We start from the raw sequence: 43983 nt of genomic DNA, 5'->3' as shown, positions 1-43983 counted from the left end.
GCGCGGAATAAACGGCGGAACAAAGGGCGGCAAAATACGGAGCGCCGTCACGGCCCGCCCATGCGCAGAGCGCCCGCATAGCCGGTCAGCTCCAGATACGCCCGCCCGAGCTCCGCGCCATAGCGGCTCACCCGCGCCGCGCCTTCCCAGTACACCGCGCCGGTGGACTGCCGCGAGTCCAGTTCCTGATCGTCCATCAGCGGATCGAACTGCCAGGTCAGCGCGCCGGTCCTCACCGTCATCGCGACTGGATACGGCGTGTTGGTGCGCGGTGAACGCCACGTGCGGCGCGGCGCAACTCCTTCTTGCACTCTGTCCTATCGGCATCCTCCAAGCGCTAAAGCCCCATTCCCCCAGACCAATCGTATCCATTCCCAAGCCGCTTTTCCTTATTCCACCGGGACCTTCGTACCGCTTCCCCGCCTTAACATCACCATCAAAATACTGTATAAATATACAGTGATGACTCGTCGTCCCTACTCGATCGAGATCGGGCAGGGCGGAGCATTTTCAATGGAACGAGTGGTCTATGGCAGCAGCGATTCAGCTTGTGACAACTCCGCTGTCGTCGCAATTGCGGCGTCAAATGTGGCAGGGCAACGAGCTTGCCGAGGTGGATTCGCGTGTGGTCCCGAGTGGCCACACCGCGCTGGATCGCGTATTGCCCGGACGAGGCTGGCCCGCCGGTGGTGTGACGGAACTGCTGGTCGAGCATTGGGGCGCGGGCGAAATGCGCTTGCTGGCCTACGCGCTTGGTCATCTCACGAAGCAGGCGGGGCGGCATGTGATGCTTGTGGCACCTCCTTTTCAGCCGAGCGCGGCGGCATTGAAGGCGTGGGGCATCGATGTCGAGCGCGTGCTATGGGTGCGCTCGAACGAAGACAAGGCTCTTTGGGCCGCCACTCAGGCATTGAAGCAGGACGGCATCGGCGCGGTTCTGGTGTGGTTGTCGAATGCGCGCGCCGATAAAGTCAGGCGCTTGCAGGTCGCGGCTCAAGAATCGGCTTCGCTGGCATTTTTGATGCGCCCTGTAGAGGCCGCTGCGCAATCGTCGCCAGCGCCATTACGCATGATCTGCGAGCCGCTTTTGCCGGCTAATGCCGAGACGATCAACCGTCGTCAGTGGTTGCAGGAGATTGGCCTGTCGATTGACATCTTCAAGCGCCGCGGGCCGCCGCTTGCCGAGCCGCTTCGTCTCGTTCTGCCGCTGCAAGGCGTTTTGTTACCCGCGAACGGAGCAAGCAGCCATCAAGGATTAGAGACTCAACATGTTGTGGATCGCCGTCGCATTGCCTCTCTTGTCGCTGGAAGCGGTAAAGCCGCTGACATCGCTTCCGGATGGTTCGTCCGCGAAGCAGAATCGGTGTGAGCCGAGCCGCGACGCAAACCCGCCGTGCGATGCCGGAAACATCGCCGACGCGCACTGCTATGCGCTCGCTGACCACGCACATATTCTGCTGCCGGACGTCGATGCCTTGCGCGCCGGTGTGCAACCCGGCCATTCGCGTTCCTACGCGCTGGCTTTGGCGCCGGGGCTCAAACTGCTCACCGCCGACGCCACCCGCGAAACTCAGGCATTCGAAGCAATCGCGCTTGCCCTGTTGACGTACACGCCGAAGGTCTCGCTGGCCGACACGCATACCTTGCTGCTGGAAGTCGGCTCTGGCTTGAGGTTGTTCGGTGGCTTGCGAGCCTTGTTGTCGCGGGTGTCGTCCACGGTCGCGGAATTCGGTTATACCGCGCGTATCGCGTGTGCACCCACGGCGTGGGGCGCCTGGTTATTGGCGCAGGCACGCGCCAACCGGCAGGGGCGCCGCTGGCATGTGGTAAAGGAGACTTCGCTCACGCGTGTGCTCGACCGTTTGCCCGTGTCGCTGCTGCCGGTTGCGCAAACGCATCGCGACGCGTTCGTGCATGTCGGATGCACGACCCTCGCCGATTTGCGTCAATTGCCCAGAGCGGGCGTGGTCCGGCGGTTTGGCGGCGGCATTCTGGACCTGCTGGCGCAGGCGTATGGCACGCGCCCCGATCCGCGCGAATCGTTTCGCGCGCCCGCGTCGTTTCATGCGCAGCTCGAATTGCCGTCGCGCGTCGATAACGCCGATGCGCTCCTGTTCGCCGCGCGTCGGCTGATCGTGCAGTTGGCCGGTTGGCTGAGCGCGCACCATGCGGCGCTGAGCGGTTATACGTTGCTGCTCGAGCATGAATTGGCGTCCCGCCATTCGCCGAAGACATCGAGCTTGAAGGTCGCGTGGGCCATACCGTCGCGTGATGCAGAGCATTTGATCTGGCTGTTGCGCGAGAAACTGAATCAGACGGTTCTCGCGGCGCCCGTCATCGAATTGAAGCTGGTCGCGGATCAGATCGCCGAATACGCCGGCCGGTCCGACACTTTGTTTCCCATGCCCGAATCGGACGGTGAGTCGATCGCGCGTCTGCTCGAACGCCTGAGCGCCCGGTTGGGACCGGAGAACGTGCTGCAAATGTCGGTGCAGGACGATCATCGCCCCGAACACGCGATGCGCGTCGAGGCGTACCAGGCTCAGGATTTTGCGCGCAAGAAGCGCTCGCAGGCGAAAGCGCGGCCCAGAATCAAAGCGGATAAAACCTGGCTAACCGATGAGTTGCGAAACGCCGCGGCTGAAGGCGCATCACCCTCGAGCGCGGCGGAAACGGACGCGGAAGCGGAAGCGAAAAAGCAGACCACCCCACGCCCATCCGCAGCGACGAACGCAAAAACCGCCACTGCCTTCACTCCTCAGCAAGCATCACAGCAACCACCTCAGCAACCACCCCAAGCCTCACTAAACCTCCCCGACAGCGCCTTACCTTCTCAACCTCGCCCTATCTGGATGCTCGATAAACCCCTACGCCTGATGATGCGTGATCAGCGGCCGATCTATCGCCGGCCGCTGAAAATGCTCACGCGTACCGAGCGGATCGAAGCGGGCTGGTGGGACGGCGATCGCGTGGAGCGCGATTACTACGTCGCCGCCGACGATCGCGGCCATATGTTCTGGGTGTACCGCGAACGTATCAGCGGCGATTGGTATTTGCAGGGTTTATTCGGTTGAGCATCATGACGGTATCCGCGTCCGCGCTTCTTCCTCCGCAGCCGCCCGCCTCGAATTTGCCGGCGTATGCGGAGCTGCATTGCCTGACCAATTTCTCGTTCCTGCGTGGCGCCTCGCATCCGCATGAACTCGTTGAACGCGCGATGCTGCACGGCTATAGCGCGCTCGCCATTACCGACGAGTGCTCGCTCGCGGGCGTCGTGCGCGCTCATTCGGCGTTAAAGGAAATCGGGGAAGAGCAGAACCGTCTGCGCAAGGAAATCGAGGACAAGCTGAAAGCGGCCCGGCCGCCGGAAGCCGGTCCGCTCCCGAAAGAAGTGCTTGACGAAGCGATACGACAGGAGGCCCTGGAAAACGAGGTGTTGAAACCTCTGCCTCAACTGATCATCGGCAGCGAACTGAATCTGACGGACGCAGCCGGCGAGCCTTTCTGCACTCTGGTTGCGCTTGCAGCGAACCGCAACGGTTACGGCAATCTTTCCGAATTGATCACGCTCGGCCGCTCGCGCGCGGAGAAGGGCAGCTACCGGCTAAGCCCGTCGGATTTCACCGATTCGTTGCCGCATCTCGAGCATCTGCGGGCTCTGCCTGACTGTGTGCTGCTGCTCGTGCCGCAGCGCACGGCTACGCTGTCGCACACGCTGCATTGCGCGCATTGGCTTGCCTCGTTCGCCGCAAACCGCGCGTGGATCGCACTCGAACTTTGGCAAACCGGCAGCGACGATCTTCAGATCGACGCCTTGCGGATGATTTCGCAAGCGAGCGGCCTACCGCTCGTCGCGGCGGGCGGCGTTCTGATGCACACGCGATCGCGCAAGCCCTTGCAGGACACGATGACCGCCATTGGCCTGAACACGCCGCTGTCGGCATGCGGCCACGCGCTCGAAGCCAATGCCGAACGGCACATGCGCACGCGGGTGCGTCTGAGCAAACTCTATCCGCGCGATACGCTCGAGGAAACGCTCAATATCGCCGCGCTGTGCCGCTTCTCGCTCGACGAACTCAAGTACGAGTATCCCGAAGAACTGGTGCCTGCGGGAGAGTCGCCGTCGAGCTATCTGCGCAAGCTCGTCATGGCGGGTGCGGCGGAGCGCTGGCCGAACGGCCTGGACCTGAAGCGCATCGATCAGATCGAAAAGGAACTGAGCCTGATCGCCGATCTGAAATACGAAAAGTACTTTCTGACGGTGCACGACATCGTGAGCTTCGCGCGCTCCAGAAACATTCTTTGCCAGGGCCGCGGTTCGGCGGCGAATTCGACCGTCTGCTATTGCCTGCATGTGACGGAGATCGACCCCGTGCATATGAACATGCTGATCGAGCGCTTCATCTCGCGCGCGCGCAACGAGCCGCCCGATATCGACGTCGACTTCGAGCATCAGCGCCGCGAGGAGGTGATCCAGTACATCTATGCGAAGTACGGGCGTCATCGCGCGGCGCTGACCGCGTCGCTGATTACCTACCATGTGCGCAGCGCATTGAAGGACGTCGGCAAGGCGCTGGGTCTCGAGGCATCGTTGATCGAGCGAATCAGCAAATCGCAACAATGGTGGGACGGTTCCGAAGCAGTGGCCGGCTATCTCGCGGAAGCGGGTTTCGACGCCAACTCTCACATCACCAGAAATCTGATTCGCCTCACGAAGGAATTGCGCCTGTTTCCGCGGCATCTGTCGCAACACGTCGGCGGCTTTGTGATTGCGAAGGACAAGCTCTCGCGGCTCGTGCCGATCGAAAACGCGACGATGAAAGACCGCAGCGTGATCGAATGGGATAAAGACGATATCGACGCGCTCAAGCTGCTGAAAGTCGACGTGCTGGCACTGGGCATGTTGTCGGCCATTCGGCGCGCGCTGGAGTTCGTCGCGCTAAGACGCGGCTTTCCGCAGTTCCGCGTGCAGGACATTCCGCGCGAAGACCGCGCCGTCTACGAAATGTGCGGCCATGCCGATACGGTCGGCGTGTTCCAGATCGAATCGCGCGCGCAGCAAAGCATGCTGCCGCGCCTGAAGCCGAACAAGTATTACGACCTCGTGATCGAAGTCGCGATCGTGCGGCCAGGGCCGATTCAGGGCGGCATGGTGCATCCGTATTTGCGCCGCAAGCAGGGCCTCGAACCGATCGACTACGCGAAGGACGAGCTGCGGCCCGTGCTCGAACGCACACTCGGCGTGCCGATTTTCCAGGAGCAGGTCATGCATCTGGCGATGGTCGCCGCAAAGTACACCGGCGAGCAGGCCGACCAGTTGCGACGCGCAATGGCGGCCTGGCGGCGCACCGGCAACCTCGCGAAGTATCAGAAGGATCTGAGCGACCGCATGTCGGCGCGCGGCTACGAGCCGGAATTTATCGACCGTATCTGCCAGCAGATCGAAGGTTTCGGCGAGTATGGTTTCCCGGAGAGCCATGCGGCGAGTTTCGCGCTGCTCGTCTATCTGAGCGCGTGGTTAAAGCGCTACGAGCCGGCGGCTTTTCTGGCCGGACTGCTCAATAGCCAGCCGTTGGGTTTTTATTCGCCGTCGCAACTCGTGCAGGATGCGAGGCGCCACGGCGTCAAGGTATTGCCGCCCGATGTGACGCTGAGCGACTGGGAATCGACCTTCGAGAAGCGCGATCGCGAAGGCGAGCGGATCGCGCCGGGCGAAACCTGTTTGCATCGTCAGCAGGCCGTCTTGTCCGCGCAGCAGTTGCGCGATCTTTCGCTGCGCCGCCTGAGAGTGAACCGGACGATCCGGCGCGCGGCGAAGCGGCTGACCGCGCGCGTGTTTCAAGCGCCCGGCACTTATGGCGCGCGCGGTCCCGCCGTGCGTATCGGTCTGCATCTGATCAAGGGACTCGCGCAGGCGGCTGCCGAGCGCATCATGGCCGCGCGCCGCGATGCGCCCTTTACGAACGTCGACGATCTCGCGCGACGCGCGGCGCTGACGCGGCGCGATCTCGAAGCGCTCGCGGCGGCGAACGCGCTGACGAGTATCGCGGGTCATCGGCGGGAAGCATGGTGGGCCGTGACCGCCCAGCACATTGTCCCCAAGCTGCTGCGCGATGCGCCGATCGCCGAAGCGCCGCTCGCGTTGCCGCAGGCCGACGAGGCCCGGGAGATCGTCGACGATTATGCGAGCCTCGGCCTCACGCTCAATCGTCATCCGCTTGCGCTGTTGCGCGCGCGTCTCGCGAAGCAGCGTTTTCGCACGGCGGCGGATCTCGCTGCGTGTCAGCACGGCACGCTCGCGCGGGCATGCGGCATCGTCACCGTGCGGCAGCGGCCGGGCACGGCGAACGGCACCATCTTCGTTTCAATCGAAGACGAAACCGGTTCGATCAATGTGATCGTCTGGCCGTCGCTGGTGGAAAAGCAGCGCAAGGCGCTGCTGGGCTCTTCGCTGCTCGCGGTCTATGGTGTCTTGCAGCGCGACGACGGCGTCGCCACTGGCGGCAATCAGGGCAACCCGGGCAATCAGGGCGAGCAGACCGCGCCTGCGAGTCAGGCGGGCAAGACGAGAAAGAAACACAAAGGCGAGGTGGTGCACCTGGTCGCTCATCGTCTGGAAGACTTAAGCGAGTGGCTCGGCGACCTGGCCACCGCGAGCCGCGATTTTCACTGATGCGCGGTTGAATGTGCGCTTGACCCGCGCTCGCCATAGCTCGCCGCTTCGCTCGTCAAACAGCCGTATCGCCGCGCCACGGAAAGGCGGCGAGCACCTCGCGTATCGCCGTGTCGAACGGTGTGCGCCGGCCAATGCCAAGCTCCTCGAGCCGCTCCGACGCAAGATGGCAGTTATGCGGGCGAGGCGTCGCATCGGTCGGCGTGTGCTGCGGCGTCAGGCGCGCGTCGAGTTTCAGCGCTTCTGCAAGGCGCGCCGCGATCTCGTACTTGGTCATCGGTTCGTCGCCCGACCAATGGACGATGCCGCGAATCGCGTTGCCCCCGGCATGACGCTCGAGCATCTGCCGGATCACGAACGCGACGTCCGGCGTGAAGGTCGGATAGCGAATCGCCCACGCGTCCATGCGGGCCGGCTGGCCGTGCGCCGAAGCCGACGCGGCAATCGCGGGCACGAGGCTCGTCACGGCGGACTCCGCCCAATCGACAATCGGCCCATACAGCAGCGGCAAGCGCAGCACACAGCCGAAGTCGGTCGTCGCGGTTAACGCGTGCTCGCCTTCGAGCTTGCTGCGCCCATACGCGTTGAGCGGCGCGGGCGCGGAATCCGGCCGATAGGGCGGATGAGTGCCGTCGAAAACATAATCGGTGGAAATCGACAGCGTCCAGGCGCCGCGCCGCTGCGCCGCGGCCGCGATCGCGCGCACCGCGTCGACATTGAGCGCGCGGGCCAGTTCCGGCTGACGCTCGCACACGTCCGGCCGACGCTCGGCGGCGGCAATCACGAGCGCATCCGGCGCTTCGCGTTCGACAAACTGCTCGATTGCCCGCGAGTCGCGGACATCGAGCGGGACAGTGTCCGGCGCAGGGCGGCTGAACGCGGTGCCGACGACTTGCCAGGCCGGCTGCCTCGCCAACTCGTCGACAATAGCGCGGCCGAGCAGACCCGACGCTCCAATCACGGCGACCTTGAACATGAGCGCGTCCGCCTAGCTCGCGGCGCCGCCGGCCGCGCCACTCGCCGCGTCGGGCGATACGCCTTTCACCTCGCCTTTGACCGCGCCTTTGACTGTGTACCCGGCCTCGTCGATGGCGGCCTTCAACGCCTCCACAGATTGCGTCGATTCAACCGCCACGCGGCCCGCCGCCAGATCCACCTGAACTTGCGCGCCGTCGTCGTGCTCGCGGATAGCGTTCGTGACTGCAGCCACGCAGTGCTGGCAGCTCATACCTTCCACCTGGAATTCGGTTTTCATCGGATTGCCTCGCGAAATAACGTTGCGACAGTTGAATTATGCCTGCCGGACCGAATTTAAGTGGCTGACCTTCCCATCATGGGAACGTGTACGATCGAGCCGATCAGTGGAGAAACGGTGATGAATATTGGCGAAGCGGCCCGCGCGTCGGGCGTCACGGCGAAGATGATTCGTTACTACGAGAGCGTCGGCCTGCTGGCGGCAAAAGCACGCACGAGCGCCGGCTATCGGGTTTACGGGCCGCAGGAGGTCCATTCGTTGCGTTTTATTCGTCAGGCGCGTCGGCTCGGTTTCCTCGTGGAAGACATTCGGCGGCTGCTGGCGCTGTGGCACGACCGCACGCGCGCGAGCGCCGAAGTCAAGGCGATCGCGCTGGATCACGTGGCCGACCTGGATCGGCGCATCGCCGAGCTCACCGAGATGCGCGACACCTTGGCGCATCTCGCGAACCATTGTCATGGCGACGACCGCCCGGACTGTCCGATTATCGAGCGGCTCGCCGATGCGGACTTGCTTTGTGAAGACAAGCGCGCGGATTGCCACGGGCTACCGTCGGTGAAGGCGCAGCATTGAGAGTGCTGACGCGGGTGCAACCCGTAGGTCGCGCACCGGAGTTGTGCAAAAAGGACGGCGACCTGCCCGCTAACAAAACCCGCGGCGCTCAGAAGCCAAAGAAATCAAAGATCTTATTGCACCAAAGGTGTGCGGTATTCCAAAATGGAATGCACATCATGCGAGCATTTCACTGGCGCGGTTGCACCATCAGCCTATAATTCGGGTTAACCCGTCTACGGGAAATCCCTGATGCCCAATCCACCGGGGATTCATTTGATCCTTGGAGAACATCATGTTTGCATACATCCTCGAAAAGCTGAGCACCTGGTTTGAAACTGCCGAACGCGATCGCCGCGAAGCGTATCTGGCGTCGTCGTCGGATATCGTTCAGCTCGAACAGCGTATCCGCTCGCTCGAAACCAACGGCTACTCGCTGTAAAGTTTCATTTGACGGCGCCAGCGTGCAGGTCGCACTGCCAGCGCAGTCGCAGTAAGCGGTAGAAGTGGTAGTTCAGTGTCAAGCCCCGTCTTTGCGGGGCTTTGTCACATCTGGGCCTTTGTGATCGCGAACCGGACGCCCAAACACGAGGATGGCGAATATCGACTAGCCTGCTGGCGCGTGTCGCGGTAAGGTAGGGCGTCGTCCGCGCAATCCGGCCTTGCCGACTCGAACCGGTCCGCCCATGTCTCCAATCCGCTCGCTTAAACCTGTCCTCGCTGTCGTTGCAATCTCGTTGGCTACGGTCAGTGCCGCATCTAGCGTATTTGCCGCGTCGAGTAATAGCCGCAAGCCGGTGATTCTCGACACGCAAAGCGGGATCAGCGACGGGCAAAGCGGCACGGTCCTGCAAACCGCGCCGCTTTCGCGGGAGCCCATCGTCGAAGCGCGCCCGATCGCAACGCCCACGGAGCTCGCGCCGAACTCATCGGTGCCGATCATCGTCGCGCCGTATATCCAGTTGCCCGTCGGCGGCGCCGTGCCGCAGCCGCAGATCCAGCCGGGTCCGCCGCCGCATCGGCAATAACACAACTGCGCTGTCCCGGCCCGCAGCCTATCGGTCGCGCAGTACGCCGACACGTCCAGTCGTCACAGCGCGCCGGGCGCGGCCATTCGGGTTTGGGCGCATGGCGCGCCTGCAGTCGGACGACGACAATCTTCAGGCGGTCTCTCTCGCCCAAGTCCGGCCAACGGTAGCCGGCCCAACGACCGCATCGAACGAAATAGAAAAAAGGAGACGACAAATGCCTTCTCACTGGATGCGGCGTGCCGCCGGCCTGTGCGCTACGCTTTTTGCCATCGCGGCACTGGACGGCGTAGCGTTCGCGAAAGACACGCCCGAAAAGCCGGCCTTGACGATGGCCGTCGGCGGGTTGCCCGGTCTTTATTATTTGCCGGTGTTGACGGCGCAGCAACTGGGCTATTTCAAGGACGAAGGTCTCGACGTCACGCTTGAAGATTTCGCGGGTGGATCGAAAGCGCTCGAAGCCGTGGTGGGCGGCAGTGCGGATATCGGCGCGGGTGCCTTCGAGCACACGCTTTTCATGCAGGCCAAAGGCCAACGCTACCGGGCTTTCGCACTGATGGGCCGCGCGCCGCAGATCGTGGTCGCGGTCTTGACGTCGAAAGCCGACAAGATAAAAACGCTCGCGGACTTCAAAGGCGCCAAGGTCGGCGTGAGCGCGCCGGGATCGTCGACCGATCTGGTGCTCACCGTCGCATTGCGCAAGGCCGGCGTGCAGCGCAGCGACATCGCGGCGATCGGCGTGGGCAGCGGCGCGACCGTGCTGGCGGCGGTCGGCAACGGGCAGATCGACGCGCTTTCCAACGTCGATCCGATGATGACGAAGCTCACGCGCAGCGGTGCAATCAAGGTGCTGGTGGACACTCGCACGGTTAAGGGCACGCAGGAGGTGTTCGGCGGCACGATGCCCGCAGCCACGCTTTATGCACCCGAGAGTTTCATCCAGAAGTATCCGAAGACGACGCAGGCGCTCGCGAACGCGATCGTGCGCGCGGATCACTGGTTGCAGAACGCGAGCGATGCCGATCTGCTGAAGATGGTGCCGCCGGCTTATCTGCTCAACGATTCCGCGCTATATGTGGAGGCTTTTCACAACGTGCGCGACGCCTATTCGCCCGATGGCCTGATGCCCCCAGACGGCCCGGCGACTTCGTTGCGCGCGCTGGCGTCGTTTGATAACCGGCTCGATCCGAAGAAGATCGATCTGAACGCGACGTTTACGAACGACTTCGCACGCAAGGCGGGGGCGCAACTCAAGTGAGCGCGCAATTCAATTGACGGCGCGGCCGGAGCGCGCCGTCAACTGCGGGCCGCGCGCCCACGCGGAATTCAATCGCCGCGATATTCCACCTTGAACTGCGCGGCCTTGTCCTCGCCGAGCGCGCTCACCAGCCAAGGCATCTGATCCTTCAGCATTTTGTGCAGCGTGTACGGCGGATTGAGGATGAACATGCCGCTGCCGAACAGACCAAAACCGTCTTCCGGCGGATTGCTGACAGTCAGGCTCACATGCAGCCAGTTGCGGTCCTGCAGTTTTTTTAGCTGCTCCGGAAAGCGCTGCGATTCCGGGCGCCTCACCTGCGGATACCAGACCGCGTACGTGCCGGTCGGAAAGCGCTTCAGACTCTCTTCGACGCAACGAAGCGTGCGCGTGTAATCGCGCTTGTCTTCATATGACGGATCGAGCAGCACCAGCGCGCGACGCGGCGCTGGCGGGAGCAGCGCGAGAATGCCGTCGAAACCGTCGCCTGCGTATAGCATTGCGCGACGGCCCGCATCGCGGAAATTGTGGCGCAACACGTCGATTTCGGTGCTGTGCAGCTCGAACAGACGCATGCGGTCCTGCTCGCGCAGTTGCCGCCACGCGATGTACGGCGAACCCGGATAGAAGCGCAGTTGGCCGTCGGAATTGAGTGCGGCGACTTCATCGACATAATCGGCGAAGAGCGGCGGCAGATCGTTACGTTCCCACAGCTTTGCGATACCTGTCTGAAACTCGCCCGTCTTGACGGCGTAGCCTTCCTTCAGCGAATAGACGCCCGCGCCTGCATGCGTGTCGATATACCAGTAGGCTTTGTCCTTCTGGCCAAGATAGCGCAATAGCTGCAACACGACCGCGTGTTTGAGGACGTCGGCGTGATTGCCTGCGTGAAAGGCGTGGCGGTAGCTGAGCATATGAGGAGACGCTGAAAGAGGCGTGCCGTTCCAGGCTGGAACCGGCGATGCGGATGCAATCGGATGCAATGCGGATGCAATACGGCGGCACGGCGGCAACGAGCGCCGGAGTGCAGCGCGGTCGCGTATTGTACGCGACGCCGGGCACCGCGCCGCACGGTGATTTGCCTAGTGTGCGCTTCACACCAGCCGATGCACCGTGCGCCGGCCACGCTTTTGCCGTGGCCGCGCAACCGGCGCGGTTCCCGCAGCGCTGTCAGTCGTACGCGTCGCCGATAATGCCTTCGATCCGCTCCTTGATCTCCGGCGTGATCCGCTCGGCGACCTCGGCGGACTTCATGTTCTCGCCGATCTGCTCGACGCGCGATGCGCCGGTAATCACAGTGCTGACATGCGGATTCTTCAGAACCCACGCAATTGCAAGCTGGCCGACCGTGCAGCCGAGTTCGTCGGCCACTTCGCCGAGCTTGCCGACCACATTGTTCTTGCCTTCATCGGTGACCTGTTTGCGCAGCCAGTCGTAACCCTGCAATTGCGCGCGGCTTTCCGCAGGCACGCCGTTGCGATACTTGCCGGTCAGAAGGCCGGACGCGAGCGGACTCCACGTGGTCAGCCCAAGGCCGATATCTTCGTAAAGACGCTTGTATTCCTGCTCCACGCGCTTGCGATGAAACAGGTTGTATTGCGGCTGCTCCATGACCGGCTTATGCAGATGATGCCGCTCCGCAATCTCGTAAGCAGCGCGGATCTCGTCCGCGCTCCACTCGGACGTGCCCCAGTACAACGCCTTGCCGCGCGTGATCATGTCGCTCATTGCCCATACCGTTTCTTCGACCGGCGTGTTCGGGTCCGGACGATGGCAGAACACCAGATCGACATAGTCGAGCTGCAAACGCGCGAGTGATGAATCGATTGCGTTGAGCAGATACTTGCGGTTCAGCGTGTGGTACTGATTGGGCGCTTCCTGCAGTCCCCAGAAGAACTTGGTCGACACCACATAGCTCACGCGCGGCCATGCCAGTTCCTTGAGCGCCTGACCCATGATCTCTTCGGATTTGCCGCCGGCATAGACCTCGGCGTTGTCGAAGAAGTTGACGCCCGCGTCGCGCGCGGCCGCGAGCGATTCGCGCGCCGCGCGATGATCGACCTGATTGCCGTACGTGACCCACGAGCCGATGGACAGTTCGCTGACTTGCAGGCCCGAGCGACCTAAACGCCGATAATTCATGCAATTCTCCTCGATAGTGAAGCGACCGGAATCCTGGCGGAACGCCTAGTTTAAATACATAAGCCTGGGCGTGCTTTTTACCGATCGATTCCATACGGTTCATGCACAATAGCAGGATTGGCCGCAGTGCAACATTCGGCCGAACGGCATAGGAGAAGGCCTATGCGCGCCTATGCGCGCGTAATCGGCGCCTATGCCGTTCGGCTGACTTCACGCTGCGCGCGGCTCGTGGTCTCATTGCTCATCAACTGCATGGAGGTTCTGGATGTCGTCACTGAACACAAATCTGAATGGCAAGGTCGCGGTGGTTACCGGGGCCGCGAGCGGCATCGGCAAGCAGATTGCGTTGACCCTTTCGGCAGCGGGCGCGGCTGTCGCGATCGCCGACCTGAATCAGGACGGTGCGAACGCCGTCGCTGAAGAAATCAGGAAGGGCGGCGGCAAGGCGATCGGCATCGCCATGGACGTCACCAACGAAGACGCCGTCAACCAGGGCATCGACAAAGTGGCGGCCGAGCTGGGTTCCGTCGACATTCTCATTTCCAATGCCGGCATTCAGATCGTCAATCCGATCGAGAACTACTCGTTCTCCGACTGGAAAAAGATGCAGGCGATTCACGTGGACGGCGCCTTCCTGACCACGAAGGCAGCGCTCAAGCACATGTACAAGGACGATCGCGGCGGCATCGTGATCTACATGGGTTCGGTGCACTCGCACGAGGCGTCGCCGCTCAAGTCCGCTTACGTGACGGCCAAGCATGCGCTGCTCGGGCTCGCGCGCGTGCTCGCCAAGGAAGGCGCGAAACACAACGTGCGTTCGCATGTCGTGTGTCCCGGCTTCGTGCGCACGCCGCTTGTCGACAAGCAGATTCCCGAGCAGGCGAAGGAACTGAACATCAGTGAAGAAGAAGTCGTCAAGCGCGTGATGCTCGGCGGCACCGTCGACGGTATTTTCACCACCGTCGAAGACGTCGCGCAAACCGTGCTGTTCCTCTCGACTTTCCCCACGGCGGCACTGACGGGTCAGTCCTTCATTGTGAGCCACGGCTGGTACATGCAATAAGGAGGCGTCATGGCGCAACGCAATCTCAAGCAGGCGCGCCTGGGCGTGCCGGGCAATGAGGGAGGTGCGGGCGCCGGCGCGGCGTCCGCCACGGCTCCGGGCTCGCGCATTCAAGTGCCGGACTACGAAACCATCGCGCTCACGCTGCAGGGCGGCGGTGCATTGGGCGCGTATCAGGCCGGCGTCTTTCAGGGGCTTCACGAAGCCGGCATCGAGCCGAACTGGCTGGCGGGCATTTCCATCGGCGCGTTGAATACCGCGATTATCGCGGGCAATCCGCCGGAAAAGCGGGTGGAACGGCTGCTGCAATTCTGGGAGACCATCTGTCAACCGGCGTTCGGTTTGCCGCTGCCGGCGTTTATCGAGCACGCGTTCTTCAACTCGAGCGACGCCGTGCGCAAAGCGTTCACAGCGACGCAGGCGCTCGGCGCACTCGTCGAGGGGCAAAAGGGCTTCTTTGTGCCGCGCTTTCCGCCGCCCTTGCCAACGGTGTCGGGACCGCCTCAGGCGGCGAGCTATTACGACACGGCGCCGCTGAAAGCCACGTTGGAAAGCCTGTGCGATTTCGACCGCATCAACTCGCGGGAAATGCGTGTGTCCGTGGGCGCGGTCAATTGCGGCACGGGCAATTTCGCGTATTTCGACAATACGCACACCACGCTGAGGGCCGAGCACTTCATGGCGTCCGGTGCGTTGCCGCCTGGCTTCGCGGCGGTGGAAATCGACGGCCAGTATTACTGGGACGGCGGGCTGATGTCGAATACGCCGCTCTACGAGGTGATGCAGACCACGCCGCGGCGCGACACGCTCGCGTTTCAGGTCGATCTGTGGAGCGCAATCGGGCCGGTGCCGGACAGCATCACCGACGTGCAGGGGCGCATGAAAGACATCCAGTATTCGAGCCGCACTCGTCTCGTGACCGACATGCTGCAACGCTCGCAACGTTTCCGGCACGTGCTGCGCGAGGTGCTGGACCGTGTGTCGCCGGACCAGCGCGACGACCCCTGGTGCAAGCTCGCCGAAGATCTATCGTGCTCGAAGCGCTACAACGTGATCCATCTCATCTACCGGCAGAAGGAGTACGAAGGGCACTACAAGGACTTCCAGTTCGGCTTGTCGACCATGCGCGAGCATTGGCAAAGCGGGCTGGACGACATCCGTCATTCGCTTTCGCAACCGGACTGGCTTGCCATGCCGGATAACGACGCGGGTTTCGTCACGCACGACATTCATCGCGACGGGCGCTGACAGGCGAGTCGGCAAGTTCTGAGCCGCAAACAGAAACGGCGCCCTTCATGGGGCGCCGTTTCATATTCAGCTTCAATAAAAGCGCACCTAAGCGCGCTTTGCAAAAAGCTTTACTTCAACACATGCGCAACGGCGTTGGCCACCACGTCGAGGTTGCGCGTGTTCAACGCGGCCACGCAGATGCGGCCCGTGCCCACCGCATAAATGCCGAACTCTTCGCGCAGACGGTCGACTTGCGGCGCCGTCAGACCCGAGTACGAGAACATACCGCGCTGCGCATTGACGAAGCTAAAGTCGCGATCCACGCCGCTCGCCTTCAGGCGCTCGACCAGACCGTTGCGCATCGCGCGGATGCGGTCGCGCATTTCAGCGAGTTCCGTTTCCCACGTGGCGCGCAATTCCGGCGACGCGAGCACCGCGGCGACCACCGAGCCGCCATGCGTCGGCGGGTTCGAGTAGTTCGTGCGGATCACGCGCTTGAGTTGCGACAGCACGCGCGTGGCTTCTTCCTTGCTGCCCGTGATGATGGACAGTGCGCCGATACGCTCGCCGTACAACGAGAACGACTTCGAGAACGACGACGACACGAACACGTTCAATTCCGACGCGGCGAAGAGGCGCACGGCCGCAGCGTCAGCTTCGATGTTGTCGCCGAAACCCTGATAGGCGATGTCGAGGAACGGCACCAGGTTGCGCGCCTTGACGACTTCGACGATCTGCTTCCACTGGTCGACGCTCAGGTCGACGCCCGTCGGGTTGTGGCAGCACGCATGCAGCACGACGACCGTGCCCGCGGCATAGCTGTTGAGCGCGCTCAGCATGCCGTCGAAATTCACGCCGTGCGTGTGCGCGTCGTAGTACGGATACGACACCACTTCAAAGCCCGCGGCTTCGAAGAGCGCGCGGTGGTTTTCCCAGCTCGGATCGCTGATCGCGACCTTGCCGTTCGGATTCAGCCGCTTCAGGAAGTCCGCGCCGATCTTCAGCGCGCCCGTGCCGCCCAGCGCTTGCGCCGTCACAACGCGGCCCGCGGCGATCAGCGGCGAATCGTTGCCGAGCAGCAGCTTTTGCACGGCTGCGTCGTAGGCGGCGATACCTTCGATCGGCAGATAACCGCGCGGCAGCGCAGCTTCGACACGCGCCTTTTCCGCGTCGCGCACGGCGCGCAGCAGCGGAATCTTGCCTTCTTCGTTGAAATACACGCCAACGCCGAGATTGACCTTGGTGGGGCGCGGGTCGGCGTTAAAGGCTTCGTTCAGGCCCAGAATCGGGTCGCGGGGAGCAAGTTCGACGGCGGAGAACAGAGACATGGTGGGTGGCCAGCAGTAGTGAAAAGAGGGCGGCTACGAGCATGCGCGACCGTGCCGGCTGCGTCTGATGCAAAACGCAAACGCCGGATGACGCAAAACGCGGACAGAGGCAAGCGAGCGCAACTTCGCATTGTAACGAATCTGCGAACGTTTTTCGGACGATAGCGCCCGTTGGCGGGCTCATTTGCTTGAAAAACAGGCAGGGCGCCGCTAAATGCAAGACGGACTGTTCTCGCGCCGCTGCCGTCCTACGCGGATCCGTGCAGTCCGTGCCCGATCCGACTTTCCGCAACCCGTTAGAATAGTTTTTTGCCCAAGGCGCTGCCGTCCCCATGTCCGAACAACACCTGACCGAAGCCGAAGATACGCTCGACGAATCCAAATTCGTCCGCTTCGAAGGCTCGCCGTTTCAGCTTTACCAGCCGTATCCGCCCGCCGGCGACCAGCCGACGGCGATCGAGACGCTCGTCGAAGGCATCGAGGACGGTCTCTCGTTCCAGACGCTGCTCGGCGTGACCGGCTCGGGCAAGACCTTCACGATGGCCAATACCATCGCGCGGCTCGGCCGTCCGGCTATCGTGTTCGCGCCGAACAAGACGCTTGCCGCGCAGCTTTACTCGGAGTTCCGCGAGTTCTTTCCGCGCAACGCGGTCGAGTACTTCGTCTCGTACTACGACTACTATCAGCCGGAAGCGTACGTGCCGCAGCGCGACCTGTTCATCGAGAAAGATTCGTCGATCAACGAGCATATCGAGCAGATGCGGCTGTCGGCCACCAAGAGCCTGATGGAGCGGCGCGACGTGGTGATCGTCGCGACCGTGTCGGCCATTTACGGTATCGGTAATCCGTCCGAATACCACCAGATGATTCTTACGCTGCGTACCGGCGACAAGCTCGGCCAGCGCGACATCATCGCGCGGCTGATTGCGATGCAGTACAACCGCAACGAAGCCGACTTCCAGCGCGGCTCGTTCCGCGTGCGCGGCGACACCATCGACATTTTCCCGGCCGAGCATGCGGAAATGGCGGTGCGCGTGGAATTGTTCGACGACGAAGTGGAAACGCTGCAACTGTTCGATCCGCTTACCGGCCGTGTGCGTCAGAAGATTCCGCGCTTCACCGTGTATCCGTCGTCGCATTACGTGACGCCGCGCGATACGGTTGTGCGTGCAGTGGAAACCATCAAGGCCGAGTTGCGCGAGCGGTTGGAGTTCTTCTATAGCCAGGGCAAGCTTGTCGAAGCGCAGCGGCTCGAACAGCGCACCCGTTTCGACCTGGAAATGCTGCAGGAGCTGGGTTTCTGCAAAGGCATTGAGAATTACTCGCGGCACTTTTCCGGCGCGGCGCCCGGCGAGCCGCCGCCTACGCTGGTCGATTACCTGCCGCCAGACGCGATCATGCTGCTCGACGAGTCGCATGTGCTGATCGGCCAGTTGAACGGCATGTACAACGGCGACCGCGCGCGCAAGGAAAATCTGGTCGACTACGGTTTCCGTCTGCCGTCCGCGCTCGACAACCGGCCGCTGAAGTTCAACGAGTTCGAGCGCAAGATGCGTCAGGTCGTGTTCGTGTCGGCCACGCCCGCGGACTATGAAAAGAAGACTGCGGGCCAGGTGGCCGAGCAGCTCGTGCGCCCCACCGGACTCGTTGACCCGGAAATCGAGGTGCGCCCGGCGCGCAGCCAGGTGGACGACGTGCTCGCCGAAATCAACGAGCGCGTGAAGGCGGGCGACCGTGTGCTCGTCACCGTGCTGACCAAGCGCATGGCCGAGCAATTGACGGAGTTTCTCGCCGACCACGGCGTCAAGGTGCGCTATCTGCACAGCGACATCGATACGGTCGAGCGCGTCGAAATCATCCGCGACTTGCGGCTCGGCACGTTCGACGTGCTCGTCGGTATCAACCTGCTGCGTGAAGGTCTGGACATTCCGGAAGTGTCGCTCGTCGCGATTCTCGACGCCGACAAGGAAGGTTTCCTGCGCGCCGAACGCTCGCTGATCCAGACGATCGGCCGGGCGGCGCGTAACGTGAACGGCAAGGCGATTCTGTACGCGGACAAGGTGACGGACTCAATGCGCCGCGCGATCGACGAAACCGAGCGGCGGCGTGCGAAGCAGATCGCCTTCAACCTCGAGCGCGGCATCACGCCGCGCGGCGTGGTGAAGCGCATCCGCGACATTATCGACGGCGTATACAACGTCGACGACGCGCGCGCCGAGCTGAAAGAGCAGCAAACGCGCGCCAAGTTCGAGGACATGTCCGAGAAGCAGCTTGCCAAGGAACTGAAGCGCCTCGAAAAGCAGATGATGGAGCACGCGAAGAACCTCGAATTCGAGAAAGCCGCTCAAACGCGCGACCAGCTTGCGTTGCTGCGGCAGCGCGTGTTCGGGGCGAATGTCGGCGATCACGTATCGGGCGTCGAATAAATCACGCGGCGGCCCAAAGCAAGGACAAGGACAAGGCGCGGCAATCCGCCGCGTCCTGTTCTTTGCATCCGAAAAGGGGGCTTGGCCCGCCTGCCATCTCACACACGTCGTTTCTTAAGACACCCTTAAGACCCTGCTGCCATAAGGCTTCGCGTGCGTTCGTATTTGTTCCGGCAAGCGAACAATGATAAACTCGCCCAATATTGAGAATGGTTCGCATTAACGTTCAAATATGCGATCTGCTTCGGTTGGTTGTCCGACGCACTGTTCCAATGGGATCGAATCGAGTCAGATAAAAACAAGGAGTTTCAATGCGGATTTCTTCATTTGTGCGCGCTGGGGTTGCAGCGGCGGCGGCCGTCGCGGCGCTGTCGGCAACGGCGGCCGAGTATCCGATCGGCAAGCAGCAGATTCAGGGCGGCATGGAAATCGGCGCGGTGTATCTGCAGCCGATCACGATGGAACCGGAAGGCATGATGCGCAAGGCGTCGGACTCGGACATTCACCTGGAAGCCGACATCCACGCAGTCAAGAACAATCCGACCGGTTTCGCGGAAGGCGACTGGATGCCGTATCTGCAAGTGCGTTACGAACTGACGAAGGCCGGTTCGAAGGACACGCAAAAGGGCGATCTGATGGCGATGGTCGCCAACGACGGCCCGCACTACGGCGACAACGTCAAGCTGCAAGGCCCGGGCAAATATCACCTGAAGCTCACCGTCGAAGCGCCGATGCAAACCGGCCACATGGCGTTCGGCCGTCACGTCGACAAGGAAACCGGCGTGGGTCCGTGGTTCAAGCCGTTCACGCTTGAATACGACTTCACGTTCGCCGGCATCGGCAAGAAGGGCGGGTACTGATCTCCACGCTTTGCCGCAGCGGGTCGCATCGCAGTATGCGAGCCATCCGTGGCAAACGAGTGAATGCGAGTGAATGCAGCAGGCGGCGCGTGGAGTCATGCCTCGCGCCGCGTTTTCTGGAAACACCAATGAGAATCAACCGAAAGATCGCAGTCCTGGCATCGTCGATTCTGCTGGCGGGCGCGGCTCAGGCAGCCGATCTGCTCACCTTCAAGCTCGAAATGAACGACGGCAAGCTGACGCCGGCGCGCATCGAAGTGCCGGCAGGGCAGCGCATCAAGATCGAGGTGCGCAATACGGGCAAGGGTGCGGCCGAATTCGAAAGCGTGCAGTTGCGCAAGGAAAAAGTCCTCGCGCCGGGCGCCGATTCGTTCGTGGTGATCGCTCCGCTCTCGCCGGGCGAGTACAAGTTTTTCGACGATTTTCACCAGCAGGCGCAGGGCGTGATCGTCGCGAAGTAGCGGTGCTGGCGAGGCGGACGCGGGGCACCCGGCCCGCCGTCGCCAGCGACAGCAGTGGCAGTGCAGAAGGGAGTGCTTGATGGGTCAGATTCTATTCATCGTGTGGCGGGAAAGTGTCGAGGCGTTGCTGGTCGTCGGCATTCTGTACGCGTGGCTGAAAAATGGCGACGACGACGCGCGCCGCGGTTTGCCGTACCTGTGGGGCGGCGTCGTGGCCGGCCTGATTGCGGCGGTGGCGCTCGGCGCGGCGCTCGTCGGTTTCACCGAAGTGCTGTCCGGCGACGCGCAGGACTACTTCCAGACCGCGATGGTGCTGGTCGCCTGCGTGCTGATCGTGCAAATGGTGCTGTGGATGAAGCAGCACGGCCGCTCGCTCAAGCGCGACATGGAACGCTCGCTGCAACAAAGCCAGCGCGACTCGAACTGGTGGGGCGTGGCGCTGCTCGTCGCACTCGCCATCGCGCGTGAAGGCAGCGAGACGGTGATTTTCCTGTACGGCCTCGGCTTCGGCCAGTCGGGTCATGTGGACGGCGCGCAGATGCTTGCGGTGCTGATCGGCCTCGCGCTCGCGCTGCTCACGTTCTACGTGCTGCAGTTGGGCGGCAAGGTCTTCTCGTGGCGGCTCTTTTTCCGCGTCACGGAAATCATGCTGCTGTTCCTGGGCGCGGGTCTGTTTCAGACGGGCGTCGACAAGCTCATCGACAAGGAAGTCCTGCCGACCATCGTCGACCAGTTGTGGAATACATCGGGCATTCTCGACGATTCGAGCACCTTCGGCTCGCTGGTCGCCACGCTCACCGGCTATCGCGCGCATCCGGCGCTGATGAACCTGATCGCGTATGCGGTGTACTGGGCGGTCGTCTATCTGCTGCTGCGGCGCGCGAACCGCAAGCCGGCGCAGCAGGCCGCAGGGCGCGCAGCATGAGTACGTTGATGACCCGTCCGGGGCGGCTCGCCGCGGCGGGGCAGTGGATGCAGCGGCACGGTTCCGTGATCCGCGGCATCCAGTGGGTCGTGGTCGCGGTGTATGCGCTGCTGATCATCGTGCCGGCGGTGATGCCGCTGCCCGACGACAGCGCGCATTTGTGGAACAACCTGACGCTTGCCGCGCAGTTCGTGTTCTGGGGCATCTGGTGGCCGTTCGTGCTGCTGTCGATGGTGATGCTCGGGCGCGTCTGGTGCGGCGTGCTGTGTCCGGAAGGCGCGCTCGCGGAGTTCGCCAGCAAGCACGGCCGCGGCAAGGCGATTCCGCACTGGATGCGCTGGGGCGGCTGGCCGTTCGTCGCGTTCGGCATCACGACCATTTATGGTCAGATGGTGAGCGTGTACCAGTACCCGAAAGCGGTGCTGCTGGTGCTCGGCGGCTCGACGCTCGCGGCTATCGTCATCGGCCTGCTTTACGGGCGCGAGAAGCGCGTCTGGTGCAAATACCTCTGCCCCGTGAACGGGGTTTTCTCGCTTCTGGCGCGCCTCGCGCCGTTCCACTACAAGGTCGATGAAGACGCGTGGCGCCGTTCGTACAAGAACGGCGAGCACGGGCATCGCGTGATTCCGATTAATTGCGCGCCGCTCGTGCCGTTGCGCAACATGAAGGGCGCGTCCGACTGCCACATGTGCGGCCGTTGCAGTGGCCACCGCGACGCGATTGCGCTGACGTGGCGCGCGCCGTCGTCGGAAGTCGTGCAACTCGGCGACAAGCAGGCGAACGTGTGGGACACCGCGCTGATTCTGTACGGCCTGCTCGGCATCGCGATCGGCGCATTTCACTGGACCGCTTCGCGCTGGTTCATCGACCTGAAGATGTTCTTCGCGACCTGGCTCGTGGATCGCGACATCACCTGGCCGCTGCAGACCAATGCGCCGTGGTTCCTGTTCACGCATTACCCGGAACAGAACGACGTGTTCTCGTGGCTCGACGGCACGATGGTGATCGGCTATATCCTCGCGACGGCGCTTGTCTACGGCACCGCGCTGCTCGTCCTGATGGTGGGCGCGACGCGCACGCTCGGGCGTTTCAGCAGCGTGCGTCTGCATCATCTGACGCAAGGGCTGATTCCGCTTGCCGGGGCCGGCGTGTTTCTGGGTTTGTCCGCGACCACGCTGTCGCTGCTGCGCGCCGAGCATGTGCCGTTGTGGTGGGCATCGGACGTGCGCATCGCGATTCTGGCCATCGCGAACGTGTGGAGCGCGTGGCTCGCATGGCTCGTCACGCGGCGTTACAGCGAGCACTTCGTGCGGCGCGGTCTCGCGATGCTGTGGTTCATCGCGGCACTGGCCGTGGTGGATAGCGCGTGGTGGTTGATGTTTTGGGGCTGGGCGTCGAAGTAGACGAGTCTTTCGCGCAATCCGTCCCGTTCGCCTCGATCTCGAATCGTAGGCCGCAAAAACAAAAGCCGTGGAGATGACCTCATCTCCACGGCTTTTTCATTGGCATGACCGTGCACGGCGTTTCGTGCGCGCGTCGGCGGGAACCGAAAAAAGCGGCCTGGCTGGCTGCGACGGCTGGCTTGGTGTCTGCACGAAGGGGTCTAGTTCTCACGTGCAAGCCGTCGTGGCTGGCTAATGCCCAACACCTCTCTAGGAGGTGGTCCCCACAATACCTGGTACTGAAATCCGGTTGGTCGTTACTTCGTCAGAATCAGCTTGCCGAGACGCGTGGCGCGCAACTGGTACGTCTCGCCGTTGTGCACGATGCTGATGTGACTGTGTCCTTGCAGCAAAGCGTCGCTGCGCAACACGCGCTCGCCCGTTTCCGCCGATTCGTTCGCCCGGCTGGCAGCGGGCCTGACCGCAGCCGTCGATGTGACCGCCGCCGATTTCGGACGGCTGGTCAGCGCGGCAGCCGAACGGCGCAGGCTGAGCGTGGTAGGGCGAGTGGTATCGGTCATTCGTCTTTGCCGTTGCTTGATTCGATGGATGAATTCTAAATGATAACCATTCCTATTTACAAGGGGCAGAAATTCATCGGATCAGCGTTTCGATAGTCGGGCGAGGTGGGTGGTACAGCGCGGGTGCGGGCTGGACGCGGTCGCGGCGGCACGAGGCGCCGCGCCTTCGGTTGTAACCGAAGGCGCGGCTTCCGCCCGCTGCAACTCGCCAGCGCGGCCCCAGCCGTTGACTAACGTTGGCTACAGCGAGTCAGTGCAGCGAACCCGGCTCCTGTTTCGCCTGCACGAACTGACGGATTAACCGCACGGTATCGATGTCGTTCTCGCGATACGCGGACTTCACGATCTCCTGCGTCTGCACGGCGTCTTGGTCGTTGGATACGGGCAGCGTGGTCGCGTATTCAAAGCGCAAGAATAGCTGCAGCTCGTCCGGCTGTTCGATGGTCATGGTCAGCGAGCCGCCGACGTAATCCGCCGTCGGCAGGATGTCGTAGCGCACGCTTTGGCTTTCGTGCAGCGTGACGCGGTCGCGGACCGTCGCCTGGCCGTAGTGCAGTTCCCGCTCGAGGGTATTGCCTTCGCGCGAAAGAATCGTGCAACTGTCGAGTCCGATCACGAACAGTTGCGGCTGTTCGGCGCGCAGCACGAGCCCTTCCCACAACTGCTCGCGGGTCATCGAGTCGACAAACGGGTTCAACGGATCGTTGATCTGGATAAGGTGTTCGAAATTCAAGACGACAGCATCCTATGAAAGCGTTGCAAGCGCTGCAAGCGTTAACGCAACTCGGCCGGCTACGCGCTTGCCGGCCGTTCGCAAGTCACGCGACGGTCAGACCGGATCGGATCGTGATCGAGCGCGTGAGGATCTTGTGAACCGGACACGCATTGGCAATTTGCAAGAGCCGTTCCCGCTGTTCGTCGGACAGTTCGCCGTGCAGCGTGATTTTGCGGTCGATGGTCGAGCCTTCGTCGCCGGTTTCGATGTTCAGCGTGACGTGCACTTCGTCGAGCGGCCACTCTTTGCGTTGCGCGTACATTTTCAGCGTAACCGACGTGCACGCGCCGAGGCTCGACAGCAGCAGCGAGACCGGCGTGGGGCCGCGATCGCCGCCGCCGAGCGATTCGGGTTCGTCGGCGAGCCACGTGTGCTTGCCGTCGTCGAAATGGACCTGATAATTCGTCGAACCGATATGGGCGGTGACGGTGGCTTCTGCCATGCGCGCTCCTATGCAGGGACCAAAATCGCCGCGCGCGGCGGTTCTATGGCCTGAAAGGTCGGAGAGACGGGCGCGCGGCAGGAATCGCTATTGTGAACGAAGTCGGCGGCATTTGCGCCATGAGGCCGCCTCACACCGTACTTTGGCGCGGGGCTGGGTAGAAGCGGCTGTGGTTGGACGCGCGCGGCGTGGCGCCGCCCGCGCGCGGCCCGTTCAATGCGTGATCGCGCCCATCCGGCCGGCCTGATAATCGACCACCGCCTGGCGGATTTCATCTTCCGTGTTCATGACGAACGGACCGTAACGCACCACGGGCTCCTTCAACGGCACGCCGCCGAGCAGCAATACCTCGAGCGGTTCCGCGCCCGCGGTCAGCGTGACCGCGTCGCCGTCGTCGCCGAACACCACCATCTTGCGCGCGTCGATTTCCTGGCGCCCTTCGCCCTCGCCGTAAAAGCCCTTGCCCGACAGGCCATACGCGAACACGCGATAGTCGGCGGGCACCGGCTGACGAATCGTCGCGCCCGGCTGCAGCGAAAAGTGCTGATAGAGAATCGGCGTGCGCGTTTCGACGGCGGCTTTCACGCCGAGCGCTTCGCCGGCAATCACCTTCACGCGGACCTTGCCGTCCGCGGAAGTCGCCACCGGAATCTTCGCCGACGGCACGTCCTGGTAGCGCGGCGCGATCATCTTGTCGCGTCGCGGCAGATTCACCCACAGTTGCAGGCCATGCACGCGGCCGCCCGTACGCACGAACGACGGGTCGGGCATTTCGCTATGCACGACGCCCGCGCCGGCGGTCATCCACTGGACGTCGCCGGCCTGCAGCGTGCCCGAGTGGCCTGCGGAATCCTTGTGGCCGAACTGGCCTTCGAGCACATACGTCACGGTTTCGAAGCCGCGGTGCGGATGGTCCGGCGCGCCCTTGGCTTCGCCGGGCGCGTAGTCGATCGGTCCCATTTCGTCGAGCAGCAGGAACGGATCGAAGTCCATCAGCATGCGGGTGGGAAAAGGGCGGTGAACGACGAAGCCGCCACCTTCAGTCGTGCGAACGGCCGGATACGTGCGTTCGATCGTGCGTGTCGTGCTCATCAATGTCACCTCGAAAATTCGGGAATAGCGTTGTTTTTGAAACATAGGGCTATTATAGGGACCGTTTTTCGGGGCGCCAGCCGCCGCCACGCAATGGATTGTTCTATTACTGGAACGATAGATGAAGATCGATTCACACAACCTGAACGACCTGATGTATTTCTCGCAGGTCGTCGAACATGGCGGCTTTTCCGCCGCCGAGCGCGTGCTGGGCATCTCCAAATCGCGTCTGTCGCGCCGCCTGACCGAGCTAGAAGCGTCGCTCGGCGTGCGGCTTCTGCAGCGCTCGACACGTAAGCTCGCGCTCACCGAAGCCGGCCAGCTTTTCTACCAGCATTGCCAGGCGATGCTGAGCGAGGCGCAGGCGGCCGTGAACGTCGTGCAGCAATTGCGCTCGTCGCCGCGCGGCACCGTGCGCGTGAGCGTGCCCGTCACGGTCTCGCAGACCATTCTGTCGACGATCCTGCCGGAATTCATGCATCGGTATCCCGAAGTGCGGGTCGTCATGCGCGTAACGAACCGCGTCGTCGATCTGTTCGAAGATTCGATCGACGTCGCGTTGCGCGTGCGCTCCGATCCGCCGGAAAACGCCAATATCGTCGTGCGTCCGCTGTGGCGCACGCAGCAGATGCTGGTGGGCGCGCCGAGCTTGCTGCAGCAGAACGCGCCGCCGTTGCAGCCGAACGATCTGGCGCGCTTCGAAACGCTCGACGTGCCGACGACCGACGGCCGCCACGTCTACCACCTGATCGCGCCCGACGGCAGCCGTCACGTGCACGAACACGAGCCGCGTCTCGTGACCGCCGATCTGTCGACGATTCGCGAAGCCGTGCTGTGCGGCGTCGGCATCGCCGCGTTGCCGGAGATGATGTACGGCGCCCCGTTGCGCACCGGGCAATTGTCGCCGGTCATGCCGGGCTGGACCTTTCCGGCGCCGCAGTTGTACGCCGTATTCGTGTCGCGGCAGGGGATGGTGCCGGCCGTGCGCGCTTTCGTCGATTATCTGGTCGAGATGCTCGATCCCGATGACGGCAAGCACATCTTGCCCGAATGCCCGGCGCCGGCCGAGCGGCCCGTCTCGCGAACTGCGGCGGCGGTGTCGCCCTAGCAGATCGCGCGCTGTGCGGCATCGTTTTTAGCATTGAAGCGTGGCCTGTCATGAGTACTTTCAATCAGCGTTTGCTTGAATGCGCGAGCTCACGGCGCTATATTGAAATCCCTTCGCTAAGGAGTCTCTTATGCGAAAACTCATGGCCGCTATCATAGCGAGCCTGATAGGGCTGACCGCGCTGTCCGTGTCGAGCACGGCTGTCGCATGCGGTGATCCGAGCCAGCAGTCTTCGACCGAAGGCAAATGATCCCGCCGCCCGAAGGCGCCGAGCGCGCACAAAAAAAGGCCTTCATCCGACGATGAAGGCCTTTTACTTTTTAGCCCCTGTTTCAAGGGCTTTTCTTCATTTTCCGACGATGCCGGCCGCGATCGGCCAGCGTTTCAAAGCGCTCACTTGCCCTTGGGCTGCGTAACGAAACCGATCTTCGTCAGGCCGCCTGCCTGCGCGGCCGACATCACCTGCGCGACCTTTTCGTAAGGCACTTTACGATCCGCGTCGAGATGCAGTTCCGGCTGCGGATTCGCCTGCGCGGCCTCTGCAATTTTCGCGCTCAACTGCGCTTCGTCGACCTTTTTGTCGTTCCACAGCACGTTGCCGTCAGCGTCGACCGCGACGGTGACTTGCGCGGGCTTCGTGTCTTCTTTCTGACTGCTTGCGTGCGGCAGATCGATTTTCACCGCGTGACGGATCACGGGAATCGTCACCATGAAAACGATCAGGAGAACCAACATGACGTCGACGAGCGGCGTCATGTTGATTTCGTTCATCAGGCCGTCGTCATCGTCGCCGGCGAAGGGGCTCATTGCCATCGGTGTGCCTCGTCGTTCAGTGCGCTTTAATTGGCGCGAGCGGCGAGACGCAGGCCGTCGCGCTTGGTCGACGACAGGCGCGCGCCCGTCACGAAGAATGCGTGCAGGCCATGCGCGAAGCGGCTCAGCTTCGCCACGATCGCCTTGTTGGCACGCGTGAGAGCGTTATAGCCGAGCACGGCCGGAATCGCAACGAAGAGACCGAACGCGGTCATGATGAGCGCTTCGCCGACCGGACCGGCCACCTGGTCAATCGACGACTGGCCGCTCGCGCCGATGGCGAGCAGCGCGTGATAGATGCCCCACACGGTGCCGAACAGGCCGACGAACGGCGCGGTGCTGCCGATCGACGCGAGAATCGCGAGACCGCTTTGCATGCGCGCGACGCTTTCGTCCATGGTGTCCTTCAGGCAACGCGTGACCCAGTCCGACACGTCCATCCGGTCATGCAGATGCGGTTGCGTCTGATGGTGATGATCGGCGGCTTCCTGGCCCGACAGCGCGAGCGCGAGGAACGGATTGTCTTGCGGCGTCGACGCGCCGGCGCCGAGCTTCTTCACGCCGTCGGCGAGATCGTCCGAATGCCAGAACGCCTGCTCCGCGTTCTTCGTGAGGCGGTTCAGCCGCATCACGTTCCATCCCTTGATGACGATCACGCTCCACGACATCACCGACATCACCAGCAGCGCGAGCGCGATGCCGCGCGTGACGAAATCCCCTTGCGCCCAGACGTGCGCCAATCCGTAGTTTTGCATTGCAATTCCTTTATTTTGAAATCCGCTTCAATCTTCGAGATTGAAGTTGTAAGGCTGGGTGTAGGCGGCCCGAATGGGCTGGCCGTCCTCGAGATAGGGCTTGCACGCGCTCGCATGCGCGGCGGCGAGCGCGGCGTCGTCGAGACGGCTGAAGCCGCTGCTCTTCTTCAATTCGATGTTCTCGAGCTTGCCCGTCAGGCCGACCACGAACTTCACATAGGCGGTGCCGGTCTCGCCGCGGCGCCGCGACAGCGCCGGGTAGTCGGGCTTGGCGATGTTGCAGTCGAGGTGCGAGACGTTCTTCGGCGCGGAGATTTCCATCGTCTGACGGCCGATCGCGGGCGCGGCCGGTGCGGCAGGCGTCGGCGGCGCGGCGGGAGCGGCAGGCGCGGCAGGCTCCGGTGGCGCGACCGTCACGGGCGACGGCGCGGGCGCCTCGCGCAGCGGCGCGGGGGTGGGCTTCGGCGTCGGCTTGGGCTGCACCTTCGGCTTGCTGTGGACCGGCGGCGTGGGCGTGGGTGGCGGCGGCGCGACCGACTGCACCGCGGCCGGCGCGGCAACCGGCGCGGGCGGCAGCAATTGCGCGGTCATCACGCGCGACTCGAGCGCGGGCTGCACCGGGTCGTGACGCAGTGTCAGGATCACGGCGAGCAACGCGACGTGAACCGTCGCGACCAAGGCGGTCGCGGTCAGGACGCGGGGATTCATTCGGTTGGACGAAGCCGGTGCGGCGCCGGCTGAAACGGTATGCGAAGCCTGCATGTTAGCGTGGCGGCGCGCTGTCGATGCAGCACGCCTGACAATACTTCGTCATGTTCGGAAGATCAGCAGCGAAATACACAATGTGGTCACGAAACCAATCAGCAATTCCATCTCGGGCTCCTTCGACGGGTGAGCGGGTCGCTGGCTGGCAGGAATACTGGCTTGCTGACGGCAGTGGACTAAATAAAAAGCGCTCGAAAGCGCCGAATGATGAGCATCAAAAACGCATCTCAACGCGAAGCGGCGGGGGCAGTGCGGCAACAAGACGGCGCAGGTGCTTTTGTGCGCCTCGCGCCGCGTGTCGTGAACTTGCCTTAAGCCGCCTTGCGTTCGTAAAACGTCACCGGCATGGCCTGCTGATGCTCGAAGCCGCAGCGGCTCGAGCACACGCCGCTTTGCATCATCACGTCGCGCACCGAGTCCGCGCATTTGCCGCAGCAGGTGGCGACACCGAGCTCGAATTGCAGCTCGTCGAACGAGTCGACGCCTTCCGCGATCGAGGCACGGATCTTTCGGTCAGAAACAGACTTGCAGACACAGACAATCATGGCGGGCGTCATAGCTAACGTTAATGCGAATTATTATCATTTTGTTTGGCCGGTTTGGCAAGCGTCTCAGGTGGTTTTTTGTAACAAAACCAGACTCTTAGAAGGGTTTCGACTATGACGCGACGGCGCGGGCTGGCGGCGCGCGGCGCTGCGGAGGGTGCTTAAACCGCATAAAAACGCGCGCGGTGGCGTCGGAAGAGGCGTCGGAAACGGCGTCGGAAACCGCGCCGAAAAGGGCGCTAGGCCGGCTGCGACGAGAGTGCAGCGGTACGGCGCGACGGAATCAGCACGCGCTCGACCTGCGCGTCCATGTTCAGCAGCGTCGCGACAAGCTGCCGCAGATGCGTGCCGTTGTCGGTGGAATAAAAGCGCGGCGGCGGGGCGTCTGCCGTTTCGGGCGTTGCGCGCACGCCGTGCTGTTCGAGCACGCGCTCGAGCTGGCGGGCAATCGCCACGCTCGTGTCGATTAGCGCCATCCGGTCGCCGACGATGTCGCGGATCGCCGCATCGAGAAACGGATAGTGCGTGCAGCCGAGCACGAGGGTATCGGCGCCGGCGGCGAGCATCGGCTGAAGATAGCTTGCGAGCAGCGCGCGCAGCTCCGTCGAACCGACGTCGCAGCGCTCAACGGCCTGCACGAGCCCGTGACCGGGCTGACAGATGAAGCGGCAATCGGCCGCGTAGCGCTCGAGCAGCGCCTGGAAGCGTGCGCTGCGCAACGTAACCTGGGTGGCGAGCACGCCTGCGACGCGCGTTTTCGATTGCAGCGCGGCCGGCTTGATGCCCGGTTCGACGCCGACAAGCGGGATGCTCAGCTTTTCGCGAACCAGCGCGATGGATTGCGCGGTCGCCGTGTTGCAGGCCACGATCAGCGCCTTCGCGCCTTGCCTCGCGAGCCACTCGCCGATGGCGAGTGTCCGGTCCGCGATGAAGTCGTCGTCGCGCTCGCCGTAGGGCGCGTACAACGAATCGGCGACGTACAGCAGCGCCTCGTCGGGCAATTGCGCCCGAACCGCCCGCAACACCGACAAGCCGCCGAGACCCGAGTCGAAAATGCCGACGGGCGCGCGCGAAGCGACGCTCGACCGAGCGATTGATGCATTCGAAGACGACGATTCTGCTGGCATGGGCGATCGGGACGCGCGGCGCTGCGGTCAGGCAAAGCGGGGAAAAGGGAAGCGGCCAAGTATATCGCCAGCGCGGCGCATGCTATCCCGAATGAATAGTCAGAAGCTCATGCGCCGGTGCGTGGCCTTGCGATGCGATCCGCTTAGGACTCCACCGAGCCCATCGCGGTTTGCTGGTAATTCTGAATGCCGACCTTGTCGATCAGGTCGAGTTGCGTTTCGAGCCAGTCGATGTGCTCTTCCGTGTCGTCGAGAATCTTCACGAAGATTTCACGCGAGATGAAATCGCGAACTGATTCGCAATACGCAATAGCTTCCTTGCAGGTGCTCTGCGAAATCTGCTCGAGCTTCAGGTCGCATTCGAGAATCTCTTTGGTTTCCTCGCCGATCAGAAGCTTGTGCAGGTCTTGCAGATTCGGCAGACCGTCAAGCATGAAAATCCGTTCGATCAGCCAGTCGGCGTGTTTCATTTCGCCGATCGACTCGTCGTATTCATGCTTGCCGAGTTTCTCGAGACCCCAATGCTTGTACATCCGCGCGTGCAGGAAGTACTGGTTGATCGCGGTCAATTCATTCTTCAACTGGGCGTTGAGATACTCGATAACTTTCTTGTCGCCTTGCATGATCTTTCCTTGGTGGGGACTTCAATTTTTCAACAACAATAAACGCCATGCCTGAAAAAGCCAAGAGAACAGAACATCTTGACGCGGTTCCCGGCTTTGCATGTGACGCATGCCGCCCATGAAAAAAGCCGGGACCGCGGCCCCGGCTTCTCAGTACGCTTGACGCGTCAGGCGGCCAATCAGACCGTTGCGACCGGAATCTTGCCGATCTTTGCCTGCCATTCCTTCGGGCCGGTCTGGTGCACCGAAGTGCCGTTCGAATCGACCGCGACCGTGACCGGCATGTCCTGCACATCGAACTCGTAGATCGCTTCCATGCCGAGGTCTTCGAATGCCAGCACCTTCGCGCTGCGGATCGCCTTCGACACGAGATAAGCGGCGCCGCCCACGGCCATCAGATACGCGGCCTTGTGTTTCTTGATTGCCTCGATTGCGACCGGTCCGCGCTCGGCCTTGCCGATCATCGAAATGAGGCCGGTTTGCGCGAGCATCGTCTCGGTGAACTTGTCCATGCGCGTGGCCGTGGTCGGGCCTGCCGGACCAACTGCTTCGTCGCGCACCGGATCGACCGGGCCGACGTAGTAGATCACGCGATTCGTGAAGTCGACCGGCAGCTTTTCGCCCTTCGCCAGCATATCGGCGATGCGCTTATGCGCGGCGTCGCGGCCCGTCAGCATCTTGCCCGACAGCAGCAGCGTCTGGCCCGGCTTCCATGCGGCGACTTCTTCGGGCGTCAGCGTGTTCAGATCGACGCGCTTGCTGGTTTCCGTATTCGGTTCCCACTGCACCTTCGGCCATGCGTCGAGCGACGGCGCTTCGAGCTTCGCGACGCCCGAGCCGTCCAGCGTGAAGTGAGCGTGACGCGTGGCCGCGCAGTTCGGAATGATCGCGATCGGCTTGGACGCGGCGTGCGTCGGCGCGGCCATGATCTTCACGTCGAGCACGGTGGCGAGACCGCCGAGACCTTGTGCGCCGATGCCGAGCGCGTTGACCTTCTCATGCAGTTCGACGCGCAGTTCCTCGATCCAGTCTTGCGGGCCGCGTGCGATCACGTCCTGAATGTCGATCGGGTCCATCAGCGATTCTTTTGCCATCAGCATGGCTTTCTCAGCCGTGCCGCCGATGCCGATGCCAAGCATGCCCGGCGGACACCAGCCTGCGCCCATGGTCGGCACGGTCTTCAGAATCCAGTCGACGATCGAATCCGACGGATTGAGCATCGCGAACTTCGATTTGTTCTCCGAGCCGCCGCCCTTGGCCGCGACCTGCACGTCGACCTTGTCGCCCGGCACGATCTCGTAGTGAATCACCGCCGGCGTGTTGTCTTTCGTGTTCTTGCGCGCGCCTTCGGGCGGGCTCACGATCGACGCGCGCAGCACGTTGTCGGGATTCAGATAACCGCGGCGCACGCCTTCGTTGATCATGTCCGTGACGCTCATCGTCGCGCCGTCCCAACGCACGTCCATGCCCACCTTCACGAACACCGTGACGATGCCGGTGTCCTGGCAGATCGGGCGCTTGCCTTCGGCGCACATGCGGCTGTTGGTGAGGATCTGCGCGATGGCATCTTTCGCGGCCGGGCTCTGTTCGAGTTCGTATGCGCGGCCGAGCGCCTGGATGTAGTCGAGCGGATGGTAGTAGCTGATGTACTGAAGCGAATCAGCAATGCTCTGGATCAGATCTTCCTGTTTGATGACGGTCATGGCTAAGCTCGGTGGGGACAGTGCGCTTCTTTCTGTTCGCAGGCTATGCGGTCAGTCGTGCGCTTTCAGGGGAGAGGAACCGGCGGAACCCAGCGGCTGCAAATCCGCGGGTTCCTGAAAATGAGTGGGATGCGTATGCGTGGTGAGGCGGTCGACGAAGGCCATCACGAGCGCGGAAATCAGGAACGCGACGTGGATGATCACCTGCCACATGATCGCGTGCGTCGTGTTCTGGTCCGGGCTGATGAACGTCTTAAGCAGATGGATCGACGAGATGCTGATGAGCGCCATCGAGAGCTTCACCTTCAGCACGCCCGCGTTCACGTGATCGAGCCATTCCGGTTCGTCAGGATGACCTTCGACACCGAGCCGCGACACAAAGGTCTCATATCCGCCGATGATCACCATGATCAGCAGGTTCGAGATCATGACCACGTCGATGAGGCCCAGCACCACGAGCATGATGTTGGTTTCGTCGAGCGTCATCGACGCTGTGACCAGATGCCAGACTTCCTTCAGAAACAGCACCACATACACGCCCTGGGCGACGATCAAGCCGAGATAGAGCGGCACCTGCAGCCAGCGGCTCATGAAGATGACGGCGGGCAGCGGGCGCATGGGGCGGCGTGAACGCGCGGAGTCGGGTCGCGAAGCGGACATAGGCAAGAGTCGGATCTAACGCAGGTGACGGAACGTGAACCAAATGCGCCGGGCCAGCGTGCGGGTCACGCGCGCGGGTCGGCACGCAAAGCGAGGCGCGGACGGCGCGGCGCGGGCGCACAACAAGAATGTGAGCCGCGGCGCTCGTATCAGCGCGCGCTATTGTACAGCGTCGGCCGGACTTGCTGCGGTGCGGCGGGCAGGGCGGCGGCGCGTCATCCTGAGACGCGCGATTCGAACTGGAATGCGGGCGGCTAGTTCAGTTAGCATTGTGTTAGCCGCTTGAACGCGAGGTTAAGTGAGCACCGCCGTGAGCACCCCGTAAGCGCCTCGTTGCGCGAACGAGCGCCGGCAGCATGCGCTTTTTGTGCAAAGCGTCGTACGAATCGCATAAGGGTTTTTGCGGGCACGCCGATGCGGCTCGCGTAAGTGGCTGGTAAGTTGCACCGCTTATGGTTCAACATGAGAGCGGACGCGGCCTCGCCTCCATTCGTGCTGCATTGCCGTACGAGTGAAGGAGAGGCGGGCCGGCCGCGGCGCGGCGATCCATCGCGGGTCGCTCGCGCGAGGGCGGGAGACAGCGCGCCGCAATCGTGCTTCGATTGCGGCGTCTACATGACATGGCGCACGAACGTGCGCCGGCACAGGTTTTCATCTTCACCAAGGGGTTGTCGATGTCTGCGATTGAATCGGTTCTTCAGGAACGCCGTGTTTTCCCGCCATCCGCGCAAGCAGCGGCCGGCGCCACGATCTCCGGCATGGACGCTTACCATGCGCTGACCGCCGAGGCGGAGCGGGATTACGAAGGCTTCTGGGGGCGTCTTGCTCGCGAGACGCTAAGCTGGAACAAGCCCTTTACGAAGGTGCTCGACGAATCGAACGCGCCGTTCTATACGTGGTTCGAAGACGGTCAGCTCAACGCGTCGTACAACAGCATCGACCGTCATGTGGAAGCGGGCAACGGCGAGCGCGTCGCGATCGTGTTCGAAGCCGACGACGGCACCGTCACCAACGTCACCTATCAGGATCTGCTGCAACGTGTATCGCGCTTTGCGAACGCGCTGAAAAAGCGCGGCGTGAAGAAGGGCGACCGCGTGGTCATCTATATGCCGATGTCGATCGAAGGCATTGTCGCGATGCAGGCTTGCGCGCGTATCGGCGCGACGCACTCGGTGGTGTTCGGCGGCTTCTCGTCGAAGTCGCTCAACGAACGGCTCGTCGACGTGGGCGCGGTCGCGCTCGTGACATCGGACGAACAGATGCGCGGCGGCAAGGCGCTGCCGCTGAAAAATATCGCCGACGAAGCGCTTGCAATGGGCGGTTGCGACGCGGTGAAGAGCGTGATCGTCTACAAGCGCACGGGCGGCAAGATCGCATGGGACGAAGCCCGCGATCTGTGGATGCATGAACTCATGCAAGCCGAGTCCGATCAATGCGCGCCCGAGTGGGTCGGCGCAGAACATCCGCTTTTCATCCTCTACACGTCCGGTTCGACGGGCAAGCCGAAGGGCGTGCAGCACAGCACCGGCGGCTATCTGCTGTGGGCCGCGCAAACCATGAAGTGGACCTTCGACTGGAAGGCCAACGACGTGTTCTGGTGTACCGCGGACATCGGCTGGATCACGGGCCATAGCTACATCACGTATGGTCCGCTGACGCTCGGCGGCACGCAGGTCGTGTTCGAAGGCGTGCCGACTTATCCGAATGCCGGCCGCTTCTGGGACATGATCGCGAAGCACAAGGTGACGCTCTTCTATACGGCGCCGACCGCGATCCGCTCGCTGATCAAGGCCGCCGAAGCGGACCAGAAAGTGCATCCGAAAAGCTACGACCTGTCGACGCTGCGCATCATCGGCACGGTCGGCGAGCCGATCAATCCGGAGGCGTGGGTGTGGTATCACGAGAACGTCGGCGGCGGCCGTTGCCCGATTGTCGATACGTGGTGGCAGACGGAAACCGGCGGCCACATGATCACGCCGCTGCCAGGCGCCACGCCGCTCGTACCGGGTTCATGCACGCTGCCGTTGCCGGGCATCATGGCGGCGGTCGTCGACGAAACGGGTCAGGACGTGCCGAACGGGCAGGGCGGCATTCTCGTCGTGAAGCGGCCGTGGCCTTCGATGCTGCGCAATGTGTGGGGCGATCCGGACCGCTACAAGAAGAGCTATTTCCCCGAGGAACTCGGCGGCAGGCTGTATCTCGCTGGCGACGGGGCGGTGCGCGACAAGGAGACCGGCTACTTCACGATCATGGGCCGCATCGACGACGTGCTCAACGTGTCCGGTCACCGTCTCGGCACGATGGAGATCGAATCGGCGCTGGTGTCGAATCCGATCGTCGCTGAAGCGGCGGTCGTGGGACGTCCCGATGCAACGACGGGCGAGGCGGTGTGCGCGTTCGTCGTGCTGAAGCGCGCGCGCCCGGAAGGCGAAGAGGCGGTGAAGCTCGCCAATGAACTGCGCAACTGGGTCGGCAAGGAAATCGGTCCGATCGCGAAGCCGAAGGACATCCGCTTCGGCGAGAATCTGCCGAAGACGCGTTCGGGCAAGATCATGCGCCGTCTGTTGCGCTCGCTTGCGAAGGGCGAGGCGATCACGCAGGACGTGTCCACGTTGGAGAACCCGGCGATTCTCGATCAGCTCGGCGAGTCGCTGTAAGGCTATTCTGCTCGCGCTGGGATCACGCCGGGCTTATTGCCACGCCTATGAAGGGCGGAGGCGTGTCGATCGATGCGCCTCTCGCCCGATGCCGCGTTCCGCGATCGGCGATCCGCGATCCGGCATCGCGCGGACAATCCCGATTGCCTGCGCGGTGCCTTTTTGATACATAGGCGCATGGCCGCGCCGCACTCCACCTCTCATGCCACGCACAATCCCCCGCCCGAACCGCCTGCGGTGTCGGAGGCGTTGGCGCGCGCGCATCAAAAGTATTGGCGCTTTAACGTCACGTTGATCGCCGCGTTGATGAGCGTTGGCTTCGCGGTGTCGTTCCTGTTGCCGCTCGCCGCGCCGATGCTCGCGCATGTGCGGATCGCCGGCTTCAGCTTGCCGTTTTACTTCGGCGCACAAGGCGCGATCCTGATCTACCTGGCGTTGATCGTCGTGTATATCCTGTCGATGCAGCGCGCGGATCGCCGGTTGCAGCGCGCGTTTCTTGCCGACGCGGATACGAACGAAGTCGAGAATAGCGCTGTAAATCAGGCTGTAAATCGCACAACGGACGCCGCCGCGAACCACATCGCCGCCGATTCCGGCACGCGCGGACTCTAAGCCGATGAAGCTCACGAACCGGCTGATCCGCGCATACGCGTTCTACACGCTCGGCTTCCTGCTGTTCATCTATGTGATGTGGCGTATCGAGCGCACAACCGGTCCGGGCATGTGGATCGGCTACGTGTTTCTGTTCGTGCCGATTGCCGTGTATGCGGTGATCGGCTTGCTGTCGCGCACGTCCGATCTCGTCGAATACTACGTCGCCGGGCGGCGCGTGCCGTCGGCGTTCAACGGCATGGCGACCGCGGCGGACTGGTTGTCGGCGGCGTCGTTCATCGGGCTCGCCGGCTCCATCTATGCGACGGGCTACGACGGCCTCGCTTACCTGATGGGCTGGACCGGCGGCTATTGCCTCGTCGCGTTTCTGCTCGCGCCGTACGTGCGCAAGCTCGCGCGCTATACGATTCCCGATTTCCTCGGCACGCGTTTTTCGAGCAATGCGGTGCGCGGGCTCGCGGCGTTGTCCGCGATTCTGTGTTCGTTCGTCTATCTCGTCGCGCAGATCCAGGGCGTCGGCCTGATTGCGACGCGCTTCATCGGCGTCGACTTCGCCGTCGGGATTTTCTGCGGACTCGCGGGCATTCTCGTGTGCTCGTTTCTCGGCGGCATGCGTGCGGTGACGTGGACGCAGGTCGCGCAGTACATCATTCTGATCGCCGCGATCCTGATTCCCGTTTCGATGATCGCGCACAAGGACGGTCTCGGCTGGGTGCCTCAATTGAGTTACGGCCGGTTGATGGAGCGCATGGAGAGTCTCGAGAAGCAGGTGCGCGACGAGCCGCTCGAGCAGACCGTGCGCGACGACTATCGACGCCGTGCCGCACTGATGCAGCAGCGGCTCGACATGCTGCCGCATTCGTTCGTCGAAGAGAAACTGCGGCTCACGCAGCAGGTGGCCGATTTGCGGCGGCGCAATGGTCCGCTGCGCGAAATCAAGGAGCGCGAAAAAGCGCTGGAGCAATTTCCACGCGATGCCGCCGCCGCGCAGGTCGTGTGGACTCAGCAGCGTGATGACATGCTGATGCGCGCGGCCGCGCCGCTGCCGATGCACGAGCCGTTTCCCACAGCAAGCGACGAAGACCGGCGCATGCACGAGCGCAATTTTCTTTCACTGCTACTGTGCCTGTCGCTCGGCACGGCAAGTCTGCCGCATATTCTGACGCGCTATAACACGACGACGTCGGTGGCGTCGGCGCGTCGCTCGGTCGGCTGGACGCTGTTTTTTGTGGCGCTTTTCTACGTGACCGTGCCGGTGCTCGCGGTGCTGATCAAGTATGAGATGTTGACGAATCTCGTCGGTCATCACTTCGCCGATTTGCCGCAATGGCTCACGCAATGGCGCAAGGTCGAGCCGACCCTCATCAGTCTCGCGGACACCAACGGCGACGGCATCGTGCGATGGAGCGAAATTCAGATGCAGCCCGACATGGTGGTGCTGGCCGCGCCGGAGATCGCGGGCTTGCCGTATGTGATGTCCGGCCTGATTGCAGCGGGTGCGCTGGCCGCGGCGCTCTCGACAGCCGATGGTTTGCTGCTCACGATCGCCAATGCTTTATCGCACGACGTGTATTACCACATGGTCGACCCGGGCGCGTCGAGTCAGCGGCGTGTGACGATTTCGAAGATCCTGCTGTTGGGAGTGGCGCTGTTTGCGTCGTATGTGGCGTCGTTGAATACCGGCAACATTCTGTTTCTGGTGGGCGCGGCGTTTTCGCTCGCGGCATCGAGCCTGTTTCCGGTGCTCGTGCTCGGCGTGTTCTGGAAGCGCACGACGCGCCTCGGCGCCGTGGCCGGCATGCTGGCGGGGCTGCTCGTGTGCATCTACTACATCGTGTCGACGTATCCGTTCTTCGCGCAGATGACGGGCTTCGCGGGACCGCGCTGGTTCGGCATCGAGCCGATCAGCTCGGGCGTGTTCGGCGTACCGGCGGGTTTTCTGGTGGCTGTGGGTGTGAGTCTTTTTGATCGGAAGCCGGATGCTTATACGAGGGCGTTGGTGGATTATATTCGGCATCCGTAGGGGGCGTTGCGGCAGCGGGGACGGCCGAAGTGGAACTGCGCGCGGTATCGTTCACGTGGCGGGAAGCGGTTCTTGAGTCACCGTCAGGGTGAGATATTCAACCAGTACTTCCGCGCCGACCGAACTCGAAAACGAGGCAATTTTTTTTCGCGGCCAGTGGCTGCCCCACGGGTGCGCCTCCTCCAGCGCACTGACTGCCGATTTGTATTCGGCGGAATCGAAGTCCTCGAGAATCTTCAATTGATAGACGATGTTCTGTGCGGCAAAGCCATTCGCCAGACAGCGCGACGCGCCCGCGAATACCAGCTGCGCTTGATTGGATTTGTCGTCACTGCGCAAGACGACCACAACGGTTTTTGCGTCGGCTTCGACTGCGACTCCGACGAGAAACCAATCGTGAAACGAGGGGTATTGTTGCATCGTGGCTTCTCGTTAGGGGTTCCAGGGGCTGAAGGGAACGACATCATTGCCCGAATCGCGTCCCCCAGGTCCCCAGTTATGGGCATGAGGCTGCAGCCCGTTATGAATGTGATCAAAGTCCAGATCGACTATCGGCTTTCGGTCATCGCCGAATAGACGCATTTGCCCTGAACCGGGATTCGTGTACCAACCAGCATCACCCAGGTTCGGCGTTTTCGCTATCTCGAAGGAATCGCCGGTCGTTGTATCTGCTTCGTACTCGAACGGCTGTGCATCACTTAGCGGCGTAGCAGTGTCCGTGAGATTGCTCCTGGCGTCGGCCAGTGACGAAGGGGCCGCATTCGCATAGCGGGCTGCACCCGCATTTATCCGGTCCACCGTGTCGTTATAGCGGTCAATGTAAGCCGTCGCCGCATCGTAGGACATTCCGCAATCGTTCATTAACGAGCTGCGGAAGCTGGGAAGCCCTTGCGACTTGGGTGGCGGACTGGCACCCAACCCGTCTGTGCGCGATTGCTCGGCAATGAGAACAACACTCTCGCCGCGAATCATGGACTGCAATGTCTCTATGACCTCGAGGTCAGCGCCATTGTTTGCCAGTCGCTGGTGCCAATGGAAATTCGTCCCGAGAAAAGAGCGGACCCGCCGAACGAGCGCGGCGTCCTTTGCCCATATATCGGCATATGCGCGTTGGGAGAACTTCTTGCCTTCTTCAACTGCCTCTTTCTGCTCGGTGGAAAGAAAGATGCGCCCGCTCGCGTAGGCATCCGTGCTGTACATCATCCAGCGTTGAAACGAATCTGTCTTTAGTTCAGTTCCACCCATCGTCAGCCTCGTCGCTCGTGACGACGTAACGCTAGCAGATTGCCCGGCGCTCATGTTTTTGGGATGTTTGCCGTTATTTGGTCCAGCGTGCGGTTCGCGAACGGTTCCCCGGTAGTTTTATTTTGCTCGTCGATGAGAACGGCGCTGCCGCCGATATTGCGGTGCGCGTATTTGACGATCGCTTTTTTTACGCCGGCTCCGTGCAGGATGCGATGCGCCGTCGGCCTATGCTATGCGCTGGTCAAACGCGATTCTCGCAAAGGGTCTGGCGGACGGCCCGAAGTTTGCTATAATTCGGCTCCCCGCGGAGAGATGGATGAGCGGTTTAAGTCGCACGCCTGGAAAGCGTGTATAGGTTAATAGCCTATCGGGGGTTCGAATCCCCCTCTCTCCGCCAGGAAACCAATTAAGCCCATGATTTTTCGTGGGCTTTTTTGCGTCAAATCCAATTCCCACGCTACGACCCGCACTCTGCTGCCGATCGTTCGATCCGCTCATTGTGGCTGCCACGTGATAACCGGCGATGCCGGCTGCTCGGACGACCCTCGCACGCTCACAGTAGAAAACGCGGCGGCAAGATTGCCGCTGCACGCAACGTTTTCGTCTGTCCCGATGAAGCGCACCGCCTGCCCCCTCCGGTCGCGCGAAGACGTATACGGACTACATTGCCGCTGCTCCTCTTTAAACAGGCCCGCAGCCCTCACCGACGCTCCTCCACGCTTCCCCTCGCCACCTCAAATCGACGCACGCCCCAACCACTCACGCACATAAAGAGAATGCGACACCCGCACCGCCGAAGGCTCACGAGATTTCGGTGTCCCAACGAAAAGAAATCCCAGCACGCGCTCCGACGGCTCAAAGTCGAGCGCGGCCCACAGATTCGGATCGTAGGCGTCGGCGCCCGTCGCCCAGAAGCCGCCGTAGCCGAGCGCGTGAATCGCGTTGAGCATATTCATCGCGGCCGCGCCGACCGACAGCAGTTGCTCCGTTTCCGGCACATGCGAGTCCGCGCAAGGCGCCGCGGCGATCACGATGATAAGCGGCGCCGTGTACGCAAGCTGCCGCCGATGCTCCAACTCCGCGCGAGGCTTCGCAGGCTCGCGACGCGCCGCGACATCGACGAGCACATCGCCAAACTCGGCCCGCGCGTCGTCGCGTATCAGTGCAAAGCGCCACGGACGCAGCGAGCCATGATCCGGCGCCCGCATCGCGGCATCGAAGATCAGACCCAGCTCCGTCTCGCTGGGCCCCGGCTCGGCGAGTGGCCAGTGCGACTGACGCGAGAGCAGGGTGTCGAAAAAAGCGTGCTGCGGCCGTGACGCGGTGTCGTCCACGTTGCCGCTTTGCGAGTTGTCCATGACGAGTGCCTCCAGTTTCCAATCATCGCCGATGATGGCGACAAGCGCATGACAATGCAAATGATTCTTATTTGCTTGTCTGATGAAACGTTTTGGCTTAAGCTCCTTTTCCGCAGCCGCACACGTTGCGTGAGGCTGCGAGAACGGCGACCAAAAGCAGGACGTCGCCGGCCTTGACATGCACGGCGGCCGACGAGTAAATTTAAATGCAAATGATTCGCATTTAAATGCGAAACGGATAAGCCGTCGATCCAAGTGAAGCAGCAGTGCGTTGATGTTGAAGGCACAGAAGGGCAGCCGACGCCTTCACCCGATCAACCAGACGTACACAACTTCGTTCAGCAAGGAGCCGCGATGAGCTGGGGTGACGAAAACAGCACTTTCGTTGTCGTTGTAAATCATGAAGAACAGTATTCGATCTGGCCTGACTACAAGGCCATTCCCGCCGGCTGGCGCGAAGCAGGCAAGTCCGGCAAAAAGGACGAATGCCTGCAATGGATCGACGAGGTCTGGACGGATATGCGTCCGCTGAGCTTGCGCAAGGCGATGGCCGAGAGCGCAGCGGCCGACCGCGTGACCAACTCGTGATGCGCGAGCATTGAACCGATGAGCTCGCCGAATCGCATGCCGAATGTGCCTGAGATGCCCGACGCGCCCACCACGCTGACGCTCGTCTGCCTCGCGCATGCCGGCGGCAGCGTGGCGCTGTATCGGGACTGGCAGCATCGGCTGCCATCGTTCGTGCAGGTGCGCACACTCGAGCTGCCGGGTCACGGCATGCGCCGCTCCGTAGCGCCGCATACCGAATGGCCAGCGCTCGTCGCGCAACTCGCGGACGAACTGCTCGCGCTCGTCGATGGCGGCGCTCCATTCGCGTTGTTCGGCCACAGCATGGGTTCGCTCGTCGGACTGGAACTCATGCATGCGCTGCGCGAGCGGGGCAAGCCGGCGCCCGTCTGGTTCGGTGCATCGGCAACGATCTCGCCGGCGCGCCGCAAACACGAAACGCATTGGCTCGATTGTTCGCATGACGAAATGATTGCATGCCTGCGCGAGCGCGGCGGCACGCCGGCCGAACTGCTCGACGACGCGGATTTCATCGACTTTATGTTGCCGCTGCTGCGCGCCGATTTTCATTTGTGCGGCACGCATCCGGCGCGTATGGCGACGCATACGATGGCGCACGCCGGCACGTGGGCTGGCGCTGGGCCGCTGGACTGTCCGATCGACGTATTCGTCGGCCGCGACGATCCCGCCACGGCCAACAGCACAGACGTCGATGCGTGGGCACAACAGACGCGCGGCCCATGCCAGGTGCGCTGGTTCGACGGCGGGCATTTTTTCATCGACACGGCGCGCGATGCCGTACTTGCAGCGGTCGCCGAGTCGCTCGCGCAACGAATGCAAGAAGCGCAACGAACACATCAACCGCAAACCGCACAAGACCCGCAGCCCGCCAACACCACGACGCAACCGTTGCACCGGGCCCTCGCGTGACTCGCTCGCGCGAAACGCCCAGCAACCAACACTCGCAGTTTGAGGCAACCCGGATAAGGACCGAATGACCATGAGCCAGGCTTCGCTGCCGATCTTCGATTTCTCGCCGTTCGTTGGCCACAGCGAGCGCTACGTCGCGCTCATCAAGCAGTTCGCGGCGGCGCAGCCGTTTCGCAGCGCGACGGTCGACGAGTTGCTGCTCGACGACGATTTCCATCGCCGCCCGTTGCGTCCCGAGGACTTCGAGTTCCTCAAGTTCATGAAGCCGGTGCGCGAGCACAACGTGAGCCGTCTTCCGGCGCTCGCGTCCGGGCGCACGCTGATGTCGATCTACGAGCTCGATCTCGCGCGTCCGCCGCTGAGCGCGGAGCCTGCCGACTGGCAACGCTTCACCGATTTCTATAGCGAAGACACACGCGAACTGGGCGCGCAGATTGCGCCGTTTCTCGAAGCGTACGCATTCGAGTACCTGACGAAAGACGTCGACACGAGCGAAGATGTCGGCGCTGCGAGCGCGCGCATCACGCGCATTGTCGACGACGAGCTTGCGTTCTGGAGCGACACCTTCGCGCGGCTCATGCGCAACGACTACCTCGAAGAAGGGCTGCGCTTCATCATGGTTCAGCGCTGGGCGCTCGCGGTCTCGAAGCGCCGCGCGCTCGCGCGTGCCGGCGCAAGCGGCTTCTTCGACATGCTCCCGCCTGATGAGCGGCCCAGCCTTCATCGCGAAACGCCTGACGACGCGCTGTTCGAACGCGTCGCGTCGGCGAGCGGCGTGACGCGCCGGCAGCACGCGTACTGGCAGTTCTATCTGCCGACCAGCACCGCGAAATGCAACCTGTTGTACGCACTCGCGCGTCGGCCGGATCGAGCGTTCGCACTGATCGGCGCGGCATTCGCGGCCGAAGCCGAATGGCTCGCCTTCGGTCTCGCGCTCGAACGCGCCTGCGCGCACTTGCAGCCGGCTGGCCGAAATCATACGGATGCCGAAGCATTGAAAAGCGCGCTCGAACAGCGCT

At 62.5% G+C, this 43983-nt stretch carries 41 protein-coding genes, 1 tRNA gene and 1 pseudogene (1 of these 43 cut by a window edge); 22 read left to right on the top strand and 21 right to left on the bottom strand.

Going from position 1 to position 43983, the window contains the following annotated elements:
* Nucleotides 1–47 precede the first annotated feature (47 nt).
* Nucleotides 48–293, bottom strand: a pseudogene (locus tag P0D87_RS03065) (lipocalin family protein); the annotation flags it as partial.
* A 236-nt stretch (nucleotides 294–529) separates the two neighbouring features.
* Between P0D87_RS03065 and imuA the strand changes: the two are divergent.
* From imuA to P0D87_RS03050, 3 genes are read left to right on the top strand one after another with little or no spacing between them, the layout of a single operon-like run.
* Nucleotides 530–1369 (top strand): translesion DNA synthesis-associated protein ImuA, encoded by an 840-nt coding sequence (gene imuA / locus P0D87_RS03060; protein WP_053857831.1) that lies wholly within the window; start codon nucleotides 530–532, stop codon nucleotides 1367–1369.
* A complete protein-coding gene (locus P0D87_RS03055; protein WP_053857832.1) occupies nucleotides 1269–3074 on the top strand; it encodes a Y-family DNA polymerase in 1806 nt (601 codons plus the stop codon). The genes imuA and P0D87_RS03055 overlap by 101 nt, the downstream gene beginning before the upstream one ends.
* Before the next feature lie 5 nt (nucleotides 3075–3079).
* Nucleotides 3080–6673, top strand: coding sequence for an error-prone DNA polymerase (locus tag P0D87_RS03050; protein ID WP_171799818.1), 3594 nt, complete (start codon nucleotides 3080–3082; stop codon nucleotides 6671–6673).
* A gap of 55 nt (nucleotides 6674–6728) precedes the next feature.
* Here P0D87_RS03050 and P0D87_RS03045 read toward each other — a convergent pair whose 3' ends face one another.
* Both P0D87_RS03045 and P0D87_RS03040 read right to left on the bottom strand, forming a co-directional pair.
* Nucleotides 6729–7649 (bottom strand): dTDP-4-dehydrorhamnose reductase family protein, encoded by a 921-nt coding sequence (locus P0D87_RS03045; protein WP_053857834.1) that lies wholly within the window; start codon nucleotides 7647–7649, stop codon nucleotides 6729–6731.
* 12 nt (nucleotides 7650–7661) lie between these two features.
* Nucleotides 7662–7928, bottom strand: a complete 267-nt coding sequence (locus P0D87_RS03040) for a heavy-metal-associated domain-containing protein (RefSeq protein ID WP_053857835.1) — start codon at nucleotides 7926–7928, stop codon at nucleotides 7662–7664.
* A gap of 120 nt (nucleotides 7929–8048) precedes the next feature.
* Here P0D87_RS03040 and cueR point away from each other — a divergent pair, with 120 nt between their 5' ends.
* From cueR to P0D87_RS03020, 4 genes are all read left to right on the top strand, one after another.
* Nucleotides 8049–8501, top strand: a complete 453-nt coding sequence (gene cueR, locus P0D87_RS03035; RefSeq protein WP_006053112.1) for a Cu(I)-responsive transcriptional regulator — start codon at nucleotides 8049–8051, stop codon at nucleotides 8499–8501.
* A 274-nt stretch (nucleotides 8502–8775) separates the two neighbouring features.
* Entirely contained in the window at nucleotides 8776–8922 is a 147-nt protein-coding gene (locus tag P0D87_RS03030; protein ID WP_006053111.1) for a DUF3563 family protein, read from the top strand.
* A gap of 244 nt (nucleotides 8923–9166) precedes the next feature.
* Complete coding sequence (locus tag P0D87_RS03025) at nucleotides 9167–9508, top strand: hypothetical protein (RefSeq protein ID WP_006053110.1); 342 nt, start codon at nucleotides 9167–9169, stop codon at nucleotides 9506–9508.
* Nucleotides 9509–9725: 217 nt separating this feature from the next.
* On the top strand, nucleotides 9726–10766 hold the full coding sequence (locus tag P0D87_RS03020; RefSeq protein ID WP_053857836.1) for an ABC transporter substrate-binding protein: 1041 nt from the start codon (nucleotides 9726–9728) through the stop codon (nucleotides 10764–10766).
* 68 nt (nucleotides 10767–10834) lie between these two features.
* Here P0D87_RS03020 and P0D87_RS03015 read toward each other — a convergent pair whose 3' ends face one another.
* A complete protein-coding gene (locus tag P0D87_RS03015) occupies nucleotides 10835–11680 on the bottom strand; it encodes a 23S rRNA (adenine(2030)-N(6))-methyltransferase RlmJ (RefSeq protein WP_006053107.1) in 846 nt (281 codons plus the stop codon).
* Between the two features lie 256 nt (nucleotides 11681–11936).
* Nucleotides 11937–12908 carry a potassium channel beta subunit family protein gene (locus P0D87_RS03010; protein WP_006053106.1) on the bottom strand — a complete coding sequence of 324 codons (972 nt, stop codon included), beginning with the start codon at nucleotides 12906–12908 and terminating at the stop codon, nucleotides 11937–11939.
* Between the two features lie 265 nt (nucleotides 12909–13173).
* On the opposite strand from P0D87_RS03010, the gene P0D87_RS03005 reads away from it, so the two are divergent.
* Together P0D87_RS03005 and P0D87_RS03000 are read left to right on the top strand one after the other, a co-directional pair.
* Entirely contained in the window at nucleotides 13174–13971 is a 798-nt protein-coding gene (locus tag P0D87_RS03005; protein ID WP_006053105.1) for a 3-hydroxybutyrate dehydrogenase, read from the top strand.
* A 9-nt stretch (nucleotides 13972–13980) separates the two neighbouring features.
* Nucleotides 13981–15219 carry a DUF3734 domain-containing protein gene (locus P0D87_RS03000; RefSeq protein ID WP_029972113.1) on the top strand — a complete coding sequence of 413 codons (1239 nt, stop codon included), beginning with the start codon at nucleotides 13981–13983 and terminating at the stop codon, nucleotides 15217–15219.
* Nucleotides 15220–15329: 110 nt separating this feature from the next.
* Here P0D87_RS03000 and P0D87_RS02995 read toward each other — a convergent pair whose 3' ends face one another.
* Nucleotides 15330–16529, bottom strand: a complete 1200-nt coding sequence (locus P0D87_RS02995; protein ID WP_053857837.1) for an amino acid aminotransferase — start codon at nucleotides 16527–16529, stop codon at nucleotides 15330–15332.
* A 332-nt stretch (nucleotides 16530–16861) separates the two neighbouring features.
* On the opposite strand from P0D87_RS02995, the gene uvrB reads away from it, so the two are divergent.
* From uvrB to P0D87_RS02970, 5 genes are all read left to right on the top strand, one after another.
* Complete coding sequence (uvrB, locus tag P0D87_RS02990) at nucleotides 16862–18955, top strand: excinuclease ABC subunit UvrB (protein WP_029972115.1); 2094 nt, start codon at nucleotides 16862–16864, stop codon at nucleotides 18953–18955.
* Between the two features lie 311 nt (nucleotides 18956–19266).
* Entirely contained in the window at nucleotides 19267–19815 is a 549-nt protein-coding gene (locus P0D87_RS02985) for an iron transporter (protein ID WP_006053101.1), read from the top strand.
* 128 nt (nucleotides 19816–19943) lie between these two features.
* The gene (locus tag P0D87_RS02980) at nucleotides 19944–20276 is read left to right on the top strand and encodes a cupredoxin domain-containing protein (RefSeq protein ID WP_006053100.1); all 333 of its coding nucleotides are present in this window, start codon (nucleotides 19944–19946) and stop codon (nucleotides 20274–20276) included.
* Between the two features lie 79 nt (nucleotides 20277–20355).
* Nucleotides 20356–21201 carry an FTR1 family iron permease gene (locus tag P0D87_RS02975; protein ID WP_029972116.1) on the top strand — a complete coding sequence of 282 codons (846 nt, stop codon included), beginning with the start codon at nucleotides 20356–20358 and terminating at the stop codon, nucleotides 21199–21201.
* Nucleotides 21198–22604 (top strand): 4Fe-4S binding protein, encoded by a 1407-nt coding sequence (locus P0D87_RS02970; protein WP_029972118.1) that lies wholly within the window; start codon nucleotides 21198–21200, stop codon nucleotides 22602–22604. Before P0D87_RS02975 ends, P0D87_RS02970 begins: the two co-directional genes overlap by 4 nt.
* Before the next feature lie 296 nt (nucleotides 22605–22900).
* Here the strand turns inward: P0D87_RS02970 and hemP are convergent, their stop codons facing one another.
* The 4 genes from hemP to P0D87_RS02950 all read right to left on the bottom strand — a co-directional run bounded on the left by hemP (nucleotide 22901) and on the right by P0D87_RS02950 (nucleotide 25473).
* The gene (hemP, locus tag P0D87_RS02965) at nucleotides 22901–23164 is read right to left on the bottom strand and encodes a hemin uptake protein HemP (RefSeq protein WP_006053097.1); all 264 of its coding nucleotides are present in this window, start codon (nucleotides 23162–23164) and stop codon (nucleotides 22901–22903) included.
* 250 nt (nucleotides 23165–23414) lie between these two features.
* Nucleotides 23415–23897, bottom strand: a complete 483-nt coding sequence (locus tag P0D87_RS02960) for an SRPBCC family protein (protein ID WP_006053096.1) — start codon at nucleotides 23895–23897, stop codon at nucleotides 23415–23417.
* A gap of 85 nt (nucleotides 23898–23982) precedes the next feature.
* Nucleotides 23983–24381 (bottom strand): OsmC family protein, encoded by a 399-nt coding sequence (locus P0D87_RS02955; RefSeq protein ID WP_029972119.1) that lies wholly within the window; start codon nucleotides 24379–24381, stop codon nucleotides 23983–23985.
* A gap of 213 nt (nucleotides 24382–24594) precedes the next feature.
* Complete coding sequence (locus P0D87_RS02950; RefSeq protein ID WP_053858990.1) at nucleotides 24595–25473, bottom strand: pirin family protein; 879 nt, start codon at nucleotides 25471–25473, stop codon at nucleotides 24595–24597.
* A gap of 121 nt (nucleotides 25474–25594) precedes the next feature.
* Between P0D87_RS02950 and P0D87_RS02945 the strand changes: the two genes are divergently transcribed.
* Entirely contained in the window at nucleotides 25595–26581 is a 987-nt protein-coding gene (locus tag P0D87_RS02945) for a LysR family transcriptional regulator (RefSeq protein ID WP_053857838.1), read from the top strand.
* 393 nt (nucleotides 26582–26974) lie between these two features.
* On the opposite strand, the gene P0D87_RS02940 is transcribed toward P0D87_RS02945, so the two are convergent.
* From P0D87_RS02940 to P0D87_RS02905, 8 genes are all read right to left on the bottom strand, one after another.
* Nucleotides 26975–27394: an ExbD/TolR family protein gene (locus P0D87_RS02940; RefSeq protein WP_006051191.1), complete on the bottom strand. Its 420-nt coding sequence runs from the start codon at nucleotides 27392–27394 to the stop codon at nucleotides 26975–26977.
* Nucleotides 27395–27420: 26 nt separating this feature from the next.
* The gene (locus tag P0D87_RS02935) at nucleotides 27421–28149 is read right to left on the bottom strand and encodes a MotA/TolQ/ExbB proton channel family protein (RefSeq protein ID WP_006051190.1); all 729 of its coding nucleotides are present in this window, start codon (nucleotides 28147–28149) and stop codon (nucleotides 27421–27423) included.
* Between the two features lie 27 nt (nucleotides 28150–28176).
* Nucleotides 28177–28911 (bottom strand): energy transducer TonB, encoded by a 735-nt coding sequence (locus P0D87_RS02930; RefSeq protein ID WP_053857839.1) that lies wholly within the window; start codon nucleotides 28909–28911, stop codon nucleotides 28177–28179.
* 314 nt (nucleotides 28912–29225) lie between these two features.
* On the bottom strand, nucleotides 29226–29459 hold the full coding sequence (locus P0D87_RS02925) for a (2Fe-2S)-binding protein (protein ID WP_029972066.1): 234 nt from the start codon (nucleotides 29457–29459) through the stop codon (nucleotides 29226–29228).
* Nucleotides 29460–29698: 239 nt separating this feature from the next.
* A complete protein-coding gene (murI, locus tag P0D87_RS02920; RefSeq protein ID WP_053857840.1) occupies nucleotides 29699–30586 on the bottom strand; it encodes a glutamate racemase in 888 nt (295 codons plus the stop codon).
* Nucleotides 30587–30729: 143 nt separating this feature from the next.
* On the bottom strand, nucleotides 30730–31209 hold the full coding sequence (gene bfr, locus P0D87_RS02915) for a bacterioferritin (RefSeq protein WP_006051186.1): 480 nt from the start codon (nucleotides 31207–31209) through the stop codon (nucleotides 30730–30732).
* A 179-nt stretch (nucleotides 31210–31388) separates the two neighbouring features.
* Nucleotides 31389–32912 carry a fumarate hydratase gene (locus P0D87_RS02910; protein ID WP_006051185.1) on the bottom strand — a complete coding sequence of 508 codons (1524 nt, stop codon included), beginning with the start codon at nucleotides 32910–32912 and terminating at the stop codon, nucleotides 31389–31391.
* Nucleotides 32913–32963: 51 nt separating this feature from the next.
* Nucleotides 32964–33530, bottom strand: a complete 567-nt coding sequence (locus P0D87_RS02905) for a TIGR00645 family protein (protein WP_006051184.1) — start codon at nucleotides 33528–33530, stop codon at nucleotides 32964–32966.
* Nucleotides 33531–34246: 716 nt separating this feature from the next.
* On the opposite strand from P0D87_RS02905, the gene acs reads away from it, so the two are divergent.
* The 3 genes from acs to P0D87_RS02890 all read left to right on the top strand — a co-directional run bounded on the left by acs (nucleotide 34247) and on the right by P0D87_RS02890 (nucleotide 38864).
* Entirely contained in the window at nucleotides 34247–36229 is a 1983-nt protein-coding gene (gene acs / locus P0D87_RS02900; RefSeq protein ID WP_053858991.1) for an acetate--CoA ligase, read from the top strand.
* Between the two features lie 177 nt (nucleotides 36230–36406).
* Nucleotides 36407–36841, top strand: a complete 435-nt coding sequence (locus P0D87_RS02895) for a DUF4212 domain-containing protein (RefSeq protein WP_053858992.1) — start codon at nucleotides 36407–36409, stop codon at nucleotides 36839–36841.
* A 4-nt stretch (nucleotides 36842–36845) separates the two neighbouring features.
* On the top strand, nucleotides 36846–38864 hold the full coding sequence (locus tag P0D87_RS02890) for a sodium:solute symporter family protein (RefSeq protein WP_006051181.1): 2019 nt from the start codon (nucleotides 36846–36848) through the stop codon (nucleotides 38862–38864).
* A gap of 51 nt (nucleotides 38865–38915) precedes the next feature.
* On the opposite strand, the gene P0D87_RS02885 is transcribed toward P0D87_RS02890, so the two are convergent.
* Both P0D87_RS02885 and P0D87_RS02880 read right to left on the bottom strand, forming a co-directional pair.
* Entirely contained in the window at nucleotides 38916–39284 is a 369-nt protein-coding gene (locus P0D87_RS02885) for a hypothetical protein (protein WP_053857841.1), read from the bottom strand.
* A gap of 12 nt (nucleotides 39285–39296) precedes the next feature.
* Complete coding sequence (locus tag P0D87_RS02880; protein WP_082366964.1) at nucleotides 39297–40109, bottom strand: hypothetical protein; 813 nt, start codon at nucleotides 40107–40109, stop codon at nucleotides 39297–39299.
* Between the two features lie 306 nt (nucleotides 40110–40415).
* Between P0D87_RS02880 and P0D87_RS02875 the strand changes: the two genes are divergently transcribed.
* A tRNA-Ser gene (locus P0D87_RS02875) sits at nucleotides 40416–40506 on the top strand.
* 337 nt (nucleotides 40507–40843) lie between these two features.
* Here P0D87_RS02875 and P0D87_RS02870 read toward each other — a convergent pair.
* A complete protein-coding gene (locus P0D87_RS02870) occupies nucleotides 40844–41467 on the bottom strand; it encodes a nitroreductase family protein (RefSeq protein ID WP_082366966.1) in 624 nt (207 codons plus the stop codon).
* Nucleotides 41468–41821: 354 nt separating this feature from the next.
* Between P0D87_RS02870 and P0D87_RS02865 the strand changes: the two genes are divergently transcribed.
* From P0D87_RS02865 to P0D87_RS02855, 3 genes are all read left to right on the top strand, one after another.
* Nucleotides 41822–42055, top strand: a complete 234-nt coding sequence (locus P0D87_RS02865) for an MbtH family protein (RefSeq protein ID WP_053857843.1) — start codon at nucleotides 41822–41824, stop codon at nucleotides 42053–42055.
* 18 nt (nucleotides 42056–42073) lie between these two features.
* Complete coding sequence (locus tag P0D87_RS02860) at nucleotides 42074–42964, top strand: thioesterase II family protein (RefSeq protein WP_053857844.1); 891 nt, start codon at nucleotides 42074–42076, stop codon at nucleotides 42962–42964.
* Between the two features lie 70 nt (nucleotides 42965–43034).
* Nucleotides 43035–43983, top strand: partial view of a cupin domain-containing protein gene (locus P0D87_RS02855; RefSeq protein WP_053857845.1) — the 5' portion only. 488 nt of this gene lie beyond the right edge of the window; the window shows 949 of its 1437 coding nt (coding positions 1–949); the start codon lies at nucleotides 43035–43037; its stop codon lies beyond the right edge, outside the window.

The organism is Paraburkholderia sp. RL17-368-BIF-A (assembly GCF_046054045.1).
In the GTDB taxonomy this organism is placed as follows: domain Bacteria; phylum Pseudomonadota; class Gammaproteobacteria; order Burkholderiales; family Burkholderiaceae; genus Paraburkholderia; species Paraburkholderia graminis.
The sequence above is the reverse complement of the archived record's forward strand: the minus strand, read 5'-3'. Positions and strand labels throughout refer to the sequence as shown.

Excerpts from the sequence above, each read along its gene's own strand:
- imuA (WP_053857831.1), top strand. The coding sequence starts at position 530 with ATGGCAGCAGCGATTCAGCTTGTGACAACTCCGCTGTCGTCGCAATTG.
- P0D87_RS03055 (WP_053857832.1), top strand. The coding sequence starts at position 1,269 with ATGTTGTGGATCGCCGTCGCATTGCCTCTCTTGTCGCTGGAAGCGGTA.
- P0D87_RS03050 (WP_171799818.1), top strand. The coding sequence starts at position 3,080 with ATGACGGTATCCGCGTCCGCGCTTCTTCCTCCGCAGCCGCCCGCCTCG.
- P0D87_RS03045 (WP_053857834.1), bottom strand. The coding sequence starts at position 7,649 with ATGTTCAAGGTCGCCGTGATTGGAGCGTCGGGTCTGCTCGGCCGCGCT.
- P0D87_RS03040 (WP_053857835.1), bottom strand. The coding sequence starts at position 7,928 with ATGAAAACCGAATTCCAGGTGGAAGGTATGAGCTGCCAGCACTGCGTG.
- cueR (WP_006053112.1), top strand. The coding sequence starts at position 8,049 with ATGAATATTGGCGAAGCGGCCCGCGCGTCGGGCGTCACGGCGAAGATG.
- P0D87_RS03030 (WP_006053111.1), top strand. The coding sequence starts at position 8,776 with ATGTTTGCATACATCCTCGAAAAGCTGAGCACCTGGTTTGAAACTGCC.
- P0D87_RS03025 (WP_006053110.1), top strand. The coding sequence starts at position 9,167 with ATGTCTCCAATCCGCTCGCTTAAACCTGTCCTCGCTGTCGTTGCAATC.
- P0D87_RS03020 (WP_053857836.1), top strand. The coding sequence starts at position 9,726 with ATGCCTTCTCACTGGATGCGGCGTGCCGCCGGCCTGTGCGCTACGCTT.
- P0D87_RS03015 (WP_006053107.1), bottom strand. The coding sequence starts at position 11,680 with ATGCTCAGCTACCGCCACGCCTTTCACGCAGGCAATCACGCCGACGTC.
- P0D87_RS03010 (WP_006053106.1), bottom strand. The coding sequence starts at position 12,908 with ATGAATTATCGGCGTTTAGGTCGCTCGGGCCTGCAAGTCAGCGAACTG.
- P0D87_RS03005 (WP_006053105.1), top strand. The coding sequence starts at position 13,174 with ATGTCGTCACTGAACACAAATCTGAATGGCAAGGTCGCGGTGGTTACC.
- P0D87_RS03000 (WP_029972113.1), top strand. The coding sequence starts at position 13,981 with ATGGCGCAACGCAATCTCAAGCAGGCGCGCCTGGGCGTGCCGGGCAAT.
- P0D87_RS02995 (WP_053857837.1), bottom strand. The coding sequence starts at position 16,529 with ATGTCTCTGTTCTCCGCCGTCGAACTTGCTCCCCGCGACCCGATTCTG.
- uvrB (WP_029972115.1), top strand. The coding sequence starts at position 16,862 with ATGTCCGAACAACACCTGACCGAAGCCGAAGATACGCTCGACGAATCC.
- P0D87_RS02985 (WP_006053101.1), top strand. The coding sequence starts at position 19,267 with ATGCGGATTTCTTCATTTGTGCGCGCTGGGGTTGCAGCGGCGGCGGCC.
- P0D87_RS02980 (WP_006053100.1), top strand. The coding sequence starts at position 19,944 with ATGAGAATCAACCGAAAGATCGCAGTCCTGGCATCGTCGATTCTGCTG.
- P0D87_RS02975 (WP_029972116.1), top strand. The coding sequence starts at position 20,356 with ATGGGTCAGATTCTATTCATCGTGTGGCGGGAAAGTGTCGAGGCGTTG.
- P0D87_RS02970 (WP_029972118.1), top strand. The coding sequence starts at position 21,198 with ATGAGTACGTTGATGACCCGTCCGGGGCGGCTCGCCGCGGCGGGGCAG.
- hemP (WP_006053097.1), bottom strand. The coding sequence starts at position 23,164 with ATGACCGATACCACTCGCCCTACCACGCTCAGCCTGCGCCGTTCGGCT.
- P0D87_RS02955 (WP_029972119.1), bottom strand. The coding sequence starts at position 24,381 with ATGGCAGAAGCCACCGTCACCGCCCATATCGGTTCGACGAATTATCAG.
- P0D87_RS02950 (WP_053858990.1), bottom strand. The coding sequence starts at position 25,473 with ATGAGCACGACACGCACGATCGAACGCACGTATCCGGCCGTTCGCACG.
- P0D87_RS02945 (WP_053857838.1), top strand. The coding sequence starts at position 25,595 with ATGAAGATCGATTCACACAACCTGAACGACCTGATGTATTTCTCGCAG.
- P0D87_RS02940 (WP_006051191.1), bottom strand. The coding sequence starts at position 27,394 with ATGGCAATGAGCCCCTTCGCCGGCGACGATGACGACGGCCTGATGAAC.
- P0D87_RS02935 (WP_006051190.1), bottom strand. The coding sequence starts at position 28,149 with ATGCAAAACTACGGATTGGCGCACGTCTGGGCGCAAGGGGATTTCGTC.
- P0D87_RS02930 (WP_053857839.1), bottom strand. The coding sequence starts at position 28,911 with ATGCAGGCTTCGCATACCGTTTCAGCCGGCGCCGCACCGGCTTCGTCC.
- P0D87_RS02925 (WP_029972066.1), bottom strand. The coding sequence starts at position 29,459 with ATGATTGTCTGTGTCTGCAAGTCTGTTTCTGACCGAAAGATCCGTGCC.
- murI (WP_053857840.1), bottom strand. The coding sequence starts at position 30,586 with ATGCCAGCAGAATCGTCGTCTTCGAATGCATCAATCGCTCGGTCGAGC.
- bfr (WP_006051186.1), bottom strand. The coding sequence starts at position 31,209 with ATGCAAGGCGACAAGAAAGTTATCGAGTATCTCAACGCCCAGTTGAAG.
- P0D87_RS02910 (WP_006051185.1), bottom strand. The coding sequence starts at position 32,912 with ATGACCGTCATCAAACAGGAAGATCTGATCCAGAGCATTGCTGATTCG.
- P0D87_RS02905 (WP_006051184.1), bottom strand. The coding sequence starts at position 33,530 with ATGCGCCCGCTGCCCGCCGTCATCTTCATGAGCCGCTGGCTGCAGGTG.
- acs (WP_053858991.1), top strand. The coding sequence starts at position 34,247 with ATGTCTGCGATTGAATCGGTTCTTCAGGAACGCCGTGTTTTCCCGCCA.
- P0D87_RS02895 (WP_053858992.1), top strand. The coding sequence starts at position 36,407 with ATGGCCGCGCCGCACTCCACCTCTCATGCCACGCACAATCCCCCGCCC.
- P0D87_RS02890 (WP_006051181.1), top strand. The coding sequence starts at position 36,846 with ATGAAGCTCACGAACCGGCTGATCCGCGCATACGCGTTCTACACGCTC.
- P0D87_RS02885 (WP_053857841.1), bottom strand. The coding sequence starts at position 39,284 with ATGCAACAATACCCCTCGTTTCACGATTGGTTTCTCGTCGGAGTCGCA.
- P0D87_RS02880 (WP_082366964.1), bottom strand. The coding sequence starts at position 40,109 with ATGGGTGGAACTGAACTAAAGACAGATTCGTTTCAACGCTGGATGATG.
- P0D87_RS02870 (WP_082366966.1), bottom strand. The coding sequence starts at position 41,467 with ATGGACAACTCGCAAAGCGGCAACGTGGACGACACCGCGTCACGGCCG.
- P0D87_RS02865 (WP_053857843.1), top strand. The coding sequence starts at position 41,822 with ATGAGCTGGGGTGACGAAAACAGCACTTTCGTTGTCGTTGTAAATCAT.
- P0D87_RS02860 (WP_053857844.1), top strand. The coding sequence starts at position 42,074 with ATGAGCTCGCCGAATCGCATGCCGAATGTGCCTGAGATGCCCGACGCG.